The sequence below is a fragment of the Rhodovarius crocodyli genome (assembly GCF_004005855.1).
In the GTDB taxonomy this organism is placed as follows: Bacteria; Pseudomonadota; Alphaproteobacteria; order Acetobacterales; family Acetobacteraceae; genus Rhodovarius; species Rhodovarius crocodyli.
Window position 1 is genome coordinate 218,793 of record NZ_SACL01000006.1, and the last position, 46,500, is coordinate 265,292.

Below are 46,500 nucleotides of genomic sequence, written 5' to 3' on the forward strand. Positions count from 1 at the left end.
ATCCGGAAGGTGCCGGAGGGCTCGACCCCCTGCGCCAGGCCTATCTGCAAGCCGATCGGTAGGCTTTCCATCAGCGTGGCGATGTTGCTGGCCTCGGCGATCGCGGCGATGCGGCAGCGGGCGCGCGTCGGCTCGGGGATGGGCAGGGAGCCCGCCACGCCCTCGGTGAGGAAGCGGCGCACGGTGCTCTCGCACAGCACGACCGTCATGTTGGGGCGGCGGGCGGAATAGTTGCGCTTGCGGAAGTTCAGCGTCTGCATCGCCTGCTCGATGGCGGCCAGCGCCACTGCCCGGTCCGGCGCGTTGATGACGCTTTCTGACCAGGCCTCGACCATCGCGCCGTCGAAGGCGTCCGTCGTCAGCGGCTGGCACAGCCGGCCACCCACCTGCAGGATCTGGTCGGCCTGTTCCTCAAGGTTGCGCAGCCGCTCGGCAAAGGCTGCGGGGCGGGAGAAATACTCCACCCCGATGCCCAGCAGAGACAGCGGCGAGATCTTCAGGAGCTCCGCGAGACGACGGATCGTCTCGAGCTTGATGACCTCGCCCTTCTCATAGCGATACAGAGCAGCCCGCGAGACGCCCAGGCGTGCGGCGATTTCCTCCGCACGCATGCCGGACTCAAGCCGATAGGCCCGCAACTGCTGACCGACATCCGCGAACTTCATGCAACCTCCAGCAGGTAACCGTTTTGGTCTACAACCACGCTCGGTGAGATACGAGCCCCGAATTTAGAAACTCATCTCACCAAAACGTGATAGCGGCTCAAAACTTGATACATTCTTAATCCGCTGAAGATCGTTCCGGCTAGTCGATTCAGACCTTGCTCCCGATCTCGTGAGCGGCCAGCGTCTCCAGCGCCTTGACCATTCCCGAGTGATCGAGCTGTGAGCCGCCGGCCGCCGACACGGCCGTGAAAAGCTGCTGCGCGCTGGCGGTGTGCGGCAGCGCGACGCCCAGTTCCTTCGCGGCCGACAGCGCCAGGTTCAGGTCCTTCTGGTGCAACGCGATCCGGAAACCCGGGTTGAACGTATGCTGGATCATTCGTTCCGCGTGAACTTCAAGAATGCGGGAGTTGGCGAAACCGCCCATCAGCGCCTGGCGGACCTTCGCCGGGTCGGCCCCCGCCTTTGACGCGAAGACCAGCGCCTCGGCCACCGCCTCGATGTTCAGGGCCACGATGATCTGGTTGGCCACCTTGCAGGTCTGCCCGGCACCGATGCCGCCCACCAGCGTGATGTTCTTGCCCATCAGTTCAAACAGCGGGCGCGCGCGCTCGAACGCCGCGTCCTTGCCGCCGCACATGATGGTCAGGCTGGCGGCCTTGGCCCCCACCTCGCCGCCCGAGACCGGGGCATCGACGTAATCGGCGCCCAGCGCCTCGACCTTGGCCGCGTAGTCCTTCGTCGCGGTCGGCGAGATGGAGGACATGTCGATCACCAGCTTGCCGGCCGACAGGCCCGCCGCCACGCCGCCCTCGGCGAACAGCGCGCGCTCCACATCGGGGGTGTCGGGCACCATCACGATGATGACGTCCGCCGCCTTCGCCACGTCGGTGGCGGTCGGCAGGATGGTGAAGGCGTCGCGCGCCTCCGCCTTCAGGCTCGCACGCTCGGGCGCATAGATCTCATGGCCGCCATTCTTCAGGTTCAGCGCCATGGGCAGGCCCATGATGCCGAGGCCGACAAAACCGATCTTCATTCTGTGCTTCCCTCTTCTCGGATCACTTCGCGCGCCAGGGCTGGAACCAGCCCAGGCCCGCATTCGTCTCGCCCTTCGGCCGGTATTCGCAGCCGATCCAGCCGCGATAGCCCGCGGCGTCGATTTCCCTGAACACGAAGTCCCAGTTCACCTCGCCGGTGCCGGGCTCGTTGCGGCCCGGCGTGTCGGCCACCTGCATGTGGGCGATATAGGGCAGCGCCGCCTTCATGCGCGGCACCAGGTCACCCTCGGTGATCTGGGTGTGGTACAGGTCGAACTGCAGCCCCAGCCGGTCGGGCCCCACCGCCTCGATCGCCGCGATGCCGTTGGCCACCCCGGTCAGCGCATAGCCCGGCATGTCGCGCTGGTTGATCGGCTCGATCACGCATTTCACGCCCTGTGCGATCGCCTTCTCCGTCGCCCAGGCCAGGTTGATGGCATAGAGGCAGGTCAGCGTGCCCTGGCTGACGCCGGGCGGCACCATGCCGGCCATCACATGGATGCGCGGGCAGCCCAGCTCACCGGCATAGTCCAGCGCCTTCAGGATGCCGTCGCGGAACTCCTGCTGGCGGCCCGGCAGGCTGGCCGTGCCGCGCTCCCCATTCGCCCAGTCGCCCGGGGGGGCGTTGAACAGCACCTGCTGCAGCCCGTTATCCATCAGGCGCGCGGCGATGTCCTTGGCGGCGAATTCATAGGGGAACAGGAACTCCACCGCCTCGAACCCCGCCGCGCGGGCGGCGGCGAAGCGGTCGAGGAACGGCACCTCGTTGAACATCATGGACAGATTGGCGGCGAAACGCGGCATCGGTCGCTCCCTGGATTTGGGAGCAAGGCGTAGCCCGCTCGCCGCCTGCTGTCACCACATGCTGGCGGCAGCCCGCTGGGGCCATTCCCTGTCGTAGGGCTCGGCCTGGATCTCGCCGCGCGTCATGGATTGCAGGATCTGGCCCGGCGTCGGCAGTCCCTTGGCCAGTTCCTGGCTGGCCGGATCCCACAGGCGCGACCGCACGATGGCGCGCGCGCACTGGAAGTAGATCTCGTCCACCGTGATGACGGCCACCGTGCGCGGCAGCGCGCCCTCCACCGAGAAGCTCTCACGCAGCGCCTGGTCCGCCGTCACCTTCGCGCGCCCGTTCACCCTGAGCGCATTGCCGCTGCCCGGCACCAGGTACATCAGCGCCACGCGCGGGTCGCGCACCATGTTGCGGATGCTGTCGATGCGGTTGTTGCCGCGCCGGTCCGGCAGCAGCAGCGTCTTGCGGTCCTGGATGCGCGTCAGCCCGAAAGCGTCGCCGCGCGGCGAGCAATCCAGCCCCTCCGGCCCCACCGTGGCCAGGGCGCAAAAGGGCGCGGCCTCGATGATGCGGCCATAGGCGTCGGTGACGTGGTCCGCCACCTTGCCGGTGCTGGCCAGGACCGGAATGCCGTAGATGGCCTCCAGTTCCGCCTCGGTCTCGATGATCTGCATCAGGCACCTTTCAGCGGAAAGCGTTCCGCAATCAGGAAGGGGGCACCCGGGCCGGCCTGGGTGAACACGCACAGCTCCCGCACCAGGCGCGGCATGGCCGGCACCGCGCCGAAATGCGCCAGCAAGGGCGGCAGCACCGCCTCACGCGCCGCATCGTCCAGCCGCTGGGTCAGCGTCACGTGGAACTGGAAATCCTCGAACACATAGGGGTAGCCCCAGCGCGCCAGGTTGGCCTCGTGCCGCTCGCTCAGCTTCGCGCGGCGGCGGCGTTCCAGCTCGGCCTCGGTCGGCGGCTGGCGAAAACCGTCCAGCGCCTCCACGCAACTGTCCGCCAGCGCATAAAGCGGCGGGCAAGGCGCCGTCTCCCGCAGCGCCAGAAACCCCTTCAGATTCTGCACCGACAGCGGCGGCAGCGCGAATACCCGCGTGGCCGCCGCCAGCGCCTGCACCTCACGGCACAGCTCATCCCACGGCCGCGCCAGCCGGAACGGCGGCTTCAACGTCGCATGCAGCCCATAGCCGCGCGGATCGCCCGTGATCTCGGCAATGCCGGGCACCGGCGGCTGCTCCACCAAGGCCCCCGTCTCCGCATCCCGCCCCAGCCAAGCCGAGCCCAGCACATGCAACGGGTCGCTCACCTCCGGCGCCCAGTAGACGCCGGCACGCATGGGAGGCGTCATGGGAAGGGCGCTTCAAGGGGCTTCGCCCCCTGGACCCCCATCAAGGGGCGCTGCCCCTTGAAACCCCGCCAGGAGCCTGTGGCCCCTGGACCCCCATGAGTTAACTGGAAGTTTGGGGAGGGGGCACGGAACGCGCGTCGGGCCAGGAGGCTGCGCGGAGCCCCCTCCCCAGACTTCCAGCTCCCGGTTTCCAAAGGCCTTTCGGCCTTTGGCGGGTTCCAAGGGCAGAGCCCTTGGTGGGGGTTCGGGGGCAAGGCCCCCGAGGCGCGCCAACCCATCACACCACCCGTGCGCCCTGGCGCCACACGCGGCGCACGAAGGGCAGGCCGACGTGGTGCTTGACCTGCACCAGGTCGGCGTTGAGGCCGGGCTGGATGCGGCCGCGGTCGTGCAGTTTGGCGGCGCGGGCGGGGTTGGCGGTGATGGTGGCGATGGCGGCGGGCAGTCCCATGATGTCGGCGCTGGTATAGGCGGCTTCGATCATGGCGGCGGGAACGTAGTCGGAGGCGATGATATCCATCGCGCCGGCGCGGGCGACGTCGAGGGCCGCGACGTTGCCGGAGTGGCTGCCGCCGCGCACGATGTTGGGCGCGCCCAGGATGCTGTCTACGCCATGGGCCTTGGCGGCTTTCGCGGCCTCCATGGTCACCGGGAATTCGCTGATCATGATCCCGTCGGCGGCGTTGCGCGCGATCTGCTCGGCGCTTTCGTCGTCATGGCTGGCGATGGGCAGGTTCCGGGCGGCGACGCGGTCCAGCACCCAGCGGCGGTGGGTTTCCAGGATGCGGCTGCGCTTTTCCAGCAGGTAGTCGACCTGCTGCTGCACGCGTTCGGTGCTCCAGCTGGTCTGGCGGGCGCGCATGGCGATGTAGCGCGGCAGGTCGCGGTACTGGCCGATGCCGGGGGAGTGGTCCATCACGCTGATCATGGCGACCAGCGGGTGGTCGGCCACGGGGTCCAGCAGGCCGGGCAGGTCGTCGGCGGGCAGTTCGCAGCGAAGGTGCAGCAGGTGCTCGGCGCGCATCAGGCCCGTGGCGTGCATTTCCGTCAGGTCCAGCACGCCTTCCTTGAAGGTCTGGTCGCGGCCCTGGTCGAAGCCGAGGTCGCCCAGGCACAGCGCGTCGAACACGGTGGTGACGCCGGCCGCGGCGCATTGCGCGTCATGCGCGATGAAGGCGCTGCGGGACGGCCAGCGGGCGTTGGCGCGCGGCTGCACCTGGCGTTCGAGGTTGTCGGTATGGACATCGACGACGCCGGGGATGATGTCGTCGCCCTCGCAGTCCTCGGCGCCGGGGGCGTGGCTCAGCCCTTCGGAGACTTCGGCGATCTTGCCGTCGCGGAGGACCAGAGTGCCGTGAATGACCGCATCGGGCAGGATGATGCGGGCGTTGGTCAGGATGGTGTCTTGGGTCATGCGGCTTTGCGGATCGGCTCTACGGTGAACAGGCGGTCGGCGACGCGGTCGCGGACGGGAAGGTCGTGGAAGATGCCCACCAGCGCGCTACCGGCGGCCTTAGCTTCCTGGATCAACTGTATCACCACCTCGGCATTGGCGGCATCCAGGCTGGCGGTGGGCTCGTCCAGCAGCATGATCGGGTGGCCGGCCGCGAAGCCGCGCGCCAGGTTCACGCGCTGCTGCTCGCCGCCCGAGAAGGTGGCGGGCGGCAGGTCGTGCAGGGCGTCGGGCAGGTTCAGGCGGCGCAGCAGTTCCGTCGCGCGGGCGAGGGCCGCGTCACGCGGGGTGCCGCGCGCGATCAGGGGTTCCGCCACGATATCGCGGGTCGCCACGCGCGGGATGACGCGCAGGAACTGTGAGACATAGCCCAGCGTGTCGCGGCGGATCTCGCGCATCATGCGCGGGTCGGCGGCGGTCATCTCGATCTCGGCATCGCGGTGCCGCAGGTGGATGCTGCCGGCCTCGGCGCCGTAATTGCCGTAGAGGCAGCGCATCAGGGTGGATTTGCCCGCGCCCGAGGGGCCGGTCAGCGCGATGCACTCCCCTGCCCTGACGCTGAGCTCGACGTTTTCCAGCACCGGGATGGTCACGCTGCCCTGGAGGTGGAGCGTGAAGGATTTGCCGAGGCCGTTTGTGCGAAGGACGATCATGCCGCGAGCACCGAGCTGACGAGAAGCTGCGTGTAGGGGTGCTGGGGGTCGTCCAGCACCCGGTCGGTCAGGCCTTCCTCCACGATCCGGCCATGGCGCATCACCACGATCCGGTGGGAGAGCAGCCGCGCGGCCGCGATGTCGTGCGTGACCAGCAGCACCGCGAGGCCGAGATCGGCCACCAGGGAGCGGATGAGGTCCAGCAGCTTCGCCTGCACCGACACGTCCAGGCCGCCGGTGGGCTCGTCCATGAACACCAGGCGCGGCCGCGTGACCAGCGTGCGGGCGATCTGCAGGCGCTGCTGCATGCCGCCGGAGAAGGTGCGCGGCAAATCGTCCATGCGGCTCGCGTCGATCTCGACACGGCCGAGCCAATGGGCGGCTTCCTCGCGGATCTTGCCGAAATGGCGGGCGCCCGCGGCCATCAGCCGCTCACCCACATTGCCGCCGGCCGAGACGTTCATGCGCAGCGCGTCACGCGCGTTCTGGTGCACGAAGCCCCATTCGCTGCGCATCAGCCGGCGCCGCGCGGCGTCGGAGATGTTCAGCACATCATGATCCGTGCCCACGGCATCGGTGTAGGTCACGCAGCCGCCATCGGCCCCCTGCATGCCCGCCAGCACCTTGAGCAGCGAGGATTTGCCCGAGCCGCTTTCGCCCACGATGCCCACCACCTCACCGGGGTAGAGATCGAGCGAAACGTCGAGCAGCGCATCCACCGCGCCGAAGCGCAGGTTGAGGCCGCGGGCTTCCAACAAGGGGTTCATTCGCCCCTCCTCTCAGCGCAGTAATCGGTGTCGGAGCACACGAACATCCGCCCGCCCTGGTCGTCGGTGATCACCTCGTCCAGGTAGCTTTCGGTGCTGTTGCACAGCGCGCAGGCGTGCGGCGCGCGGATCGGCCTGAACGGGTGATCCTCGAAATCCAGGCTCTGCACCGCCGTATAGGGCGGCACGGCGTAGATCCGCTTCTCACGCCCCGCGCCGAACAGCTGCAGGGCGGGGTTCATGTGCATCTTCGGGTTGTCGAAGGACGGGATGGGCGAAGGCGACATCAGGTAGCGCGCGTTCACCATCACCGGATGGTTATAGGCCGTGGCCACCTCGCCGTGCTTCACGATGTCCTCATACAGGCGCACCTGCATCAGCCCATAATCGCCCAGCGCGTGCAGGCGCGTGGTTTCGCTGACGCGCGGTTCCAGGCGGAACAGCGGTTCCGGCATCGGCACCTGATAGACCAGCACCTGGCCTTCGCGCAGCGCGGTTTCGGGGATGCGGTGGCGGGTCTGCACGATGGTCGCTTCGCGGGTGCGGTCCGTGGTGCGCACACCCGCCACACGGCCGAAGAAACGGCGGATGGACACCGCGTTCGTGGTGTCGTCCGCGCCCTGGTCGATCACCTTCAGCACGTCGCGCGGCCCCAGGATGGAGGCCGTGACCTGGATGCCGCCGGTGCCCCAGCCATAGGGCAGCGGCATTTCCCGCGCGCCGAACGGCACCTGGTGGCCCGGCACCGCCACGGCCTTCAGGATGGCGCGGCGGATCATCCGCTTCGTGGCTTCGTCCAGATAGGCGAAGTTGTAGCCGGCAAGCTGCTCGGCCACCGGGTTCACCGGGATGTTCATGACTTCTCTCCGCGATCGGCGGCCCAGCGGGCGCGGATGCCGCGCAGCTTCTCCAGCTCCGACTGGAAATCGACGTAGTGCGGCAGCTTCAGATGCTCGACGAAGCCCGTGCTCTCCACATTGTCGCAGTGATACAGGACGAATTCGGCATCCTGCGCGGGGGCGGTGATTTCCTCGCCCAGCTCGCTCGCGCGCAGGGCGCGGTCGACGAGCGACATGGCCATCGCCTTGCGCTCGTTCTGGCCGGGCACCAGCCCATAGCCGCGGGTGAATTGCGGCGGGGTTTCGTTGTTGCCGGCGAACTGGTTGACCATCTGGCATTCGGTGACGACCACGTCGCCGATGTCGATGGCGAAGCCCAGCTCAGGCGGCGTGAACTCCACCGGCACCGCGCCCATGCGGATCTCGCCCACGAAGGGGTGGGCATTGCCGTAGCCGCGCTGGGTGGAATAGCCGAGCGCGAGCAGGAACCCCTCATCACCGCGCGCCATGGATTGCAGCGCCAGCGCCCGGATGGCCGGAAAGCGCAGGCCCTCGCGCGTCAGGTCGGGCGGCTCGGCATCGGTCGCGGTGTCGCGGGCCATCAGGCCCTCGCGCGCCAGCATCTCGGTCACGCGGGGCATGGGCGTCACGCCCGTGTCGGCCTGGGGGGCCGGGTCGGGCTCGCCCTTGCGGCCGGCGAGGTCCAGTTCCAGCAGGCGGTGGGTGTAGTCGAAGCTCGGGCCCAGCACCTGGCCGCCGGGCAGGTCCTTGTAGGTGGCGCTGATGCGGCGCTGCACCTGCATGGCGGCGGTATCCAGCGGCGCGGCATAGCCGAAGCGCGGCAGGGTGTTGCGATAGGCGCGCAGCAGGAAGGCGGCCTCCGTGCTGTCGCCGCGCGCCTGCTTCAGCGCGAGTGCGGCCAGGTCACGGTCGATGCAGGCGCCCTCGGCCATCACGCGCTCGACCGCGAGGCCGAGCTGTTCCGCGATCTGGTCGGCGGTGATCTCGGGCAGGGCCGCATCGCCGCGCCGGCGCTCGGCCAGCCAGGCATGGGCGTTGGCGATGGCGCTCTCGCCGCCCTTGACGGAGACGTACATCAGATCACCTCGGTGGTGCGCGGCAGGGCGGCGATCTGCGCCCCGCAGCAGAAGACGATGTCGAGGCCGCGCGGGAAATGCGGGCGAAGGGCCGCGCGTTCCGCGAGGAAGTTTTCCGGCAACCCTTCGACGCCCAGCGACACCTCGTCCTTGATGCCCGGGCCGCGCAGGCGGAGCGTGCCTTGCGCCTTGAGGGAGGCGACGTTCAGCACCAGCGTGGCGCCATCCTGCGGCACCTCATCCGTGCCGAGGTTCAAGGTGCTCAGCGCCGGCGGGCGGCCGGTGGCGAACAGGAACATGGCGGCGGGCGCCTCGGCGAAGGGCGCGCCGGTGTGAAAGCGCAGCCAGTCGGCGGCCTGGGCACCGCCATCCTGCCAGACCGGCGTGTCGGCATCGCACAGCGCGAGCGCCAGCGCGCCCATGGCGGGCGACAGCGGCGCGGGCGGGATCGGCGCCGGCGCGATGGGGATGATCCGGCCAGGGTGGCTCAACGCCTCCAGCACCGCGCGGAAGGCGGACTGGGCGTCGAGGACGGGATCGGCAAATCCGGGCTGCATCATCGCATGGTCGCCATGGTGAAGAAGTTGACGCGCGTGGCCTCGGCCTTGCGCGCGGTCTCGGCGCGGGCGCTGTCCTGGCTGGCTGCCAGCGGCTCCACCACCGAGGCCATCAGCGCGTCGCGCAGTTCAGGGTTCTGCAGGGCGGCGTCGATCGCCGCCGCCAGTTCGGCCTGGGCCAGGTCGCGGCCCATCACGGTCGCATGGCCCATATGCTCACCCATGGAGACGGTGCAGCGGGTGACCGTGGCCTCCATCAGGTTGAAGGCGGTGCCGTCGCCGCCGGCCCGGCCGCGCAGCATGACGAGGCCGGTATCCGGCCCCTTGAGGCGGCGGTGCGCCGGCAGGGGCGGCACATCGGCCAGATGTTCGCGCAGGGCCTCGGCGCTGGCGCGGGCGAGCACGGACATCCAGATCTGTCTGTCGGTGCGGTCGGGAGAGGTGGGTGCGTTTGTCATCTTCGGGATGTCTAGACAACACCACATCCGCTCGATTAACGTCAATGCGGATGATGTCACCGATAGGGGCGCATATGCTTGAAGATTCCATGACGCTGCTGGCACCCCTGCCCCGTGGGGAAGGCGTCGCGCTGTGGCGCCAGATCGCCAGCCGCATCGAGGCACGGATCCATAACGGAGAGCTGGAAGCCGGCGCCCGCCTGCCCACCGAGGCCGTGCTGGCCGAGAGTTTCGGCGTGAACCGCCACACCATCCGCCGCGCCATGGAGGATCTGGTGACGCGCGGCCTGGTGCGCGTGGAACAGGGGCGCGGCAGCTTCGTGGCCGAGGATATCGTCGAATACCCGCTCGGCAGCCGCACAAGGTTTTCCGAGATCATCCGCGCGCAGTCGCGTGAGCCTTCGGGCCGCATCCTGCGCGTTTCCGAATCCGAGGCCGAACCCCGCATCGCGGAACTGCTGAAGCTGAAGCGCGGCCAGCGCAATGTCGTGATCGTGGAGCGGCTGGGCTTCGCCAACAGCAAACCCGTCACGCTCGGCAGCCATCATTTCCCGGCGCACCGCTTCGGCCGCATCCCGACCCTGCTGAAGGACAACCCGTCGATCACGGCGGCACTCTCATCCTGCGGCATCCCCGACTACCGCCGGCAGGTCACGCGCATCACCGCGCGCATGCCGACGCCGGAGGAAGCGGCGCTGCTGGAGCAGGCGCGCTCCCGCCCCGTGCTGCTGGCGGAGGCGGTGAATATCGAACCGGGCGGCACGCCCGTGGAAGTCAGCATCGCCCGCTATGCCGCGGGCCGCATGCAGATCGTGGTGGAGACAGAATGAGCGACTGGATCATCGAGGGCGGCGAAGTACTGGGCGAGGCCGGGCTGGCGCCGGGCGCGCTGGGCCTGACCGGCGGCAAGATCGGCACGCCCCCTGCCCCGCGCCGCTTCGACGCGGCGGGCTGCTGGGTGCTGCCCGGCATCATCGACATTCACGGCGACGCGCATGAGCGCGGGCTGCAGCCGCGCCCCGGCGTGGGCTTCCCGCCCGGCTTCGCGCTGGAGGAAAGTGCCCGCCAGATGCTGGGCTGCGGCATCACCACCGCCTATCTCGGCGTCACCCTTTCCTGGGAGCCTGGGCTGCGGTCGTTGCAGATGTTCCGGGACCTGCTGAAGGCCCCGCGCCCCGAGGGCCCCGACATGCGCATCCACCTGCGCATGGAGCTCGACAATTTCGACGCGCTGCCCGACGCGGTGGCGGCCATCGGCCTCGGCCGCGTGCATCTGCTGGGCTTCAATGACCACACGCCCAGCATCAGCAAGCATGCGGCCGAAAGCGTCAAACTGGCCAAATTCGCCGACCGCGCCGGCGTGCCCGCCGCCCAGATCCACGGCATGGCCGCCGCCGCCATGGCCCGGCGCGACGCCGAGCTGGTGCCCGCGCGTGAGGCCCTGGCCTCCGCCGCCCGTGCCGCCGGCATCCCGATGCTGAGCCATGACGACAACACGCTGGAACGCCGCCAGATGTTCCGCGACCTGGGCGCCACGATCTGCGAGTTCCCGGTGGTCGAGGAAGTGGCGCTCGACGCCCAGGCGCGCGGCGAGCATGTGGTGATGGGTGCGCCCAACGTGGTGCGCGGCGGCAGCCACCTCGGCTGGGCCTCCGCCGCGCCGCTGGCCGAACAGGGCGTCGTGACCATCCTGGCCAGCGACTACCACTGGCCCGCCCTGTTCATGGCGCCCTTCGCCATGATGCGCCGCGGCGTGCTGGATGTGGCGCAGAGCTGGGAGCTGGTCTCGGCCAACCCGGCCGATGCGCTGGGGCTGACCGATCGCGGCCGGCTTGCGCCCGGCATGCGGGGCGATGTGGTGATCGTGGAAGGCGGGAAGGAAGCGCCGAAGCCGGTCGCGGTGTTCACGCAGGGGCGGCTGAGCTGGGTGGCGCCGGGGGCGGCGGCGCGGATGTGAAGGGGGCGTTGCCCCCCTTTGCGGCTCCGGGGGCAAAGCCCCCGCCTGCTCACCGCACCAGGTGATAGTTCCGGTTGAAATACACCAGCCCGCCCGCATCGCTGCCCAGCCGCACCGCCTTCACCTCGGCGAACAGCACCTTGTGGCTGCCCTGCTCCACCACGTCGCGGATCTCGCAATCGAAGCTGACGGCGGCTTCCTTCAGCGCCGGCGCGCCGGTGGTCATCGTCTCCCACTCACCGACCGAGAAACGCTCTTCGCCGCTCATCCGGCCGGCGAAGGTGTTGGAGATGTCCTCCTGCCCCGCGCCCAGCGTGTTCACGCACAGCACGCCGTTGGCGGCGAAGGCCTCGGCGCCGCTGAAGTTGCGGTTCATGCAGACCAGCAGGGTCGGCGGCTCGTCGGTCACGCTGGTGACGGCGCTGGCGGTGAACCCGGCGCGGCCCGCCGCCCCCCCGGTGGTGATGACATTCACCGCGGCGGCCAGACGCGACATCCCGCCGCGAAATTCCTGCTTATCCATGCTCAACCCTTCCTGGCGGTCCGGACCCGCCTTATGTGCCGCCAGCATCCTGCGAAGTGCCCGCGTCGTCCATACTTTCAATCATAGCTATCAACCGAAGATGTAGCCCAACGGCCCGGACCGCGCCAGCATGGCGGCAGATTCCCAACCCAAGGAACGCCCCATGCCCCAGATCACCATCCCCGCCACCGACGGGTCCGGCAGCTTCTCGGCCTATCTGGCCGAGCCCGCGACAAAGCCCGCGGGCGCCGTCGTCATGATCCAGGAAATCTTCGGCGTGAACCGCACCATGCGCGCCCTGTCCGACTGGGTGGCCAGCATGGGCTTCTTCGCCATCGCCCCCGACCTGTTCTGGCGCCAGAAGCCCGGGGTGGAGCTGGACCCCGACCAGGGCCAGACGGAATGGGAAAAGGCCTTCGCCTATATGAACGGCATGGACCAGGCCAAGGGCGTCGAGGACCTGAAGGCCACCATGGCCGCCGCCCGCGCCCTGCCCGGCTGCAACGGCAAGGTGGGCAGCATGGGCTTCTGCCTGGGCGGCAGGCTCTCGGTCATGTTGGCGCTGGACAGCGATGCCGCGTGCAACATCAGCTATTACGGCGTGGGGCTGGACGGGCTGCTGGCCGATGCCGGCAAGATCACGGCACCCACGATCCTGCACATCGCCGAGAAGGACAAGTTCGTCCCCCCCGAGGCACAGGCCAAGATCAAGGCCAGCCTGGACGGCCATGCCGCCGCCCGCGCCTACATCTATCCGGGCGTCGACCATGCCTTCGCCCGACTGAACGCCCACAGCTACGACGCGCGCGCCGCGACCATCGCCGCCGGTCGGTCAGCCGAGCTGCTGGTGCAGACGCTGGGTTGAGGGTGGCACCGGGGCTCTGCCCCGGACCCCGGCCAGGGGCTTTGCCCCCGGCACCCCCACCAAAGGCCGAAGGGCCTTTGGAAACCGGGAGTTGAAAAGGGCGGGAGGGGACGATGTCCCCTCCCGCCCTCTTCAATTAGCTCATGGGTTCAAAGGGTCGTTACGACCCTTTGCGGGTTCCAAGGGCAGAGCCCTTGGTCAGGGTCCGGGGATGAAACCCCCGGTACGCCCTCAGTCGGCGTAGGTACCCGCCGCCTGGATGATCGGGCGCCAGCGCGCGATGTCCTGCGTCCAGAAGGTGCGGTGGAAGGCCGGGGTGGCGCGGTCCTGCGGCACCGGGCTGGTGCCCAGGTCGTTGAAGCGCTGCACCAGGGTGGGCACCTTCAACGCCGTCTGCAGGCTCTGCGACAGGCGGTTCACGATCTCGGCCGGCGTGCCCTTGGGCGCATACAGGCCGTGCCAGATGGAGACTTCCATGTTGGGCAGCCCGGCCTCGGCGGCGGTCGGGATATTGGGCAGGGATTCAACGCGCTGCGGCGTGGTCACCGCGAAGGCGCGCACGGTGCCCGCGCGGATCTGCTCGGTCGTGTTGGTCGTCTGGTCGCACATCAGGTCGACCGTGCCGCCCACCAGGTCATTCATCGCGGGTGCGGTGCCGCGATAGGGAACGGTCGTCATCTGCGCGCCCACGGCCGTCTGGAACAGCAGGCCGCACAGGTGGCTGGCCGCGCCCACGCCGGCATTGGCCAGGTTCAGTCCGGTGCCCTGGCGACGCACCAGCGCCACCAGCTCCTGCAGGTTGCTCGCCTGGATGTTCGGGCGCGCGATGATGGTCATCGGCACCTCGGTGATCATGCCGATCGTCTCGAAGCCGTTCACCGAGTCATAGGCCAGGCGGCGATACAGGGTCGGGATGGTCGCCATGCCGATGTGGTGGCACAGGATGTTGTAGCCATCGGGCCTGGCCTGCGCCGTGCGCTGCGCGCCCAGCGTGCCGCCGGCGCCGCCGACATTCTCCACCACCACGGACCCGCCCAGGTCCTTGCTCATCTCGGTCGCCAGCAGGCGGGCCACCGTGTCGGTGGGGCCACCGGCCGCGAAGGGCACGATCATGGTGATGGGGCGGCTGGGGTAGCCCTGCTGCGCCAAGGCCGGCGCCGCGAGCGCGGCCGCGGGAAGCGCCAGCGCGGCGCGGCGGGTAAACTGGGTCATAGACGTTCTCCAAGGCGTTCTGACACGTTCATGTGTTCTTCTTGGTGGCGCGGTCAAGCGCGGAACGTATCTGCCACCGCATGCATGCATGCGGGGCAGAGATCAGACATCAGTTGTTGCGGGAATGGGCGCTCAGCGCCCGGTCATGATCCGCTCGACCAGCTGCTTCACCGTGGGGATGAAACCGTTGGAGTAGAACGGATCGGATTTGAAACGCGGGGCGTTGTGGCCCGCGAACATCAGGTTGTCCTCGATGGAACCGCCATGGGCGATGTCCTGCAGGCCCTTCTGGATGCAGAAGCTGCGCGGATCGGCCTTCTTGCCGTTCGTCAGGTCCGCGGAATGCTGCGACCAGTTGGAGAAACGGCACTGGCTGAGGCAGCCCATGCAGTCGGCCTGGTCCTTCACCACCTCACGCGCGACCTCGGGCGTTTCGAACACCAGCGTGCTGTCGGGGGTGCGCAGGGCCTCGGTGAAGCCCGCGGCCTCCCAGCCCATGGCGCTTTCCTTGTCGTGCGGCGTGACGAAGACCGGACGGCGACGGGGGCCGATCAGGTATTCGGCGGTGTGGTCGCCCACGGCTTCCGGCGAATAGGCGATCTGGCGCTCGCTGCGGGCCTCCAGCTGACGCAGGAAGTCGTTGCGCACGGCAGAGCTGTAGAAGCCCGTGGGCGAGAAGTTCTGCAGCGAGACCGAGCCCGGCTCCAGCTCCATCAGGCGCTTCTTCCAGGCATCGCCGATCGGGCTTTCCTGGGTCAGCAGCGGGCGGGTGCCGAACTGGAAGGCGATGGGACCGAGCTCAGGGTTGTCGATCCAGTCCTCCCATTCCTCCAGCCACCACACGCCGCCGGCCATGATGATGGGCGTATCGCCCAGGCCGAAGGCGCGCATCTGCTCGCGCAGCGCCAGCACGCGGCCATAGGGGGCCTCGGGCTTGCGGGGATCCTCGCTGTTGGACAGGCCGTTGTGGCCGCCGGCCAGCCAGGGGTCCTCATAGACCACGCCGCCCAGCAGCTCGCTCACCTTGGAATAGCTGCGCTTCCACAGCGCGCTGAAAGCACGGCCGGAGGAGACGATGGGGTAGTAGTGGATGCCGAACTCGCGCGCGATCTCGGCCAGCTTGTAGGGCATGCCCGCGCCGCAGGTGATGCCGTTGATCAGGCCCTTGGCGCCTTCCAGCATGCCGCGCAGCACGCGCTCGGCGCCGCCCATCTCCCACAGGACATTGGCGTGGATTCGCGCACTGGGGCCCGCGATGTCGCGCGCGCGCTGCGCCTGCGCGATGGCGCCACGGATACCGTATTCGACCAGTTCCTCATGGCGCTCCCGCCGGGTGCGGCCGTGATAGATCTGGCGGATGACCTCGCCGTTCTCGTCGTAGCTGTCTGCGTTCACCGCGCTCAGCGTGCCGACGCCACCGGCGGCGGACCAGGTGCCGGCCGTGACGCCGTTCGAGACGGCGACGCCCTTTCCACCTTCCACCAGCGGCAGAACTTCGGCGCCGCCCATGCGGATCGCGTTGATGGCCTTCACGGCAGGAAATCCTCAGTAATACGTATGGGGGGTCACATAATAGCAAAACGGCCCAGACCCAAGGGGAGATCACGGGATGCGGCGTGGTCGGGGATGGTTTTATGAAGGCAGGGCCGGGCGAGCATCGTATTGCCGCGGGCCGAGTGTTCCGTCAGGGCCGCCCGGCAGGACCGGGCGCTGTCCGGGCATCCGCGAGGGGCTACGCCCGCCGAATGTTCCGGCCTCGAATTTTCGATGAAAATCAATGCCATCGCAGATGGCCGGGACAGTCCGGCCAGGGGCGCTGCCCCTGACCTATGGGGTCAGGGAGCAACGCCCCCTGCCCTCTACGGGTGACGAATTTTCAACCCGGCAGGCTCAGTCGCGGTCGCGACGCGGACGGCGCTCACGGCGCTCGCCGCGCTCACGGCCCTCGCCTTCCTCGCCCTCGGCACGGGGGCGGCGCTCGCCCACCTGCTCCGTGATGTCGGCACCGGTGGCCTGGTCGACCACGCGCATGGACAGCTTCACCTTGCCGCGGTCGTCGAAGCCGATGACCTTGACCTTCACGGCATCGCCTTCCTTGACGACGTCGGTGGTCTTGTTCACGCGCTCATTGGCCAGCTCGCTGATGTGAACCAGGCCGTCCTTGGCGCCCAGGAAGTTCACGAAGGCGCCGAAATCGGCGGTCTTCACGACCTTGCCCGTGTAGATCACGCCGATCTCGGCCTCGGCCGTGATGCCGCGGATCTTGGCGATGGCCGCGTCCGTGTTCTCCTGGCTGGCGGACGCGATCTTGATCGTGCCGTCATCCTCGATGTCGATCTTGCAGCCGGTCTGCTCGACGATCTCGCGGATCACCTTGCCGCCGGTGCCGATCACGTCGCGGATCTTCTCCTTCGGCACGTTGATCACGGTGATGCGCGGCGCGGTGGCGGCCACCTGGCTGCGGGCACCGGAAATGCCCTTGGCCATCTCACCCAGGATGTGGATGCGGCCGTCCTTGGCCTGGGCCAGCGCGACCTTCATGATCTCCAGCGTGATGGACGTGATCTTGATGTCCATCTGCAGGCTGGTGATGCCCGCCTCGGAACCGGCCACCTTGAAGTCCATGTCGCCGAGGTGATCCTCGTCGCCCAGGATGTCGGACAGCACGGCATAGCCGCGGTCTTCCTTGATCAGGCCCATGGCGATGCCGGCCACCGGACGGCGCAGGGGAACGCCCGCATCCATCATGGACAGGGTCGCGCCGCAGACGGTCGCCATCGAGGAGGAACCGTTGGATTCCGTGATCTCGGACACGATGCGGATCGTGTACGGGAACTGCTCCTTGCCCGGCAGGATCGGGTGGACCGCGCGCCACGCGAGCTTGCCGTGGCCGATCTCGCGACGGCCGGGGCTGCCCATGCGGCCCGTCTCGTTCACCGAGTAGGGCGGGAAGTTGTAGTGCAGCATGAAGTTCTCACGGTATTCGCCCGTGAGGCTGTCGATGATCTGCTCGTCCTGGCCGGTGCCCAGCGTGACCACGCAGAGCGACTGCGTCTCGCCACGAGTGAACAGGGCGGAACCATGGGCGCGCGGCAGCACGCCGACCTCGGCCAGGATGGGGCGCACGGTCTTGGTGTCGCGGCCGTCGATGCGGATGCCGGTGTCCAGGATCGCGTTGCGGACCACATCCGCCTCGAGCTCCTTCAGCAGGCCCTTGGCAGAGGAAGCGTCCTTGCCCTCGGCCTCGAGCGCCGCAACGACGGCCTTCTTGGCCTCGCCCACGGCCTTCTGGCGGGACAGCTTCTCGGTGATCTTGTAGGCCTCGGTCATGCCCGAGGTGCCGAGCTCCTTGATGCGCGCCTTCAGCGCCGTCACGGACTCGTCCTCACCGGCCAGGTCCCAGGGCTCCTTGCCGGCATGCTCGGCCAGCTCGATGATGCCCTGGATCACGGGCTGGAAGGCCTTGTGGCCGAATTCCAGCGCGCCCAGCATCACCTCTTCCGGCAGCTCGTCGGCCTCGGACTCGACCATCAGCACGCCCTCGGCGGTGCCGGCCAGGACCAGGTCCAGGCGGGACTGCGCGATCTGCGCGGCCGTCGGGTTCAGCACATACTGGCCGTCGATGAAGCCCACGCGGGCCGCACCCACCGGGCCGAAGAAGGGAATGCCCGACAGCGTCAGCGCGGCGGAGCAGCCGACCAGCGAGACGATGTCCGGGTTGTTTTCCATGTCATGCGACAGGACCGTCGCGATGACCTGCACCTCGTTGCGGAACCCTTCCGGGAACAGCGGGCGCAGCGGGCGGTCGATCAGGCGGGAGACCAGGGTCTCGTTCTCGGAGGGACGGCCCTCACGCTTGAAGAAGCCGCCCGGGATCTTGCCGGCCGCGAAGGCCTTTTCCTGGTAGTTCACCGTCAGCGGGAAGAAGTCCTGGCCGGGCTTCACGCTGCGGGCGCCGACCACGGTGCAGAGCACGATGGTGTCGCCCAGGCGCGCCATCACGGCGCCATCGGCCTGGCGGGCCACCTTGCCCGTCTCGAGCGACAGGATCTGGCCGCCCCAGGCGATGTCCTTGCGGAAATACTTGTCGAACATGCGTCGTCCTTCATGAGGTGCCCGATGGCACCCCGGTTCACGGAACGGCACGCCGGCCCACGCCATCACCCGCTGGCACGCGGCATTTCGGGCTATGCGGTGCGGATGGGCCCACCGCCCGGATCGGGGCGAGAGGTTGAGGCCGCCCACATGGCCGGAAATGCCATGCCGGGCCGGAGAATGCTCCGGTACGGGCGAAGCGCCGGCTGGGGCGCGCCGCTGTGATGGCCCCCCTCGGGGCGCATCGGCGGCCCCTATGCACGTTTTGAGGAGAAAAGGCCAGCATTGCGTGGGTGACGGCCGGCAGGTCGCCCCCGACGCTTCACCGAGCGGCTCAGATCATCGCTGACGCCGCTGCTGCAGGCGCTGCTCCCGCGTGCGCCCGCCCTGGGCCACAAGGTTGCGGCAGCGCGGATCATCGCCGATGCCGAATTGGATGGTGGGCAGGATAGCCAGCGGCACCGCAACGAAGCCCAGCGCCGCCGCCAGCCCGCCGCGGATCCCGAGCTCCGTGAAGTCGGGCGCGACGCTCGGGTTCGCGAAGGGCCCGGTGACGTCGATCGTGGTCGGCAGGGCGGCGATGGTGAGGCTTTTGGATTCCGTGTTCAGTTCCACGTCGATCCGCTCCTGCGCCAGGTTGACGGTGCCCGTGCCGGTGACGAGCACGTCCTCAGTGTCCAGCAGCACATTGCGCCCGGTCAGCACGCCGCGCTGCAGGCCGAGATCGGCAACGAAGCATTCGACGCGCGTGCGGTTCGGCAGCCCCAGCGCGGAGAAGACCGCATTCCCAAGACGGAGACCCGCGAGATCCACCAGCAGCGCCGACACGTTGCCGCCCGCCATGGTGAGCGTGACGCCGCCGTTGCCGCGTGCCAGCAGCTCTGCCAGCGACCGGCCATTGCTGGTCAACTGCGCGCGGCCGCCCAGGGTGCCCTGGCCCTCAGCCACGCCCGTGACGCCCAACAGGCGCGAGACGTCCACGCGCTGGAATTCCACGCGCATCTCCGTGGCCAAGCCGCCATTCTCCTGCGGGGTCAGCGTGGCGGTCGTCTCGATGCGGCCCTGGCCGACACCGAAGCGCAAGGGGTGCACGGTGATGACGCCGTCCACGATGTCCAGCGCGGCATGCAGATTGTCGAGCGGCTGGCTGCGTCCCTCGATCCGCCGGCCGTCATAGACCAGATGGATGTTGGCGGCGCGGATGCGCGGCAGGCTGATCGGCACGTCGGGCAAGGTGCGGCCGGAGCGGGCATTGCTTTGGCCCGGCTGCGGATTGCCGCCGATGAAGCCGGCCAGATCGTCCAGGTCGACGCGGCGCGAGTGCAGGTTGGCCGTGATCTCGGGCCGGGGGCGCGTGCTTTCGGGGTGCCGGTCGGCGGGAACGGTGGTCTGCGGTCCGCTGCGCGTGGTGCGGGGTGCCGGGGCCGGCGGCGGCGCCTGGGTGCGCGGCTCGGCAGAGGCCTGGCGCTGGCCGGGGGCGCGGGCGAGAGGCACCTCCGTCGCGGGGCGGGCGGCATTGGGCGCGACCACGATCTCGCCGCCGAGGTCGGTGCGGCCAACCGTGCCCTGCAGCTCGTGGAAGCGCGCCCGGCCTTCCGCGAAATCCAGCCGGCCGGCGACGCGATAGGCCGGCGTGGTCGGGATGGGCACACCGGTCAGCGGCATGAGCAGCTTCATGTCGGGCCCGGCCAAGGTGAGCCGGAGGTCAGCGCCGCGCAGCGCCAGGGGCTCCCTCACCGAGCCTTCCAGCGAGACCCGCGTCGGGCCGTTGGCGAGCTGGAGGCGCACCGGCCAGGGGCGGCTGGCATCCCGCAGCGCGAGCAACGCTCCGCCGACCAGCTCGCCGGTGATCGGCTGGCCGGCATAGCGTCCCTCCGCCCGCAGGGTGATCGTCGGATCCTGGCCCTCGGGCTCTTGCGTGGCGATCTGCAGGTTGAAATCGGCCTCCAGCGCCTGGAGCGCGACATGCGAGCGACCCTCCAGGATGCTCAGGCGCCGCACCACCGGGCCACCTGCCCCCGCGGTGCCGTCGCCGCCGGTCAGCGCGGCGAAGGTGAAGTTGTTCGTGCCGTCCTCGCGGGCCGCGAGCTCCACGGCCGGCTGGTGCAGGGCGACGGAGGGGATGACGATCCGCCGGTCACGGATCAGCGGCCAGGCCTCGACCGAGACCACGGTGCGCGGCACCAGGGCGAAGGGCGGATCGGCCGAGAAGCCCTCAGGATTGGCGATGCGCAGGTCGGTCAGGGTGATTTCGGGCACGCGGCCGAGCCGGACATGCAGATGCGCGATGCTCACCTGCCGGCCCAGCGCGGCAGAGGCGCGTGCCTCGACGAGCGGGATGAGCCAGTCCCAGCGGAAGAGCAGGACGAGAACCAGGATGGGCAGGGCTATGCCGATCAGCCACCACATGGCCTTGTGAGCGCGCATTTCCACCTCTGCCGATTTGGTACTCAAAACTCCTCGGCAGCAGTTGGGTTGCGGCGAGGGCGTGCCACGCCACCCCTCGCTCCCGCGGAGAGCGAAGGATCATGCGAATTGGGCGCCCCACCTTCGCAGGTGGGGCGCCCATTTCATCTATCGACATCAACGCGCTCAGGCTTAAGCGCGCCCAGGGGCAAGGCCTCAGGGCGTCCCGCCTGCCCCCAGGTCCCAGAACAGCCCCGCCATCAGCGCCAGCGCTTCCTTCGCGACCGGTGCCAGCAGATGCTCATCGGGCGCATGCTGCCCGCAGGCGGCGTAGCTGTGCGGCACCCAGATGGTGGGCAGGCCCAGGATATTCGCGAAGACATGGTTGGGCAGCGTGCCGCCGATATTGGGCAGCACGGCAGGCGGCCGGCCCAGGCTTTCGGTAACCGACGCCACCGCCCAGCGCACCCAGGGCGAGGCCGGGTCCAGCCGCGTGGCGGGGGCCGGTTCCGCCCGCATCGAGATCACATCCACATCCTTCAGCCCCACCTCGTCCAGCCGCGCGCGGATGGAGGGGATGATGCCCGCGGTATCGGTGCCCGCCACGAAGCGCAGCTGGACCACGGCGGTGGCCGTGGGCGGCACGGCATTGACCGGAGAGACCGGGTCGCCCGCCCCCATCGCCAGCACTTCCAGCGTGTTCCAGCCGAACAGGCGCTCGGCGGGGGTCAGGTTGTCGGCGCCCCAGGCGGTGTCGATCTCGGGGTCGGTCTCGCCACCGCCCACCGGCAGGCCGGCCAGGGCCGCACGCACCGAGTTGGGCATCGGGGGCGGCTCCAGCCCCGCCACCAGCAGCCGGCCGCGCCCGTCCACCAGGCTGGCGATGGCGTTGGCCACCATGGTGGCCGGGTTGCGGATCACGCCGCCCCAATTGCCGGAGTGATAGGCCTTCTCGCGCGCCTTGTATTCCAGGCGCACATTCATCGCCTGGCGGGAGCCGAGGAACAGGGTGGGCAGGCCTGCGGCCAGGCGCGGCCCGTCGGAAGCGATGAGCACATCGGCCTTGAGCGCCGCCTTCTCCGCCTCGCAGATCGCGGCCAGGCCCGGGGAGCCGATCTCCTCGCCCATCTCGCACAGGAACTTCACGTTGAAGCCCAGCTTGCCCTGGCGGGCCTGGATCACGGCCTCCAGCGCGGCGAGGTTGATGGTGAACTGGCCCTTGTTGTCGGCCGTGCCGCGGCCGTACCAGCGATCGCCCTCGACCACGATCTCCCAGGGCTCCAGCCCATCGCGCCAGCGGCCTTCCATCCCGCGCACCACATCGCCATGGCCATAGACCAGCACGGTGGGCAGGCCCGCGGCCTCGATGCGCTCCGCGATCAGGAAGGGGCCGGCGTCGGGCTTGCTGTTGGCCACGATGCGGCTGGTGAAGCCGAGCGCGGCGAGCGACGGGATCATCTCATCGGCCAGGAAGGCATAGAGCGCGGGCGCCTGCTCGGGCACCTGGCTTTCGGTGTGCCAGGCGACGCGGCGGGCCAGCACGTCCAGCAGGCGGCCGTCGTCGATGATGGAGGTGGCGAGGGAGAGGGCTGATTCGCGGGTCATGGCAGCAGGTTCCGGGATGCGTTACTTGCAAGAACAACGATGTAGTGATTCTTCTTTTTCTGAAGAAAAAGAAGCAAAAAGACTTTTCGAGTTCAGGGCACGCCGCAGGATAGGGCACCCTGAACTATCAGAAGTTTTTTGGTTTTTTTTCCAAAAAAGAACATTACTCGCTTCAATAAGCCCCCGCCCAGCCATCCCGCCTGGGATCGCTGCCGGCCATCCGCATGCCGTTCTCCAGCACACGGATGCATTCCAGGCTGCAGGTGCCATGGATGGGCCGCTGCGTGACCAGCGTGTGGCCCAGGGCGCGCAGCTTCTCCAGCACCTCGGGGCCGACATCCTCCTCGATCGTCAGCTCATCCTTGCCCTTATGCGGCCAGGTGGCGCTCTGGCCGGGCTGGTCGCTGAACCAGCGGGGGGCCTCCACGATCTGCTGCGGGTCCATGCCGAAATCGATCAGCGCCGAGACGGCCTGGAAATTCACCTGCACCTGGTTGTCGGCACCCGGCGTGCCCAGGATGCCCCACAGCTTGCCGTCCTTCAGGATCAGCGGCGCGTTCATGGTGTGGCGCGCGCGCTTGCCCGGGGCCAGCACGTTGGGGTGGTGCGGCTCCAGGTGCCAGGTCGCCATGCGGTTGTTGAGCAGGAAGCCCGCCTCGCCCGCCGTGACGCCGCTGCCGAAGGCCGAGTTCAGCGACTGGATGGCCGAGACCGCGTTGCCCCAGGCGTCCACGATGCAGAAGTATGTCGTCTCGCCCTCATTGGGGGCCGGCAGCTGCAACGGGATGCTGGCGGCGCGCCTGGGGTCGATCCTGGCGGCCAGCTTGCGGGCGTTGGCGGGGTCCAGGATCTCACTGAGGTCGCCGGCACCGAAGCGCGGGTCGCCCGCCAGCCGCTCGCGGTCCAGGAAGGCGAGCTTCTTGGCCTCGACCAGCGTGTGGATGTGCTCGGCCGAGAGATAGCCCATGGCCTTGATGTCGAAGGCCTCGGCGATCAGCAGCTCCTGCAGCAGCACGAAGCCGGTGGAGTTGGGCGGCGTCTGCCGCACCTCATAGCTCCGGTAACGGGCGGAAATGGCGGCCTGCACCTCGGGCTCGAAGGCCTGGATATCTGCCTCGCGGATCAGCCCGCCGCCGGCCTCGCTGGCCGCGGCGACCATCGCGGCGATCGGGCCGCGATAGAAGGCCTCGGCGCCGCCTTCGGCCACCATCTCCAGCGTCCGGGCCAGGGCGGGCTGCACCAGGATGGCGCCCAGCGCCGGCAACTCGCCATCGACCAGGTAGATGGCGCTCGCCGCCGCGTCGCGCAGCAGCACGGACTTCATGGTGTTCGCCATGCGGCGATAGGTGTGGGTGACGCCCACGCCCTCGGCGGCCAGGGCGGCGGCGGGGCGCACCAGCTCGGCCCAGGGCAGTTCGCCGTGCCGGCCATGCAGCTGCGCCACGCCGGCCAGCGACCCAGGCACGCCGGCCGAGCGATGCCCGCTGTTGGGCATGCCGTCGCGGTATTCCTCGGGGGGGGCCAGGGCGGGGGCGGTGCCGCTGCCGTTGAACACGGTCGAGACGCCGGTGCCCGCATCATAGAAGTGATAGAAGCCGTCGCCGCCGAGCCCCGACATGAAGGGCTCCGCCACGCCGAGCGCGAGGGAGACGGCGACCGCCGCATCCGCCGCGGTGCCGCCCGCACGCAGGGCATCGAGCCCGGCCTGGGTCGCGGCGGGGTGGTTGCTGGCCACCGCCCCCTTGCGCCCCATGATCAGCGGGCGCCAGGGACGGCGGGAAAGAACATCGTAATGGGTCATCTCAGATCTCCACCACGCCGCGGGGCGTGCTGAAACGGGCATTGAGGGCGGAAGGGCCACGGCGGAACTCGATCAGTGCCATGTCCTCGAACTCCATCACCGACAGCGCGGCCTTGGCGCGCCCCATCTCGGGGGCGGTGATGATCAGCTTCTCCAGCACCACGCCGCTGTCAGCCATGGTCTGGGTGGGGTGCACGCCCTCGGGCCATTCGATCAGGCAGGGCAGCGCCCCGCCGAGCGGCAGGGAGCCGTCGCGCGGGAAGGTGATCGTCCAGCTCAGCGCGCCGCGCGACATCAGGGCGGGGTCGCCCAAAGGCTCCGGCATGATGGCCGGCTTGCCGCGCGCGACCCAGGAGACGATGCGCGGCGGGCTCGGCGGATGGTCCAGGCCGAACCAGCGGGGCACGCCCGGGGGCTCACCGGCCGGGTCGGGGGCGATCACCTCGATGTAGCGGCCGGAGCCGGCCAGCAGCAGCCGGTTGTGGGTGGCCATGCGCGGATGCGCGCCGCCCGGTCCCATCGGCACGCCCAGCGTCTGCTCCGCGAAGGCCACGCCTTCTTCCAATGTGGTGGCGCCGATCGCCAGGTGGTCGAATTGCAGCATGGGCCGGAGTGTAGGGCCTGGCACAGCCCGCCGTCACGGAGGGGGCGGCGGCTTTTCCCCCGTTTTCAACGGCCTGGCCGGAGGATGACATTTCACATTCAAATCCCATATATGGGGTTGAATGACGACATCAGACACAAGATCATGTGTTTATCGACTCGCTGAACGACTCACAGGATCAGTCATGGACGGTTTGCCCTTCTCCACCTCGCCCCAGCCTCACGCCCAGCTCCGCTGGCCGGCGCCAGGGGCGAGCTTCGGCGAGGCACCCTCCCTGCCCCGCCCCCTCGATGCCGGCATGGGCGTCGCGGTCGCCCGCCGCACCGTGTTCCGCCCCGGTGACCGCGAGGATTTCGGCCGGGTGGCCGACCGCGTGGCCGCCGGCAACATGGGGCTGCTGGCAGGCGCCCCCGATGCGCGCCGCGCGCAGGAACAGGCGCGGCTGCGCAACGCCATCGCCAGCGGCGCGCTCATCACCTCCGGGCGGCACCTGCAGCATGGCGACGAGAGCCAGCCGGGCCGCAACATGGAGGTGTTCACCAACTGCGCCACCGCCATCGCCAGCTTCGCCAAGTTCTATCTGCTGCTGAACGGCAGCGGCGTCGGCCGCGCCTATGACGACGCGCTGATGGCCGTCGATTGGGCGCGGGCCCCTGCCCTGCTGCTGCATCTGGACCCGGCCCACCAGGATTTCCCGCGCGACCGCGCGGCACTGCACCGCTTCGCCTCGGAATTGGGCGAACTGCCCTGGGGCCACCGGCTGCAGGATTTCTCGGCCGGGCAGGAAAGCCGCATCCGCGCCCTGGCCGGCGAATTCTCGGCCTCGGCGCCTGAGGGCGCGCTGCGCCATGTCGTGGCCGACAGCCGCGAGGGCTGGGCCCAGGCCGTGGAGCTGCTGGAGAGCCTCGCCTTCGAGGGCTCGGCCGACCGCGTCCTGTGGCTGGATTTCTCCGCCATCCGGCCAAACGGCGCGCCGATCGCGGGCATGCAGGGGCGGCCTGCCTCGGGCCCCATCTCCCTGATGCGCGCCCTGCGCAACATCAGGCGCGAGGTGATCGAGCCTGCCCGCGCCGGCCGCATGGCGCGCTGGGAACAGGCGCTGCGCGTCGACCATCACCTGTCGGTCGAGGTGCAGGTGGGCGGCGCCCGCCGCGCCGCGCGCATGGCCACCAAAAGCTGGCGCGACCCCGGCGCGCTGGACTTCATCCGCATCAAGGAAGTGGGCGGGCTGTGGACCGCCAACCACTCCGTGATGGTGGACCGCGAGTTCTGGAAGCTCGCGCGCTCCGACGACGCGGGCGCCCTGGCCGACCACGCCCGCGCCGTCTTCGCGGAGGCCACCCGCTGCGCCTATGTGAACGGCGAGCCCGGCTTCATCAACGCCGACATGCTGGAGGACCATCGCAGCGGCGCGGCCTGGCGCAAGCCCGTGCATGAGGACGGGCGCGACCTGCGCAGCAGCCGCTACCAGGTGACGCGGGCGGCGGGGCTGCTGGCGCGCCTGTCCGCCATGGCGGCCGAAAGCGACTGCCCCGTCACCACCAATCCCTGCGGCGAGATCGTGCTGCATGTGACCGGCGGCTATTGCGTCATCGCCGATTTCGCGCCGCTGCTGGCCTGCCCGGTGCCGCTCGACGGCTTCGCCCCCGGCGAGGCCGACGCCCGGACCGCCCGCGCCTGGGATGCGCGGGTGGAGGATGCCGTGCGCCTGGGCGTGCGCTTCCTGATGCGCGCCAACACCATGGATGCGCTGTATGGCGAGGAGGTGCGGCGCACCAACCGCATCGGCATCGGCCCCACCGGCCTGCATGAATGGGCCTGGATGCGCTTCGGCCTGGGCTTCCAGGACCTGCTGGACCCCGCGCGTTCGGCGCGTTTCTGGACGATGCTGGTGCACCTGTCGGAGGCCGCGAAGGAAGAAGCCGAGGCCTATGCGGCGGAGCTGGGCCAGGCCGTGCCCTTCACCGTGACCACGGTGAAGCCGGCCGGCACCACCTCCAAGCTGTTCGGCCTGACGGAAGGCGCGCACCTGCCCGCCCGCCGGCAGTACCTGCGCTGGGTGCAGTTCCGCGGCAGTCGCGACGAGGCCGGCAACTGGGCTGCCGGCGCCGACCCGCTGCTGGCCGACTATGAGGCGCGGGGCTATCCGGTGCGGTCGCTGCAGAGCTTTCCGGGCATGAGCATCGTGGGCTTCCCCACCCTGCCGCTCGCGCAGCGCCTGGGCATGGGTGAGGCGCTGGTCACCGCCCCCGAGGCGAGCCCCGAGGAGCATTACCAGTGGCTGCGCCTGCTGGAACAGCACTGGATCGGGGCGTCCCGCGGCAACCAGATCTCGTACACGCTGAAGGTCTATACCGACCGGCACGGGCTGGAGGATTTCCGCGCCATGGTGCTGGAACACCAGCCGCGCGTGCGCTGCTGCGCCGTGCTGCCCAGCCGGCCCGACAGCGCGCTCGGCTATGAGTACCTGCCGGAGGAAGAAGTGCCGGCGGGGCGCTTCGCGGCAATGGTGGAAGGCATCAGCGACCCGGCCCTGCATGAGGTGGTGGACCTGGCCACGCTGCAATGCGCGAGCGGGGTGTGCCCGATCTGAGGCTCAGGGGCGTTGCCCCCGAGACCCCCACCAAGGGCGCTGCCCTTGGAACCCGCCAGGACACAGTGTGTCCTGGACCTGCCTTCTGTTTGGCGCCATCGCCTATGAAGGTGTTTCTCATTGATTGTTATAATGAATTTGGCGCCCGACCTGGGAAGGTGAGGCTCAAAACTACTATCAGGTCCAGGAGATATTATCTCCTGGCGGGGCTCCCCAAAGGACCATGGGGGGCAGAGCCCCTTGGTGGGGGCCCGGGGGCAAGGCCCCCGTCTTGGCGCCAAGCCCCACATGGTCGAACATGCGCCCCTCAATGCAGGAGCGCCCCATGGCCCAGACTTCGCTCGACCAGATCAAGACCTGGCTCGCCGACCAGAAGCCCGCGATGCTGGCCGAGCTGGAGCGCATGGTGAACACCGATGGCGGCAGCTACGACAAGGCCGGGGTGGACGCGACCGGCGAGCAGGTGAAGCAGTTCTTCGCGGGCCACGGCATCGCGACCGAGGTGGTCGCCGGCGAGAAGCACGGGGACTGCATCCGCGCCTTCGTGAACACCGATGTGGCCCCCGCCGGCAATGCCCCGCGCAACATCGTGCTGATGGGCCACCGCGACACCGTCTTCCCGAAGGGCGAGCCGGAGCGCCGCCCCTTCCGCATCGAGGCCGGCAAGGCCTATGGGCCGGGCGTGGCCGACATGAAGGCCGGTATCGTGATGAACATGTTCGTCCTCGCCGCCTTCCACAAATTCGGCGGCGCGCCGGGCCCCATGGTCGGGCTGTTCACCGGCGATGAGGAAATCGGCAGCCCCGAGGGCCGCGCGGTGATCGAGGCAGAGGCCCGCGGCGCCCGCGTGGTGTTCAACAGCGAGCCCGGCCGCCTGACCGGCAACATCGTGACCGGCCGCAAGGGCGGCGTGTTCTCCGTCTTTGAGATCACCGGCAAGGCCGCCCATTCCGGCGGCAATTTCGAGGCCGGCATCAGCGCGATCGGTGAGCTGGCGGCCAAGATCACCGCCATCCATGCCCTGACCGACCTCAAGCGCGGCATCACGCTGAATGTGGGCCTGGTCTCGGGCGGGCAGAGCGTGAACACGGTGGCCCCCTGGGCCAAGGGCGAGATCGACCTGCGCTATGTCCACCCCGAGGACCGCGACGAGATCATGGGCAAGATCCATGACATCATCGCCAAGTCCTTCGTGCCCGGCACCAAGGCGACGCTCGCGATCAAGGGCGAGTTCCTGCCGCTGACGCAATCCCCGGCCGCGGCCAAGCTGTTCACCCTCTATAAGGGTGCGGCGGCCGAGGCGGGGCTGAAGGTCGAGGGCGAGTTCTCCGGCGGCTGCGCCGACAGCGGCTTCACCGCGGCCCAGGGCGCACCCACCATCTGCTCCACCGGCCCGATCGGCGGCATGGCGCACAGCCCGGAAGAATACCTGGAAGTGGAGAGCTTCGTGCCGCGCGCGCAGGCGATGGCCAATGCGATCATGGGGCTGGAGGCGGCCGGGCTGTAAGTCGAGGGCTTTGCCCTCGCGCTCCCGCCAAGGGGCTCCGGCCCCTGGCGGGGCTCGGGTCCAGGGCCGCTAGGGGCTGCGCGGCCTCAACCGGCTGGGCAGCAGTTCCCCGCGCCGTTCCAGCAGCGGGTGCGCCACCCCCACCAGATGCGCGCCCACCCGGCGCAGGTCCCGCACCGTATCCAGCAGGAAGCTCGGCGCGGCCCCTCCCTCGGCGGTCGCGACGCGGCGGGCGGCCTCGCGTTCCGGCTCGCGCAGGCTCTCCTTGGCCGTGACCAGCCGGCGCGCGGCCTCCGCGTCGTCCATCATGAATACGGCGATGGCCAGGCGCAGTTGCTCGGCGAGCGTGGCATAGACCTCGGAAAGCTCTGACTGTTCGCGCGGATTCAGCACCAGCCCGCGCCGCAGCCGCTTGGCCGCATGCTGCGACAGGTCGCGCGCCAGCACATCGGCGGCCTGCTCCAGGGCGATGGCGAAGCCCTGGATCTCCTCCAGCCGGCGTTCTTCCTCATCGGCCAGCGCCTCTGCCGGGATGGCGGCCAGATAGGCATGGATGGCGTGATGCAGCCGGTCCATCACATGGTCCATCCGCGCCAGCGCGCGCGAGGTGTCGCGCTCCTCCGTGCCGAAGGCGCGGGCGGAGGCGGTGAGCATCTCCTCCAGCGCATCGGCCATGCGCAGCACCTCACGCGTGGCATTGGACAGCGCGACAGAGGGTGTCTCCAGCGCCGATTCGTCCAGGTAGCGCGGCGCGGCCGGGTCGGCCCCGGGCGGGGGTTCCGGCAGTAGCCTGGCCAGCAGCGCGGCCATCGGCCGCAGCAGCGGAAAGGCCAGCAGCGCCGTCAGCAGGTTGAAGACCAGGTGCGCATTGGCGACGAGCCGCGCCGGGGCGGGATTGAACTGCGTCATCATCGCCGTGGCCTGGGGCAGCAGCGCCAGCACCAGCACGCAGCCGGCCAGCCGGTTCAGCAGATTGCCCACCGGCAGTCGCAGCCTGTCCCGGCCGCCGGCGGCGCCGCGTGCCTGCAGCAGCGGGTTCAGCGCCGTGCCCAGGTTGGCGCCCAGCACCATGGCGATGGCGGCCTGCGGCTCGATGGCCCCGCCGCCCGACAGCGAGGCCACGAACAGCACCCCCGCCACGGAGGAATGCGCGGCCCAGGCCACCACCGCGGCCAACACCAGGTTGGGCAAGGGCTGGTCCGCGACCAGGGCCAGCATGTTAGCCAGGGTAGGCGAGGATTCGACCGGCGCCAGCGTCGCCGACAGCTGATGCAGCGACAGCAGCATCAGGCCCAGCCCGATCGCGACCCGCCCCAGGTCGCGGCTGCGCGTGCGCCTGGCGCCCCTGAAGGCCACCACCCCGCCCAGGATCAGCGGTGGGTAAAGCCAGCCCGCATCGAAGGAGAGGAACTGCACGATCAGCGCGGTGCCGATATTGGCGCCCAGCATCGCCGCCAGCGCCGGCAGCAGCCCGACCGCCCCTCCCGCCGCGAAGGAGGACACCATGAGCGCGGTGGCGGTACTGCTCTGAAGCACGGCCGTGACGCCCAGGCCGGCCAGCACGGCACGCCACGGCGTGCCCAGCGTCCGTTCCAGCCCGGACTGCAGCCGGCCGCCGAAGGCGCGTTGAACACCGCTCTGAACCATGTGCAGGCCCCAGAGCAGCAGGGCGGCCTCGCCGGCCAGTTCCAGGAGCAACCTTGCCTCATTCATCCGGAGGACCGTAGGAGCGAGCGCCCCCGGATGCAATTAAACTGTCATATACCGGACAGTGCGGTCAGTTGGCCCGGCGGTTCTGCCGCAGCATCGCCACCACCTCATCCGGCTGGGCGAAGCGCGGGAAATCACCGGCCGCCAACGTGTCCAGGCTGGTCGCCGGAATCCCGAGGCGCGAGGCGTAGATCCAGGAATAGGCCAGCACGCGCTGCACGAAATTACGCGTCTCGTGCACCGGGATGCTCTCGATGAACAGCAGCGGGTCATCCCGGTGGCCGGTGGCCGGCAGCCAGCGGTTCAGGTTGCCGATGCCGGCGTTATAGGCCGCGAGAACGCGGATCAGGTCACCGTTGATGGCGTCGTTGCGCGCCAGCACATGCATGTAGCGCTGGCCGAGTTCCAGGCCGAAGCCCGGCTCATGCAGGCGCTGCGCATTGGCGCCGCGCAGGCTGGGGTCGTTGGCGATATAGCTGGCGGTGGCCGGCATCAGCTGCAGGATGCCCCGCGCCCCGGCGCGCGACACCACGGAGGCATCGAAGCGGCTTTCCTGCAACGCGAGCCCGTAGAGCAGCGCCGGATCCACCCTGAAACCGCCGTCCGGCTGCAGCATCGGCAGCGGGAAGCGCGCGAAATCCTGCGGCCGGCCGTCCACGCCCTGCGCGGCGGAGGCCAGCTGCGTCGCCACCGCAGGCATGCTCGCCTGGTTGGCGAAGGCGATGATGGCCTGGGTCAGCAGCGGGTTGCCGCGCCCGCGCCGGAACAGCAGCCGCAGCTCGGCCTCGGCGCGGTCGCGCTGGCCGACCTGGAACAGCGCCATGGCGCGCCAGCCGCCGGCGGTCTCGGCCAGCACGGCGGCCTCGCCCTGCGGGTTCTCCCAGGCGAAGCCGGTGGGCAGGCCCAGGCTGCGGCGGGCCAGCATGCCGTAGAAGGTGCGCGGCTCCTGCGCGGCCTGCAGCATCCAGCTGACATAGGCCTGGGGCCGGCGGGCGCGCACGCTGGCGCGCGCGGTCCAATAGGCGGCGGCGGCACGCTGGGCGGGGGCCGCCTGCTCATTGCGGGCGGCGCGCTCGAAGAAGCCCAGCGCCTGGGTGTAGTGCTCCAGCGCCCAGGCGGCCAGGCCGGCCTGGAAGGCCGCGTCGGGGTTGTCGGCCTGCGTGCGCAGGGCCTCATGCGCCACGCGCAGCGAGGTCTCGTCCTGGCCGAGGCGGAACAGGGTCTGGGAAAGCTCCGCCTTCAGCTGGGCGGCATAGGCGGTGGAAATGCGCGCACGGGTTATGATGCCGAGCGCCTGGGCATAGTCGCCCGCCGAAACCCGGGCGGAAATCTGGCGTTCCAGAGAGGACTGCCGCGCGATGGCGGGGCCCGAGCTGCGTTCCTCGGGGGCCAGCTCGATGCTCTCCAGCTCCGGGTCCGTCGGCGGCGGGGGCGTGGCGGCGCCGCGCGGCAGGCGGCGCGTCAATACGCCATGCAGCGCCTGGGCATCCGGCAGGTCGGAGAAATCCGCGAGCCAGGCCTGCAATTCCGGGATCGAGACGTTCTCGGTGGCGCGCATATAGCGGTCCGCCAGCAGGTGGCCCATCAGGCGCCGGTCCTGCAACCCCTCCACTTCCCGTTGTGCAGCGGGCACGTCGCCACGCGCCTGGGCAGCGAATGCCCGGCGCATGCGCGCGGCATCGGCTGCGTCCATCACGGATTGCGGCGGCGACATGCGACTGGGCGCACGGGCGGCCTGGTGAAGCGGGTTTACGGCCTGCGCGGATGCGACGGACCCCAGAGTAAGGGCCGCCGCCAGCACCAGTCCGCCCAGGGGAACCCCCCGGATGCGGCTCTGGATCGAGCGGGCCGATGGAGGTTGCACTTCCATGGCGGGCGAGTCGATAGGGGCAACCGCGTCGCTTGGCAACAGCCGATTGTGAATGCCTTCAATCAAGGCAGCCATGTGGCACGGGATCGTGAGGATGATTCTGGACGAAACAAGCGGTTACGCATGGGATCATGCGTTACAGCATAATCCCTGCCTCAATCATGCCTCATTCATCCGGCGGCGCAGCATCAGGCAGTCGTGCCAGGCATCCTTCTTGGCCGTGGGCGTGCGCAGCAGATAGGCGGGATGTAAAGTCGCCAGCGCCGGAATTACTTGGTCATTACTGATCCTGACGTCATGCCACTTGCCGCGCATCCGCGTGATGCCTTCCTTGCCGCCGACAAGCGCCTTGGCCGCGGTGCCGCCCAGAAGAACAAGCAGGTCCGGCCCGGCCAGCGCGATGTGGCGGCGGATGAAGGGCAGGAACAGCTGCATCTCGGCATCGGTCGGCGTGCGGTTTCCCGGCGGCCGCCAGGGAAGAATGTTCGAGATGTAGAAATTCTCGCCCCGGTTGAGGCCGATACTGGCCAGCATCCGGTCCAGCAACTGCCCCGACACACCGACGAAGGGCCGGCCCAGCCGGTCCTCATCGGCACCCGGCGCCTCGCCCACGAACATCACCCGAGAGCCCGGCACGCCATCGGCGAACACCAGCTGCGTCGCGGTATCGCGCAGGGGTGAGCCCGCGAAACCCTCCATCGCGGCGCGCAGCGAGGGCAGATCCTGCGCGGCGGCGGCGAGTGCGGCGGCCTCCATGCCGGCGGCCGGAATCGGGCGGACGGCCTCCACGGGCGGCGTCCCGACCGGCCGGACGGGCGGTTTTTCCGCGGCCGGCGCAGGCTCGGGCCGGGCCTTGGGTTGCGGCAGACCGGCCGGAAGTGCCTGAAGCGCCTCGTCCGCGCCCCAATCCATCTGCAGTTTCAGCGCCGCCAGCAGCGCGGAATCGATCTCCATCGCGAGTCCCATAGGGTTCCCCGGGGCTTCGCCCTTCGCTACATGGGTAAGGCCGGAACTGCGGGAGTGGAATATGTCCGAACGTGAGTCGATGGAGTTTGACGTCCTGATCGTGGGCGCGGGGCCTTCCGGCCTGGCCGCCGCCATCCGGCTCAAGCAGCTTTCCCCCGACATGGCCGTCTGCGTCGTCGAGAAGGGCAGCGAGGTCGGCGCCCACACGCTTTCCGGCGCCGTGCTGGAACCGCGCGCCCTGGATGAGCTGCTGCCCGACTGGCGGCAGGACCCGCCGGCGCTGGCCACCCCCGCCGCCGACGACCGCTTCATGTTCCTGACCGAGACGGGCGGCTTCAAGCTGCCGACCCCGCCGCAGATGAACAATCACGGCAACTACATCGTCAGCCTGGGCAATGTGTGCCGCTGGCTGGGCGCCAAGGCCGAGGAGCTGGGCGTCGAGATCTATCCGGGCTTCGCGGCGTCCGAGACCATCATCGAGGATGGCCAGGTGCGCGGCGTGGTGGCCGGCGTGATGGGCATCACGCGTGAAGGCGAGGAAGGCCCGAACTACCAGCCCGGCATGGAGCTGCGCGCGACCTACACCCTGTTCGCCGAGGGCTGCCGCGGCAGCCTGACCAAGAAGCTGGAGGTCACCTACGGCCTGCGCGAGGGCGTGCAGCCGCAGACCTACGGCCTCGGCATCAAGGAGCTGTGGGAGATCCCGAAGGAGAAGCACCAGCCCGGGCTGATCTGGCACTCCACCGGCTGGCCGGTGAAGACCGATACCTATGGCGGCTCTTTCCTCTATCACTTCGGCGAGAACCTGGTGGCCGTGGGCTTCGTGGTGGGCCTCGACTACCCCAACCCCTGGCTGTCGCCCTTCGACGAGTTCCAGCGCTTCAAGACTCACCCGAAGGTCGCCCCCTTCTTCGAGGGCGGCAAGCGCATCGCCTATGGCGCGCGCGCCATCAACGAGGGCGGCTACCAGTCCATCCCGAAGCTGGTCTTCCCGGGCGGCGCGCTGATCGGCTGCACCGCGGGCTTCCTGAACGTGCCCAAGATCAAGGGCACCCACACGGCCATGAAGTCCGGCATGATCGCGGCCGAGACGGTGGCCGCGGCGCTCGCGGGCGGCGAGCCCCCGCCGGTGCTGGCCGACTACCCGACCGCCATCGAGAATTCCTGGGTGTATGAGGAGCTGAAGGCGGTGAAGAACATCCGCCCCGGCTTCGCGAAATGGGGCTTCTACGGCGGCATGATCAATGCGGCCTTCGAGACCTATGTGGCCAAGGGCAAGTTCTGGCAGCTGCCGCATCACGCCGACAACCTGTCGCTGAAGAACAAGAACGAGGCCGAGCGCATCGTCTATCCGAAGCCCGACGGGAAGCTGACCTTCGACCGCCTGTCCTCGGTGTTCCTGTCGAACACCAACCACGAGGAAGACCAGCCCGCCCACCTGAAGCTGAAGGACCCGTCCAAGTGGTTCGGCGAGAATTGGGTGAAGTATGCCTCGCCCGAGAGCCGCTACTGCCCGGCCGGCGTGTATGAGGCGGTGGGCCCCGAGGCCGAGCGCGAGCTGAAGGGCACCCCCGATGCCGAGGCCGACGGCCCCGGCGCGCAGGTGGAGGCCGGCGGGCCCGGTGCGCGGCTGGTGATCAACGCGCAGAACTGCGTCCACTGCAAAACCTGCGACATCAAGGACCCGACGCAGAACATCGACTGGTGCACGCCCGAGGGCGCGGGCGGGCCGAACTACATCGGCGGCATGTAAGTCGGGCCATGCGCCTGCTTTCGGTCATGCGCATGGGCGTGCTGGCCTCCTCCGGCTGGCTCGCCCTGGCGGCGCTGCTCTGGCAGCATTACGGCTTCCTGTGGGCCATGCTGGCGGTGGTGCTGTGGGCGGCGCTGCTGCGGCTGTTCCAGCAGGCGGTGCTGAAACATGCCGAGGCCCTGGCCAGGCGCGGCCATGACGGCTGAGGCCCTGATCGCCACGGCCCAGGCGCTGGACGGGCTGGGCTACATGCCCAGCAAATCGGGCAATGTCTCGATCCGCACGGAACGCGGCTTCCTCATCACCCCCTCCGGCCTGCCCTATGCGCAGCTGACGCCGAAGGAACTGGTGGAATGCGGGCCGGACGGCGGCGTGCTGGCCGGGCAGCGCCGCCCCTCCAGCGAATGGCGGCTGCATGCGGACATCTACGCCGCCCGGCCGGATGCCCAGGCGCTGGTCCACACCCACTCACCCCATGCGACGGCACTTTCCTGCGCGCGCCGCCCGATTCCGCCCTTTCATTACATGATCGCGATGGCCGGTGGGGACGACATCCCCTGCAGCGACTATGCCACCTTCGGCACCCCCGAACTGGCCCAGGCGGCGGTCCGGGCCATCGAGGGAAGGCGCGCCTGCCTGCTGGCCAATCACGGCGTGGTCGCGATCGGCAGCGGACTTGCCGCCGCCGATGCACTGGCGCGCGAGGTGGAGAACCTGGCGCGCGAATACTTGCTGCTGCTTGCCTCCGGCCTGTCGCCGGTGCTGCTGACGCCAGACGAAATGGTGGCGGTGAAGGCACAGTTCAGGGGCTATGGCCGCCCCGCCTGATCCATACGGATGAGGGAAGCGTGACATTCCCGCCACATTTACCCTGCCATGCGTGTTGTGCGGGCCACATCGCCTTTCTGTCGGGCCCAGCGCGCCTATAGTGAAGTCAGATGCCTACGCCCCCGTCTCCGCCCCGTATCCTGCTCGCCGCCGCCGCCCTGATGATGGCCGGCGCCCTGCCGGCCACGGCGCAGCCATCCGGCGGCGCGGCAGAGCCAACGACGACGGCGCAGGCACCCGCCGCCCCCCAGCCGCCGGCGGTGGTGGACCCCGCGGCGGGCCTGTTTGCCAATTTCCTGGCGGGCCGCGTCGCGCTGACCCTGGGCGACACCAGCCAGGCCGCCGACTTCCTGACCACGGCGCTGCGCGGCGACCCGGACAATCTGGAACTGCTGAACCGCGCCTTCATGGCGGCCCTGCTGGACGGCCGGCCCGAGGCCCTGCGCATCGCCCGGCGGATCCCCGAGAACGGCGTGGCGCTGCTGGTGCTCATGGGCTCCGAGGCCGTGGCCGGCCGCTGGGACCGTGCCGAGATCCGGGTGCGCGCCCTGCCCCGCGGCGGGCTGACCCAGGCGCTGGCGCCGCTGCTGCAGGCCTGGACGCTGGCCGGCCGCAACCAGACCGATGCCGCGCTGGCGCTGCTGCGCCCGGTGATCGAACACGGCCGGTTCCGCTCTCTGGCGGCACTGCACGGCGCGCTGATCGCGGATCTCGCGAACCGCAACCGTGAGGCGGAGCGCCTGCTGCGCATCTCGCTGTCGGACCAGACCGAGCCCACCCTGCGCCTGGCCATGCTGGCGGCCGCGATCCTCTCGCGTTCCGGCAAGCCCGGAGAGGCCACCCGCATCCTGGACCAGGTGGCGGCCAACGGGGATGAGATCTCTCTGGCGGCCGCCGAGCCCGCGCGGCGCGCCATCCTCGGCCAACGCGGCGTGGCCAGCGCCGTGGAGGGCATCGCCGAGGCCTATGTGGCCATGGCCGGCGCCCTGCGCGGCCAGGCCGCCGACGACCAGGCAATGGCCATGGCGCGCCTGGCGCTGCGGCTGCGACCCAATTTCGCCCCCGCCATCCTGCTGCTCAGCGACATCCTGACCGACAGCGACCAGAACGCCCGCGCGCTGGAGCTGCTGGGCGGCATCCGCCCCGAGGACGCGCTGGCCCCGGTGGCGCTGCTGCGCCGCGCCGGCCTGCTGGACAAGCTGGACCGCCCCGCCGAGGCCGAGGCGCTGCTGCGCGAGCAGGCGGCCGCCCTGCCCACCCGCCCGCAATCCCTGGTGCGGCTGGGCGACATGTTCCGCCGCCGCAGCCGCTTCGCCGAGGCCGCCGCCGCCTATGACGAAGCCATGGCCCGCGTGCCGAACCCGCGCGAGCAGGAATGGCCGCTGTTCTACGCCCGCGGCATCTCGCGCGAGCGCAGCGGCAACTGGCCCGGCGCCGAGGCCGATTTCCTGCGCGCGCTCGAGCTCTCGCCCGAGCAGCCCTATGTGCTGAACTATCTCGGCTATTCCTGGGCCGACCAGGGCATCAACCTGGATCGCGCCCTGCCCATGCTGCGCCGCGCGGTGGAGCTGCGCCCGCAGGACGGCAACATCGCCGACAGCCTGGGCTGGGTGCTGTTCCGCCTGGGCGACAAGGACGGCGCCATCGAGTGGCTGGAACGCGCCGTGGAGCTGGAGCCGCGCAACGGCACCATCAACTACCATCTGGGCGACGCCTATTGGGTGGCCGGCCGCCGCAGCGAGGCCGAGTTCCAATGGAGCCGCGCCCTGACGATGGAGCTGGAGACGGGCGAGGAACCCGCCATCCGCGAACGCCTCAGCGGCGGCCTGCCGGAACGGGCCTGGCCGGCCGGGCTGCGACCCTAAAGCAGTTCTTGCCCGTTTTGATGGATCACATCGCGATCCATCAAAACGGACGCTATTCTAGCCGCCACTCGAACAGCGCGAACAGCCCGCGCTGCAGCGGGTTGTCGTTGTCGTCCACGATCAGCGCCAGCCACAGCCTGTCGCCGCGCGGCAGCACCGCGACCCCTTCCCAGTTCTCGGCCGGCGCGTCGGAGGGCATGTGCAGGATCGGCGTGCCCTCGATCACGCCCTGGCCCTGGATCGTCGCGCGCGGCACATGCACCAGCCGGGCGGAGACCCCTTCCAGCGGCGTGAAGTAGCGCTCCAGCACGACAGCCGAGCCGTCCGGCAGGGCCGCCGCATCCGTGACGCCGAAACCCGGCGCCGGACGATAGCTGCGCTGGGTCCAGGCCCCGGGCCCGCCGAGCCATGCCCGGCGCAGGTTGGGCTCGCCCGTGGGGGTCTGGAACTCCGCGATGGCCAGCAGGCGGCCGTCGGGCATGGTGGCCAGCGCCTCCAGCCCGCCATTGTCGGGGGCATTCTCCAGCCCGGGCGGGGCCTCGAAATAGGTGCCGGGCGCCTCCAGCCGCGTGAAGCGGCGGATGCGATGCCAGCGCTCGAAGCCGACCAGCCAGGAACCGTCCGGCAGGCGGGCCAGCGATTCACTGTCCATGCTGCGCTGGCGGCTCAGCGCCTCGCCGCTGCCGTCGCGCAGCTGCCCCAGATAGGGCGTGCCGAGGCCGGAGGGACGTCCCTCCCGCATCAGCAGCCGCGCGCGGATCCAGCGCCCCCGGTCGTTCAGCGCGGTCAGGGTCAGGTCCGGCGCCAGGTGCAGCGCCGAGAAGCTGCCGATGCCGATCCGCTCGGTATGCAGGCGCAGCCCCCCGAGCGGCTGAAGCGGGCCTTCGCGCGCAGGCAGGTCGAAGGGTGTGGCATAGTCGTCGGCCGCCTGGGCGCAGGCCGTGGCCGGCACCAGCCCGAGCAGGGCCCGGCGCGCGATCGGGGCACCGCCCCGCCCTCTGCCGGGCGCCCTTGGAAACCAAGCATGGCTCATGCGCGTCTTCCCAGGGTTCACGCCGGACTGGCCGGGGTCGGGGGCCAGGCCCCCGTGCTACAGCAGGGCCGGCGCCCGCTCTGCCGCGGCGCGCTGCCAGGCGGCCGCCGCGTCCTCGTCGAACAGCTCGGACAGCTTGTTCATCATGGTGCCGCCCAGCTCCTCGGCATCCACGATGGTCACGGCGCGGCGATAATAGCGCGTGACATCGTGGCCGATGCCGATGGCCGACAGCTCCACCACGTCGCGCGCCTCGATTTCGCGGATCGTCTCGCGCAGGTGGCGCTCCAGGTAGTTGCCGGGGTTCACCGACAGCGTGCTGTCATCGACCGGCGCGCCGTCCGAGATCACCATCAGGATGCGCCGGTGCTCGGGCCGCGCCAGCAGGCGCTTGTAGGCCCACATCAGCGCCTCGCCGTCGATGTTCTCCTTCAGCAGGCCCTCGCGCAGCATCAGGCCCATGTTCTTGCGGGCACGGCGCCAGGGGGCGTCGGCCGCCTTGTAGACCACGTGGCGCAGGTCGTTCAGGCGACCCGGATTGCGGGGCTTACCCTCCTGCACCCAGCGCTCGCGGCTCTGCCCGCCCTTCCAGGCGCGGGTGGTGAAGCCCAGGATCTCGGTCTTGACGTTGCAGCGTTCCAGGGTGCGCGCCAGGATGTCGGCGCACATCGCAGCCACCGTGATCGGCCGGCCGCGCATGGAGCCGGAATTGTCGATCAGCAGCGTCACGATGGTGTCGCGGAACTCCGCCTCACGCTCACGCTTGTAGGTCAGGGAGGTGGTGGGGTTGGTGATGACGCGCGACAGGCGCGCCACGTCCAGCAGCCCTTCCTCCAGGTCGAACTCCCAGGCGCGCTGCTGCTGCGCCAGCAGGCGGCGCTGCAGGCGGTTGGCCAGCTTGGACACCACGCCCTGCAGGTGCTGCAGCTGCTGGTCGAGCTGCTGGCGCAGGCGGGAGAGTTCCTCGGAATCGCACAGGTCCTCGGCTTCCACCACCTCGTCGAACTGGGTGGTGAAGGCGCGGTAGCGGCTGGCGTCGTCGACCTGTGGGATCTCGCGGCGCTGCTGCGGCCCGCCCGGCTTGTCGTCGCCGTCGGCGGCCGAGCCGTCCTCCTCGGATTCCTGCGCCTCGTCGTCGCTGGCTTCGCCTTCCATGGTCTCGGGGTCGGCCCCGGTCATGGATTCCTGCTCCTGGGTGGAGCTTTCGCCTTCGCTGGACTGGTCCTCGCGGGACTGCTCGTCGCCGCCCTCGTCGCCTTCCTCGTCCTGCTCGGCCTTGCTCTCGGCCTCGGCCTCGACCAGGTCGAAGGCGGTCAGCAGCTTGCGGGCGGCCTTGGCATAGGCCTCCTGGTCGCCGGCGGCCGCGACCAGCTCGTCCATCGCCTCGGTGGCGTTGTCGCCGAGGTCCGCGCGCCAGGCCTCCAGCACGCGGGTGGCGGCAGCGGGCGGGGCCTCGCCGGTCATGCGTTCCCGCAGCAGCAGGGACAAGGCTGCCGAGATCGGCATCTGGTCCTTCCGCGTCATGCGGTCATAGCCCTCGGACTCGCATTCTTCCTCAAGCCGGGCGCGCAGGTTGTGGCGGACGCCCGCCATATGGGCGGCGCCGATGTGCTGCACGCGCACATCCTCCAGCGCGTCGAAGACCTCCTTGGCCTCCTTGCGGGCGGGCATGCGGGCGGCGTGCACGCTTTCGTCGTGGTGGCGCAGCCGCAGGGCCAGCGCGTCGGCGGCGCCGCGCAGCTTGGCCATCTCGGCGGGCGGCAGGGTGCGGGTGGGCAGCGGCAGGCGGGCGCGCTTGCCGGACAGGCCCGCGGGGCCGGGCTGGAAGGCCACCTGCACCTCGGCCTCCTGCGCGATGGCGCGCAGCACGCCGGCGGTCGCGCGCTTGAATTCTTCCTGCCGGGTCAGGTCGGGCTTGGTGCTCATGCTTGTCTTCCGTCAGGCGGCCGCCCTGGCGCGGGCCAGTGCGGGGCGGGCCTCCAGGGCCGCGAGGGTCCGGGCGATGGCGGGGGTCGGCGCAATCTTCCCCCAGCCCACGCCCCATTGCAGCATGCTGCCGACCATCACGTCGGCGGCGGTGAAACGATCGCCCAGCAGATAGGGGCCGGGCGTGAGCGCCGCCTCCAGCTGGGCCAGCACCGCGTCCAGCGGCGGCCAGCCCAGGGCGCGGGCGGGCGCGGCAGCGGCGCGCGGGAACACGGCATCGGCGAAGGCAGGCTCCAGCACGGTGGCGCCATAGGCGAGCCAGGAGGCATAGGCCGCGCGCTCCGGCGTGCCGATCGCGGGGGCCAGCCCCGCCTCCGGCAGCGCGTCGGCGATATAGCCGCAGATGGCCAGGCTTTCCGTCACCACGGACTGCCAGCTGCCGTCCGGCCCGCGATCCACCAGCACCGGCAGCTTGCCGAGCGGGTTGAGCCGCAGGAAGTCCGGCGCCTTGTTGGTGCCCTTCTCCAGGTCGTGCCGGATCAACTCATAGGAGGCGCCCGCCTCCTCCAGCAGCCACAGCGCGCGCTCGGAGCGCGATCTGGGCGAGTGATGGAGGAGGAAGCGCGGCGCCACGGGCTGTCAGCCCACCTTGCGCAGCAGCGCCGAGGCCGGCAGTTCCTCGTTGAAGCAGCGCTGGTAGTATTCGGCCACGATCGAACGCTCCGCCTCGTCGCACTTGTTCAGGAACGACACGCGGAAGGCGAAGCCCACATCGCCGAAGATGCGCGTGTTGTCGGCCCAGGTGATGACGGTGCGCGGGGACATGACGGTGCTGATGTCGCCGGCGATGAAGCCCGCGCGGGTCAGGTCGGCCAGCGCCACCATCGCCTCGATCTGCTTCTTCTTCGCGGCATCGCCGGTGGCGCCCATCTTGGCCAGCACGATGTCCACCTCCTGCGCATGCGGGAGGTAGTTCAGGGTGGTCACGACGTTCCAGCGGTCCATCTGGCCCTGGTTGATCTGCTGCGTGCCGTGATAGAGGCCGGTCGTGTCGCCCAGGCCCACAGTGTTGGCCGTGGCGAACAAGCGGAAGAACGGGTTCGGACGGATCACGCGGTTCTGGTCCAGCAGGGTCAGCTTGCCCTCAACCTCCAGCACGCGCTGGATCACGAACATCACGTCCGGGCGGCCCGCGTCATACTCGTCGAACACCAGCGCGCAGGGGTGCTGCAGCGCCCAGGGCAGGATGCCTTCGCGGAATTCCGTGACCTGCTTGCCGTCCTTCAGGACGATGGCGTCCTTGCCGATCAGGTCGATACGGCTGATGTGGCTGTCCAGGTTCACGCGGATGCAGGGCCAGTTCAGGCGCGCGGCCACCTGCTCGATATGCGTGGACTTGCCGGTGCCGTGATAGCCCTGGACCATCACGCGGCGGTTGTGCGCGAAGCCGGCCAGGATGGCCATGGTGGTCTCGCGGTCGAACTTATAGGTCGGGTCGAGGTCCGGCACATGCTCGGTGCGGACGGAGAAGGCCGGCACCTCCATGTCGAGGTCCACGCCGAACACCTCACGGGCGCTGACCTTGATGTCGGGGACGCTGATCGCGCTGGTGGGCTTCACTTCGGACATGGATATAGCAATGCTCCGGACGTCGGTTTCCGGAGAAACTTAGGCCAGTGTTTCAGCGGGCGGAAGCCTCGGACCCGGCGAGTTTGTGACGCAACAGCGAATAGGCCCGGTTGATGTCCTTCAACCGCTCCTCTGCGGAGCGGTCGCCCTGGTTCATGTCCGGGTGGTACCGCTTGGCCAGTTCCTTGTAGCGCGCCTTCAGCGCGTCGCTTTCCAGCGGCCAGCCGAGATCCATCAGGTCCAGCGCCGCGCGCAGTTCCGGCGGCGGCCTGGTGGGCTCGGGTGCCGGCTTGCGCGGGGCTGATCCGGGGCCGTGCTCGGACAGGATGCTGAACGGGTCACGCAGGATTTCGGGGTTGAGGCGGTTGCCGCCCAGCCGGCCGAGCGGCCAGGTGGGGCGCTGCCAGCCCGTATCCTGGCGCAGCGCGCCCTCGATCTGGGCCTCGGACATGCCTTTGTAGAAGTCCCAGCCGCGATTGTACTCCCGCACATGGTCCAGGCAGAACCATCGGTACTTGTCGAGCTGGAAGCGGTCCAGGGGCGCACGGTATTCGCCGGGCTCCGGGCAGTCCGGGGCCTCGCATGGACGGGTCGGGTTGGATGGGTCGGGGCGGGAGCCACCCCTTGGCCTGCGCATCGCCCCGTTATGGGGTGGCAGCCCCCGCCAGACAACCCGGAATGCCCGCCAGCATCTGCCGCGCCAGCGCATCGGGGCCATGCGCGGCCGCGTGTTGCCGTGCCGCCAGCCCCCTGGGCGCAAGGCTGGCCAGCAGCGCGCGCAGGGCGGCGGTGACGGGGGGCATGGCGGCTTCCACCGCCGCGAATTCCAGCCGCAGCACGGCGGGTTCGGGCCAATGATCGGAACCGGGCCCCTCCGCCCAGGTCAGGATGGGCGTGCCCGCCGACAGCGCCGTCTCCATCAGGGGCTGGTCCCAGGCCGAGAGGGGCAGGTCGAGCGCGAGCAGCGCATCCGCGGCGATCGGCGCGAGTCCCCCGGCATCAGGCAGGATGGGGTTGGCATCGGCCGCACGCACGGCCTCCTCCAGGGCATGGCGGCGGGGGGTGTCGGGGCCCGTGACCAGAACATGCGGCCCTTCGCCGAGCCCGAGCGCCGCGCAGGCCTCGGCACGCGTCATCGCGGGCATGGGCGGGAAGCCCGGCGGCAACAGGCGCGCCGCATGGCTCGCCGGCAGCCCGGCGAGTGCTGCCGGATGCAGCAGCCCGAGCGAGATCGCGCCCGCCGTCGCCGCCTCCAGCATGGGCATGAGGCGCAGCGCCGACGCCTCGAAGCCTGAGCCGGCCAGGCGGCGGGCGGCGGGCCCATGGCCCTCGGCCAGCATCCGTTCCCACAGCAGCGGGCGCCCCTGCCCCACCGTCATGCCGCGATACAGACGCGCCAGCCCGGCATCGGCCAGCACCACATGCCCCGGGCGGAACAGCGCGGCGCGCAGCGCGGCCTCTGCGGCCGGATCATCCGCCAGGATATGCAGGTGCGGCAGGACGGCCAGCTCATTATCCAACTGCCAGGCGGCAAGCGGCAGGCAGCGGCCCGGGGCCAGATCAACATCCAGCTGGCGCGCCGCCAGGAACATCGTGGGCACCAGCCTGGCGATGGCCTGCAGCAACGGCGCCAGCCGCGCGCCCGCGGGCCCGCCGAGCGGCGCCGCGACGACCAGCCGCGCCCGGGCCTCCGGCATCAAGGCAGGCGCCTCTCCAGGGCACGCAGGCGCATCTCCATCCGCGCCTCGGCCAGAGAGAGGAGATCGGCCCATTCCTCCCGCGCGGCGGCGGCCGGCACGGCGGCCTCGGCGGCGGGGGGCTGGGTCAGGCGGCCCGCGATGGCCGCCAGTTCCTCGCGCATCTCCCTGCGCAGGGCCGCCATCTCGGCCCGCAGCTCACGCACCAGCGGGGCTATGGCCGGGTCGGCCGCCTCGGATTTCGGGCGGTCCTTCAACTCGTTCATGCGCGCGAACAGGAAGCTGCTGCGCAGGTCCATCTGCGCCGCCAGGGCGCGCTGCGGGTCGCCGGGCACCAGCGGATCGGGCATGGGCATATGCCGGCCGCGGCTCAGCGCCTCGGGCGACTGCGCCATATAGTGGATGGCGCCGGGCCGCTCCTCCGGCTTGTCGCGCACGCGCTCCATGAAATGCTCGTAGCCCGCCTCGTCCGGCCAGCGGTCCAGCAGGGCCAGGTACAGGTTCACCACGAAATCATGGTCGGTGCCCACGATCAGTTCGGCGGCGGTAATGGCGGCCAAGCATGCCTCCGTTGCGGATGCCGGCGCCACAAAAGACGGCCCGGCGGTATGGGTCAATGGGCGCCCGGGTGAAGCCCCAGCCTGCCGAGAAGCATGCCCAGCCTCTCACGATAGGCCGCGGCGGAGAAGAAGGCGGCACGCCCGGGCCCGGCCGCTGCCAGCCGCGCGCGCAGTTCCGCCCCCTGATCCAGGGCACGCAGCGCCTCGGCCATCGCCTGGACGGAGAGCGGATCGACGCACATCGCGGCGTCGGCCACCACCTCCGGCATGCAGGAAGCCGTGCTGGTCAGCACCGGCGTGCCGAGGGCCATGGCCTCCAGCGCCGGCAGGCCGAAGCCTTCATACAAGGACGGAAAGCAGGCGGCCCGCGCCCCCCGCACCAGCGCCATCAGCTCCGCGCGCGGCAGATGGCCCAACAGGCGAACCCGCCCGTCCGGGGAGTTCTCGCGGCCGGCCAGCGCCTCAAGCTCGCGCTCCCACAGCCAGGCCTTCTTGCCGACGACGATGAGCGGCGCCGCCACGCCGCTGGCCAGATGCGCCTCGATCAGCCGGCGTAGGTTCTTGCGCGGCTCGATCGCGGCGAAGAACAGGAAATAACCCTGCGACGAGAGGCCGTGCCGGCCGAGCAGCGCCGCGATCCGGTCGGGCGGCATGGCCAGCGCCTCGGGGTCGGGGTCGACCGCGAGCCAGGTGTTGGTCACCCGATCCTCAGCCACGCCCAACTCGCGGATGATGTCCCGGCGCGACCATTCGCTGATCGTGACGATGTGATCGGCCCTTGCCGCGATCAGCCCCAGCAGGCGCCGATGCAGCGGGATGTCCATCAGCACCGTCTCCGGCATCAGCAACGGGATCAGGTCGAGCACGGAATAGAGGTTGGGCGCCCCCTTGAGATGCAGCGCGGTGGGATAGGTCCAGTGCATCACGGCGGGCGGGCGCCCCTCGGGCAGCAGTTCCAGCATGCCCCCGCCGGCGCGCAGACCCAGATGGGCCAGCCCGAAACAGTCGCGTGCCGTGAAGGAGGCCCCGCCCGGCGGCAGCCCCGCCGGCATCGGGCAATCCGGCGTATCCTGCCGCAGCGGCAGCCCGCCGCGCCACGCAATGCCGCCCCTGAGCGCGAGGCGCCGGACCAGCCGCAAGGCGCCGCCGACCCGCCCGGGCCGGGTGGAGCGGCCGGGATCGGCGCCCCCCACGATCCCGTGCGAGGCCCCCAGCCCATCGAGGGCAGCGGCCATGCCGCGCGCGTAGGTCGCGATGCCCGTACCCTGGCTGAGGGCGAGATTATGCCCGTCGATCAGGTGCAGCGGCCGATCAAGGCCAGCTTCGGCGCGCATTGATGACATAATTCAAGGCTATACACTCATAACAGCGTCCTTCGGCAAGCCTATCGCCCCGGATCCGATGCCGCCCACCCATTGCGACAGCGAGCTTTCCTTCATGACGAGCAGCACGAGCACCATCATCCCGGTCATTCTGTCCGGCGGTTCGGGGACGCGGCTGTGGCCCCTCTCGCGTGAAACCTATCCCAAGCAGTTCTGGCCCCTGGTCAGCGAGCAGACCCTGCTGGCCGACACCGCCCTGCGCGCCCATGGCCCGGGCTTCGGCGCCCCCATCGTCGTCTGCAACGAATCGCACCGCTTCCTCGTCGCCGAGCAGCTGCGCGAGGTCGAGGTCCCGGGCGCGCGCATCCTGCTCGAACCCGTCGCCCGCAACAGCGCACCCGCCATCGCCGCCGCCGCCATCCTGGCCGAGGAAACCAACCCCGGCGCCATCCTCTGGATCATGCCCGCCGACAGCGCCATCAGCGACGTCCCCGGGCTGCACG

The 46,500-nt window shown here is 69.9% G+C and carries 41 protein-coding genes (1 of these 41 cut by a window edge); 10 read left to right on the top strand and 31 right to left on the bottom strand.

Features of this window, described 5'->3' with window-relative positions:
- The 12 genes from EOD42_RS17815 to phnG form a co-directional block, all read right to left on the bottom strand.
- Positions 1–665, bottom strand: the 5' portion of a protein-coding gene (locus EOD42_RS17815; protein WP_127788920.1) for a helix-turn-helix domain-containing protein. The gene continues 214 nt to the left of window position 1, outside the view; the window shows 665 of its 879 coding nt (coding positions 1–665); its start codon is at positions 663–665; its stop codon lies beyond the left edge, outside the window.
- 148 nt (positions 666–813) lie between these two features.
- Positions 814–1,698 carry a 2-hydroxy-3-oxopropionate reductase gene (locus EOD42_RS17820; protein WP_127788921.1) on the bottom strand — a complete coding sequence of 295 codons (885 nt, stop codon included), beginning with the start codon at positions 1,696–1,698 and terminating at the stop codon, positions 814–816.
- Between the two features lie 22 nt (positions 1,699–1,720).
- Positions 1,721–2,503, bottom strand: a complete 783-nt coding sequence (gene otnI / locus EOD42_RS17825; protein WP_127788922.1) for a 2-oxo-tetronate isomerase — start codon at positions 2,501–2,503, stop codon at positions 1,721–1,723.
- Between the two features lie 51 nt (positions 2,504–2,554).
- Positions 2,555–3,166, bottom strand: a complete 612-nt coding sequence (locus EOD42_RS17830; protein WP_127788923.1) for a pyridoxamine 5'-phosphate oxidase family protein — start codon at positions 3,164–3,166, stop codon at positions 2,555–2,557.
- The gene (locus tag EOD42_RS17835; RefSeq protein ID WP_127788924.1) at positions 3,166–3,846 is read right to left on the bottom strand and encodes a DUF1045 domain-containing protein; all 681 of its coding nucleotides are present in this window, start codon (positions 3,844–3,846) and stop codon (positions 3,166–3,168) included. The genes EOD42_RS17830 and EOD42_RS17835 overlap by 1 nt, the downstream gene beginning before the upstream one ends.
- Before the next feature lie 277 nt (positions 3,847–4,123).
- The gene (locus EOD42_RS17840; RefSeq protein ID WP_127788925.1) at positions 4,124–5,260 is read right to left on the bottom strand and encodes an alpha-D-ribose 1-methylphosphonate 5-triphosphate diphosphatase; all 1,137 of its coding nucleotides are present in this window, start codon (positions 5,258–5,260) and stop codon (positions 4,124–4,126) included.
- Positions 5,257–5,952, bottom strand: a complete 696-nt coding sequence (gene phnL, locus EOD42_RS17845; protein WP_127788926.1) for a phosphonate C-P lyase system protein PhnL — start codon at positions 5,950–5,952, stop codon at positions 5,257–5,259. The genes EOD42_RS17840 and phnL overlap by 4 nt, the downstream gene beginning before the upstream one ends.
- Positions 5,949–6,719 carry a phosphonate C-P lyase system protein PhnK gene (phnK, locus tag EOD42_RS17850; RefSeq protein ID WP_127788927.1) on the bottom strand — a complete coding sequence of 257 codons (771 nt, stop codon included), beginning with the start codon at positions 6,717–6,719 and terminating at the stop codon, positions 5,949–5,951. Before phnK ends, phnL begins: the two co-directional genes overlap by 4 nt.
- Positions 6,716–7,576 (bottom strand): alpha-D-ribose 1-methylphosphonate 5-phosphate C-P-lyase PhnJ, encoded by an 861-nt coding sequence (locus EOD42_RS17855; protein WP_127788928.1) that lies wholly within the window; start codon positions 7,574–7,576, stop codon positions 6,716–6,718. Before EOD42_RS17855 ends, phnK begins: the two co-directional genes overlap by 4 nt.
- A complete protein-coding gene (locus EOD42_RS17860; RefSeq protein WP_127788929.1) occupies positions 7,573–8,655 on the bottom strand; it encodes a carbon-phosphorus lyase complex subunit PhnI in 1,083 nt (360 codons plus the stop codon). Before EOD42_RS17860 ends, EOD42_RS17855 begins: the two co-directional genes overlap by 4 nt.
- Entirely contained in the window at positions 8,655–9,215 is a 561-nt protein-coding gene (gene phnH, locus EOD42_RS17865) for a phosphonate C-P lyase system protein PhnH (RefSeq protein ID WP_127788930.1), read from the bottom strand. Before phnH ends, EOD42_RS17860 begins: the two co-directional genes overlap by 1 nt.
- Positions 9,212–9,670: a phosphonate C-P lyase system protein PhnG gene (phnG, locus tag EOD42_RS17870; protein ID WP_240655200.1), complete on the bottom strand. Its 459-nt coding sequence runs from the start codon at positions 9,668–9,670 to the stop codon at positions 9,212–9,214. Before phnG ends, phnH begins: the two co-directional genes overlap by 4 nt.
- 74 nt (positions 9,671–9,744) lie before the next feature.
- On the opposite strand from phnG, the gene phnF reads away from it, so the two are divergent.
- Together phnF and EOD42_RS17880 are read left to right on the top strand one after the other, a co-directional pair.
- Positions 9,745–10,500: a phosphonate metabolism transcriptional regulator PhnF gene (gene phnF / locus EOD42_RS17875; protein WP_127788931.1), complete on the top strand. Its 756-nt coding sequence runs from the start codon at positions 9,745–9,747 to the stop codon at positions 10,498–10,500.
- A complete protein-coding gene (locus tag EOD42_RS17880; RefSeq protein WP_127788932.1) occupies positions 10,497–11,627 on the top strand; it encodes an alpha-D-ribose 1-methylphosphonate 5-triphosphate diphosphatase in 1,131 nt (376 codons plus the stop codon). Before phnF ends, EOD42_RS17880 begins: the two co-directional genes overlap by 4 nt.
- A gap of 49 nt (positions 11,628–11,676) precedes the next feature.
- On the opposite strand, the gene EOD42_RS17885 is transcribed toward EOD42_RS17880, so the two are convergent.
- Positions 11,677–12,150: a flavin reductase gene (locus tag EOD42_RS17885; protein WP_206020390.1), complete on the bottom strand. Its 474-nt coding sequence runs from the start codon at positions 12,148–12,150 to the stop codon at positions 11,677–11,679.
- 163 nt (positions 12,151–12,313) lie between these two features.
- On the opposite strand from EOD42_RS17885, the gene EOD42_RS17890 reads away from it, so the two are divergent.
- Entirely contained in the window at positions 12,314–13,015 is a 702-nt protein-coding gene (locus EOD42_RS17890) for a dienelactone hydrolase family protein (RefSeq protein ID WP_127788934.1), read from the top strand.
- A gap of 231 nt (positions 13,016–13,246) precedes the next feature.
- On the opposite strand, the gene EOD42_RS17895 is transcribed toward EOD42_RS17890, so the two are convergent.
- The 7 genes from EOD42_RS17895 to EOD42_RS17925 all read right to left on the bottom strand — a co-directional run bounded on the left by EOD42_RS17895 (position 13,247) and on the right by EOD42_RS17925 (position 24,738).
- Positions 13,247–14,227 carry a tripartite tricarboxylate transporter substrate binding protein BugD gene (locus EOD42_RS17895; protein ID WP_127788935.1) on the bottom strand — a complete coding sequence of 327 codons (981 nt, stop codon included), beginning with the start codon at positions 14,225–14,227 and terminating at the stop codon, positions 13,247–13,249.
- 132 nt (positions 14,228–14,359) lie between these two features.
- Entirely contained in the window at positions 14,360–15,760 is a 1,401-nt protein-coding gene (locus EOD42_RS17900) for an NAD(P)H-dependent flavin oxidoreductase (protein ID WP_127788936.1), read from the bottom strand.
- A 357-nt stretch (positions 15,761–16,117) separates the two neighbouring features.
- Positions 16,118–18,322: a polyribonucleotide nucleotidyltransferase gene (gene pnp / locus EOD42_RS17905; RefSeq protein WP_127788937.1), complete on the bottom strand. Its 2,205-nt coding sequence runs from the start codon at positions 18,320–18,322 to the stop codon at positions 16,118–16,120.
- 339 nt (positions 18,323–18,661) lie between these two features.
- Complete coding sequence (locus tag EOD42_RS17910) at positions 18,662–20,749, bottom strand: AsmA family protein (protein ID WP_127788938.1); 2,088 nt, start codon at positions 20,747–20,749, stop codon at positions 18,662–18,664.
- Between the two features lie 195 nt (positions 20,750–20,944).
- Positions 20,945–22,333: a M20 family metallopeptidase gene (locus EOD42_RS17915; RefSeq protein WP_127788939.1), complete on the bottom strand. Its 1,389-nt coding sequence runs from the start codon at positions 22,331–22,333 to the stop codon at positions 20,945–20,947.
- A gap of 172 nt (positions 22,334–22,505) precedes the next feature.
- Positions 22,506–24,134, bottom strand: coding sequence for a gamma-glutamyltransferase (gene ggt / locus EOD42_RS17920; protein WP_164867997.1), 1,629 nt, complete (start codon positions 24,132–24,134; stop codon positions 22,506–22,508).
- A gap of 1 nt (position 24,135) precedes the next feature.
- The gene (locus EOD42_RS17925; RefSeq protein WP_127788941.1) at positions 24,136–24,738 is read right to left on the bottom strand and encodes a VOC family protein; all 603 of its coding nucleotides are present in this window, start codon (positions 24,736–24,738) and stop codon (positions 24,136–24,138) included.
- Between the two features lie 184 nt (positions 24,739–24,922).
- Here EOD42_RS17925 and EOD42_RS17930 point away from each other — a divergent pair, with 184 nt between their 5' ends.
- Together EOD42_RS17930 and EOD42_RS17935 are read left to right on the top strand one after the other, a co-directional pair.
- On the top strand, positions 24,923–27,331 hold the full coding sequence (locus EOD42_RS17930; protein ID WP_127788942.1) for a recombinase: 2,409 nt from the start codon (positions 24,923–24,925) through the stop codon (positions 27,329–27,331).
- Positions 27,332–27,656: 325 nt separating this feature from the next.
- Entirely contained in the window at positions 27,657–28,838 is a 1,182-nt protein-coding gene (locus EOD42_RS17935) for a M20 family metallopeptidase (RefSeq protein WP_127788943.1), read from the top strand.
- Positions 28,839–28,907: 69 nt separating this feature from the next.
- On the opposite strand, the gene EOD42_RS17940 is transcribed toward EOD42_RS17935, so the two are convergent.
- The 3 genes from EOD42_RS17940 to EOD42_RS17950 form a co-directional block, all read right to left on the bottom strand.
- Complete coding sequence (locus EOD42_RS17940; protein ID WP_276318159.1) at positions 28,908–30,536, bottom strand: Na/Pi cotransporter family protein; 1,629 nt, start codon at positions 30,534–30,536, stop codon at positions 28,908–28,910.
- Between the two features lie 79 nt (positions 30,537–30,615).
- Positions 30,616–32,241 carry a lytic transglycosylase domain-containing protein gene (locus EOD42_RS17945; protein ID WP_240655203.1) on the bottom strand — a complete coding sequence of 542 codons (1,626 nt, stop codon included), beginning with the start codon at positions 32,239–32,241 and terminating at the stop codon, positions 30,616–30,618.
- Positions 32,242–32,577: 336 nt separating this feature from the next.
- A complete protein-coding gene (locus EOD42_RS17950) occupies positions 32,578–33,372 on the bottom strand; it encodes a uracil-DNA glycosylase (protein WP_240655201.1) in 795 nt (264 codons plus the stop codon).
- Between the two features lie 73 nt (positions 33,373–33,445).
- On the opposite strand from EOD42_RS17950, the gene EOD42_RS17955 reads away from it, so the two are divergent.
- The 4 genes from EOD42_RS17955 to EOD42_RS17970 all read left to right on the top strand — a co-directional run bounded on the left by EOD42_RS17955 (position 33,446) and on the right by EOD42_RS17970 (position 37,830).
- Positions 33,446–35,137, top strand: coding sequence for an electron transfer flavoprotein-ubiquinone oxidoreductase (locus tag EOD42_RS17955; protein ID WP_127788947.1), 1,692 nt, complete (start codon positions 33,446–33,448; stop codon positions 35,135–35,137).
- Positions 35,138–35,145: 8 nt separating this feature from the next.
- Complete coding sequence (locus tag EOD42_RS17960; protein WP_127788948.1) at positions 35,146–35,343, top strand: hypothetical protein; 198 nt, start codon at positions 35,146–35,148, stop codon at positions 35,341–35,343.
- The gene (locus tag EOD42_RS17965; protein ID WP_206020391.1) at positions 35,333–35,965 is read left to right on the top strand and encodes a class II aldolase/adducin family protein; all 633 of its coding nucleotides are present in this window, start codon (positions 35,333–35,335) and stop codon (positions 35,963–35,965) included. The genes EOD42_RS17960 and EOD42_RS17965 overlap by 11 nt, the downstream gene beginning before the upstream one ends.
- A gap of 110 nt (positions 35,966–36,075) precedes the next feature.
- The gene (locus EOD42_RS17970) at positions 36,076–37,830 is read left to right on the top strand and encodes a tetratricopeptide repeat protein (RefSeq protein WP_127788950.1); all 1,755 of its coding nucleotides are present in this window, start codon (positions 36,076–36,078) and stop codon (positions 37,828–37,830) included.
- A 52-nt stretch (positions 37,831–37,882) separates the two neighbouring features.
- Here EOD42_RS17970 and EOD42_RS17975 read toward each other — a convergent pair whose 3' ends face one another.
- From EOD42_RS17975 to EOD42_RS18010, 8 genes are read right to left on the bottom strand one after another with little or no spacing between them, the layout of a single operon-like run.
- Positions 37,883–38,863 carry an esterase-like activity of phytase family protein gene (locus EOD42_RS17975; protein ID WP_127788951.1) on the bottom strand — a complete coding sequence of 327 codons (981 nt, stop codon included), beginning with the start codon at positions 38,861–38,863 and terminating at the stop codon, positions 37,883–37,885.
- 57 nt (positions 38,864–38,920) lie between these two features.
- Positions 38,921–40,789, bottom strand: a complete 1,869-nt coding sequence (cobT, locus tag EOD42_RS17980; RefSeq protein ID WP_127788952.1) for a cobaltochelatase subunit CobT — start codon at positions 40,787–40,789, stop codon at positions 38,921–38,923.
- Positions 40,790–40,801: 12 nt separating this feature from the next.
- On the bottom strand, positions 40,802–41,422 hold the full coding sequence (locus EOD42_RS17985; protein ID WP_127788953.1) for a glutathione S-transferase family protein: 621 nt from the start codon (positions 41,420–41,422) through the stop codon (positions 40,802–40,804).
- 6 nt (positions 41,423–41,428) lie between these two features.
- Entirely contained in the window at positions 41,429–42,418 is a 990-nt protein-coding gene (gene cobS / locus EOD42_RS17990) for a cobaltochelatase subunit CobS (protein ID WP_127788954.1), read from the bottom strand.
- Positions 42,419–42,470: 52 nt separating this feature from the next.
- Entirely contained in the window at positions 42,471–43,055 is a 585-nt protein-coding gene (locus EOD42_RS17995) for a J domain-containing protein (RefSeq protein ID WP_127788955.1), read from the bottom strand.
- Between the two features lie 7 nt (positions 43,056–43,062).
- The gene (locus EOD42_RS18000; RefSeq protein ID WP_127788956.1) at positions 43,063–44,115 is read right to left on the bottom strand and encodes a hypothetical protein; all 1,053 of its coding nucleotides are present in this window, start codon (positions 44,113–44,115) and stop codon (positions 43,063–43,065) included.
- Positions 44,115–44,675: a DUF4214 domain-containing protein gene (locus EOD42_RS18005; protein WP_164867999.1), complete on the bottom strand. Its 561-nt coding sequence runs from the start codon at positions 44,673–44,675 to the stop codon at positions 44,115–44,117. The genes EOD42_RS18000 and EOD42_RS18005 overlap by 1 nt, the downstream gene beginning before the upstream one ends.
- A 53-nt stretch (positions 44,676–44,728) precedes the next feature.
- The gene (locus EOD42_RS18010) at positions 44,729–46,009 is read right to left on the bottom strand and encodes a glycosyltransferase family 4 protein (protein WP_164868000.1); all 1,281 of its coding nucleotides are present in this window, start codon (positions 46,007–46,009) and stop codon (positions 44,729–44,731) included.
- 103 nt (positions 46,010–46,112) lie between these two features.
- Between EOD42_RS18010 and EOD42_RS18015 the strand changes: the two genes are divergently transcribed.
- The coding region (locus EOD42_RS18015) for a sugar phosphate nucleotidyltransferase (RefSeq protein WP_276318160.1) at positions 46,113–46,500 on the top strand (388 nt) is incomplete at its 3' end.

Bases quoted from the DNA above. Each gene is read 5' to 3' on its own strand.
- EOD42_RS17820 (WP_127788921.1), bottom strand. From the start codon at position 1,698: ATGAAGATCGGTTTTGTCGGCCTCGGCATCATGGGCCTGCCCATGGCG.
- otnI (WP_127788922.1), bottom strand. From the start codon at position 2,503: ATGCCGCGTTTCGCCGCCAATCTGTCCATGATGTTCAACGAGGTGCCG.
- EOD42_RS17830 (WP_127788923.1), bottom strand. From the start codon at position 3,166: ATGCAGATCATCGAGACCGAGGCGGAACTGGAGGCCATCTACGGCATT.
- EOD42_RS17835 (WP_127788924.1), bottom strand. From the start codon at position 3,846: ATGACGCCTCCCATGCGTGCCGGCGTCTACTGGGCGCCGGAGGTGAGC.
- EOD42_RS17840 (WP_127788925.1), bottom strand. From the start codon at position 5,260: ATGACCCAAGACACCATCCTGACCAACGCCCGCATCATCCTGCCCGAT.
- phnL (WP_127788926.1), bottom strand. From the start codon at position 5,952: ATGATCGTCCTTCGCACAAACGGCCTCGGCAAATCCTTCACGCTCCAC.
- phnK (WP_127788927.1), bottom strand. From the start codon at position 6,719: ATGAACCCCTTGTTGGAAGCCCGCGGCCTCAACCTGCGCTTCGGCGCG.
- EOD42_RS17855 (WP_127788928.1), bottom strand. From the start codon at position 7,576: ATGAACATCCCGGTGAACCCGGTGGCCGAGCAGCTTGCCGGCTACAAC.
- EOD42_RS17860 (WP_127788929.1), bottom strand. From the start codon at position 8,655: ATGTACGTCTCCGTCAAGGGCGGCGAGAGCGCCATCGCCAACGCCCAT.
- phnH (WP_127788930.1), bottom strand. From the start codon at position 9,215: ATGATGCAGCCCGGATTTGCCGATCCCGTCCTCGACGCCCAGTCCGCC.
- phnG (WP_240655200.1), bottom strand. From the start codon at position 9,670: ATGACAAACGCACCCACCTCTCCCGACCGCACCGACAGACAGATCTGG.
- phnF (WP_127788931.1), top strand. From the start codon at position 9,745: ATGCTTGAAGATTCCATGACGCTGCTGGCACCCCTGCCCCGTGGGGAA.
- EOD42_RS17880 (WP_127788932.1), top strand. From the start codon at position 10,497: ATGAGCGACTGGATCATCGAGGGCGGCGAAGTACTGGGCGAGGCCGGG.
- EOD42_RS17885 (WP_206020390.1), bottom strand. From the start codon at position 12,150: ATGGATAAGCAGGAATTTCGCGGCGGGATGTCGCGTCTGGCCGCCGCG.
- EOD42_RS17890 (WP_127788934.1), top strand. From the start codon at position 12,314: ATGCCCCAGATCACCATCCCCGCCACCGACGGGTCCGGCAGCTTCTCG.
- EOD42_RS17895 (WP_127788935.1), bottom strand. From the start codon at position 14,227: ATGACCCAGTTTACCCGCCGCGCCGCGCTGGCGCTTCCCGCGGCCGCG.
- pnp (WP_127788937.1), bottom strand. From the start codon at position 18,322: ATGTTCGACAAGTATTTCCGCAAGGACATCGCCTGGGGCGGCCAGATC.
- EOD42_RS17910 (WP_127788938.1), bottom strand. From the start codon at position 20,749: ATGCGCGCTCACAAGGCCATGTGGTGGCTGATCGGCATAGCCCTGCCC.
- EOD42_RS17915 (WP_127788939.1), bottom strand. From the start codon at position 22,333: ATGACCCGCGAATCAGCCCTCTCCCTCGCCACCTCCATCATCGACGAC.
- ggt (WP_164867997.1), bottom strand. From the start codon at position 24,134: ATGACCCATTACGATGTTCTTTCCCGCCGTCCCTGGCGCCCGCTGATC.
- EOD42_RS17925 (WP_127788941.1), bottom strand. From the start codon at position 24,738: ATGCTGCAATTCGACCACCTGGCGATCGGCGCCACCACATTGGAAGAA.
- EOD42_RS17930 (WP_127788942.1), top strand. From the start codon at position 24,923: ATGGACGGTTTGCCCTTCTCCACCTCGCCCCAGCCTCACGCCCAGCTC.
- EOD42_RS17935 (WP_127788943.1), top strand. From the start codon at position 27,657: ATGGCCCAGACTTCGCTCGACCAGATCAAGACCTGGCTCGCCGACCAG.
- EOD42_RS17945 (WP_240655203.1), bottom strand. From the start codon at position 32,241: ATGGACGCAGCCGATGCCGCGCGCATGCGCCGGGCATTCGCTGCCCAG.
- EOD42_RS17950 (WP_240655201.1), bottom strand. From the start codon at position 33,372: ATGGAGATCGATTCCGCGCTGCTGGCGGCGCTGAAACTGCAGATGGAT.
- EOD42_RS17955 (WP_127788947.1), top strand. From the start codon at position 33,446: ATGTCCGAACGTGAGTCGATGGAGTTTGACGTCCTGATCGTGGGCGCG.
- EOD42_RS17960 (WP_127788948.1), top strand. From the start codon at position 35,146: ATGCGCCTGCTTTCGGTCATGCGCATGGGCGTGCTGGCCTCCTCCGGC.
- EOD42_RS17965 (WP_206020391.1), top strand. From the start codon at position 35,333: ATGACGGCTGAGGCCCTGATCGCCACGGCCCAGGCGCTGGACGGGCTG.
- EOD42_RS17970 (WP_127788950.1), top strand. From the start codon at position 36,076: ATGCCTACGCCCCCGTCTCCGCCCCGTATCCTGCTCGCCGCCGCCGCC.
- EOD42_RS17975 (WP_127788951.1), bottom strand. From the start codon at position 38,863: ATGAGCCATGCTTGGTTTCCAAGGGCGCCCGGCAGAGGGCGGGGCGGT.
- cobT (WP_127788952.1), bottom strand. From the start codon at position 40,789: ATGAGCACCAAGCCCGACCTGACCCGGCAGGAAGAATTCAAGCGCGCG.
- cobS (WP_127788954.1), bottom strand. From the start codon at position 42,418: ATGTCCGAAGTGAAGCCCACCAGCGCGATCAGCGTCCCCGACATCAAG.
- EOD42_RS17995 (WP_127788955.1), bottom strand. From the start codon at position 43,055: ATGCGCAGGCCAAGGGGTGGCTCCCGCCCCGACCCATCCAACCCGACC.
- EOD42_RS18000 (WP_127788956.1), bottom strand. From the start codon at position 44,115: ATGCCGGAGGCCCGGGCGCGGCTGGTCGTCGCGGCGCCGCTCGGCGGG.
- EOD42_RS18010 (WP_164868000.1), bottom strand. From the start codon at position 46,009: ATGCGCGCCGAAGCTGGCCTTGATCGGCCGCTGCACCTGATCGACGGG.